Below are 57671 nucleotides of genomic sequence, written 5' to 3' on the forward strand. Positions count from 1 at the left end.
TGGCCCGGCTGCTCGACGAGGAGGCGGCGGCGGACCGTACCGCCGCGCAGGAACGGGCGGGCCGTACGGGCCCGCCCGCCCCCCTTCAGCGGACCGCCAGCCCTCCGTCCGGGCGCAGGATCTCACCGGTCAGGCCGAACGCGGACGGGCCCGCCAGGAACCGGTAGAGCGGCGCCAGTTGGTGCGGCTGGGCGAGTATCCCCAGGGGGTTCAGCTGCCGGATGGCGGCGGCGACCGGCTCCGGTTCCGCGTACACCTCGCGGCTCGCGCCGTCCTCACCGACCGAGCGCAGCCCGGTGATCACCCCGCCCGGCGCCACGGCGTTGACCCGCACGTGCGGGGCGAGGTCGGCGGCCAGATGGCGTACGACTCCGAGGCAGGCGTGCTTCGCCGCCGCGTAGGCGATGCCCGCGCCGTTGCCGCTCACCATGAACGAGGCGTCCGACAGGGTGAAGACCATGCTGCCGCGGCGCTCGGCGAGCGCCTCGGCCGAGGCGCTCGCCCCCAGGAGGTAGCCGACCACGTCGATGTCGAGAACCTGCCGGGCGAGGGCAGCCAGTGCGGGCCCGTCGCGGTCGCGCAGGCGCACGCCCCCGTCGTGGACACCGGCGTTGCCGACGAACAGGTCCAGCCGTCCCCACCGCGACAGCGCGGTCTGCACGGCGCGTTCGTTGTCGGCGGGCTCGCGTACGTCGCCGATGACGGTCACCACCTGCGGCGGCAGCGGCCCGGGCGGCTCGCCCAGGTCGAGGACCACCACCGCGTAGCCGTGCCCGGCCAGGTCCTCGACCACCGCCCGCCCGATGCCGGACGCCCCTCCGGTGACGAGGGCGACCGGGCGCTCACCGGGGCTCCGCACCGCGCCCATCAGACCGGCGGCGGGGTCCACAGCCCCGCGTCGGGCAGCCCGCGCATCGTCGTGAGGACCGCGTCGTCCAGGGGGTTGGAGGTGCCCCACTGGTCCGTCCCCTGGTCCGTCGAGGCGTGCACCTGCGGCTGCCAGGTCTCCTCGTCGATCACCTGGAGCGCCGTGGTGTACTCCATGACGAAGCCGCTGGACGGGTCCTGGAAGTAGGAGAAGGTGTTGTCGCCCACTCCGTGCCGGCCCGGGCCCCAGACGGGCTGGAGGCCGTTGCGCATCATCCGCCCCGTCGCGCGCATGAACTCGTCCACGCCGAGCACCTCGAAGGCGACGTGGTTGAGCGAGGCGTGCGGTGAGGAGGTGAAGGCGATGAGGTGGTGGGCCGGGCCGGTGCGCAGGAAGCAGAAGTAGTCCTCGACCCAGTCGGAGACCTTGAAGCCGAGCACGTCCTCGTAGAACCGGCGGGACCGGTCGATGTCGGTGGTGTTGAGCACGATGTGGCTGATCGCCGTGGGCCGGCTCTGCCCCGGGGCCACGGGTTCGAAGGTACGGCTGCCGAGGCCCGCGGAGACCTCGACGGTGCGGCCGTCGCAGTCCAGGAAGCGTACGGCGTAACCGGCGCCGGGTTCCTGCCGCTCGGCGGGCGGTCCGACGAGCCTGCCCTCCGGGTGGCGTCCGACCCGCTCCGCCACGGCGTCCACGTCGGACGCCGACGCCACGGCGAAGGCGATCAGGTCCACCCTGGACTCCTCGGCGGCCCGCAGCCTCAGGCTGTAGCTCTCGGCGCTGCCGGTACCGAGATAGAGGCGGCCGTCGTCGGTGCCGACGACGTCCAGCTGCCACTGGTGCTCGTAGAACTCGCGGGCCCGGGACAGATCGGGCACACCCAGACTGACCTGCCGGATATGTGTGATCACTGTTCCCCCTTCATCGGATCTGAGCAGGGTCGGACACGACAGCGCGCAGGACCTCGCTGAACCGCTCGACGAACGGGGCGAGCGTTTTGGCGGGCACCCGGTCGGCGTCGTGCTGCCACACCAGGCTCAGGGTGTCGCCGGCCCTGACGAGTCGGCACACGACCGGTGCGGCGATCGAGGCGCCGGGCACCGGGACCGGGTGCAGACGCAGATCACCGACGCCGACCGGCTCGGCGCTGTGACCGCCCGTGAAGCGCCACAGGTGGGCCAGTTCGGGCCGCGCCTCCACGTCGTCGGCGAACAGGATGTCCACCTCCCCGGCGGCCGGGACGGGGCGGTCGAGGGCGTCGCGGACCCCGGCCAGGACAGGGGGCAGGGCCTCGGCGGGGCCCGTGGGGTCCGGGCCGGTGCCGGGGATGCCGACGACGCGGGCGAACCGGCCCACCAGGTCGTTGAATTCGGCCCGTTCACGGCCTTGGCGCACCGCCCCGATGCGCCGGCCACAGCCCGGCTCGGCGGCCGCGGTGGCCACCAGAGCCGCCAGCAGCACCGTGGATATCGGCACGCCCTCGCGGCGGGCGGTCAGCCGCACGCTCCCGGCGAGGTCCGCGTCGAGGACCAGCCCGGTGGCCGAGACCTCTGCCGCGCCGCCCACCGGGCCGGCCGCCACGGCCGCGGCCTCCTCCCCCGCCGACCGGACGAAGTCCTGGTAGCTGTACGGCAGAGCGGGCAGATACAGTTCGCCGCCGGCGCGCTGCCCGCCCAGCACCATCCCCAGATCGCGGAGCAGGACGGCGAGGGACCAGCGGTCGGCTGCGGCCTTGTGGACGCTGAGCACCAGTGCCGGTCCGGAGTCCTCGCCGCGCAGCAGCCGCACCCTCAGCGACCCTGCCCCCGCGAGGTCCGGTGGCGCCGAGGCGAGAGCCGCGATCCGGCCCGGCCGATCGGCCTCCGGCACGTCCTCGACGGTGAAGTCCACCTCCCCGCGCGGGGTGGTCTGCCGGGGTGTCCCGCCCTCCGCGCCGACCAGCCGGAGACGCAGCATCGGGTGGCGGTCGGCGAGTTCCTGCAGCGCGGCGTGCAGAGCGGCCTCGTCGAGATCGCCCTCGACGCGGGCGGCGCACGTGTACGCGGCCGCCTCCCCCACCGCACCCGCGTACGGCAGCTGTGCGGGGGCCAGCGGGAACTCCGCCTCCATGCCGCCCGGCAGCTCCACGGAGCCGCCGCTCCCGTCGGACAGCTGCTCCGCGACGGCGTCGAGCGAGCGGGCGGAGAGCAGCTGGCCGATCTGGACCGGAACCCTCAGGTCGCGTTCGACAGCGAGGCGGAGCTGCATCGCCATGAGTGAGTTCAGCCCGGTGTCCAGCACCGGCGCGTCGACGTCGATCCGCTCGGGCGGTACGCGCAACAGGCGGGCCAGTTGCGCGACGAGATAGGCCGCCACCTCGGCCCGGCCGTGGGCGGGCCGGGCGTGCCCCGGGCCGGGGCCGTGCGCCTCCGCGGCCTGTTCCTCGGCGAGGTCCAGGTTGCGGCGGAGCACCTTGCCCAGGGGAGAGCGGGGCAGCTTCTCGCGGAAGACGAAGCGGTGCGGCACCTTGTAGTCGGTCATCCGGGCGCGGCAGAAGTCCCCCAGCTCCTCGGCGGTTGCCGTGGCGCCGGATCCGTCCGTGCTGTGGGGCACCACGACGGCGACGAGTACCTCGTCGCCGCCCCGGGTGCCGGAACCGGTGACCACGACCTCGGCGACACCCGGGTGCTCCCCGAGTACGGCCTCGACCTCCAGCGGGTTGACCTTGCGTCCGCCGGTGTCGATGAGCAGGTTCGTCCGGCCCGTGATGTGCAGCCGCCCGTCCTCGTCGAGGACGCCGAGGTCGCCCGTGCGGTAGCAACCGTCGCTCATGACCTCGGCGGTGAGGTCCGGCCGGTCGGCGTAGCCCACCATGACGGACGCTCCCCCGACGATCACCTCGCCGACCGAGCCCGGCGGAAGCGCCCGGCCGTCCTGGCCGGCCACCCGCACCTCGACCCCGTCCAGGGGGTGGCCGACCGAGTTGTGTCCGACCCGGTCGGCGTCCCGGCAGTCCCAGGCGACGCTGCCCGCCTCGGAACTCCCGTAGGTCTGCCGGATCGGGCGGCCGTAGCGGCGCAGGAAGCGCTCGGTGGTGGCGGCGGGAAGGAAGTTGCCGCCGGACAGGAAGAGCCGGACGCTCGACACATCGGCCGGGAGGCGTTCGTCCGCGTCGGCGAGCAGTTCGTAGATGTAGGGCACAGCGGGCATGATCGTGACCCGGTGCTCCTCGATCATTTCGAGCACGCGCTCGATGCGTGATCCCAGGACGAGTTGGCGTTCCGCGTCCGCGTCGGGCGCTCCGGTCTGCTCCAGCAGGACGAGGGCCGCGCCCGCCCGCGCCGCGACGATCATGCAGCAGAACTGGCCGAGCGCGTGGAACAGCGGTACGACGCACAGGATCCGGTCCTGCGGTGTGATGCGGGCGGTCGTGGTGATGTTGTGCGCTTCCGCGGTCTGGTTGCCCTGGGTCCGGCAGATCCGCTTCGGGGTGCCGGTGGAACCGGAGGAGTATGTGTACGACCAGTCGCCGCCGTAGGCGCCGGTGGGGGGCGCGTCCCGCTCGGGGGCGGTGGCGCGGAACAGCTCGTCGGCGGCGATGTGACGGCCGCCGTCCCCGCCGACGACGGCGATGCGTGCGCGCAGGTCGGATCGCTCGGAGAGCAGCCGCTCGAAGGTGCCGGCCCGCATGGCGTGGGTGAGGACGAGTGCGGGCTCCGCGTCACGAATGCAACGGCGCAGCTCCGGTTCGGCCGCGTTCGGGTCGATGGCGTACACCTTCGCCCGCAGCAGCGCGGTGGCGAAGTACATCATGACGAACTCGGGGCAGTTGGACAGTGCGATGACAACGGTGTCTCCGCTGCCCACACCTTGGAGGCGCAACCCGTCGGCGCCGGCGCGCACGGAGCGGTAGAGCTCGGCATACGTGATCCGGCGGTCGAGGTAGATGATGGCGTCATGGTCCGGGACCGCCGTGGCACTGGCCCTGAGCATCTGTTCGATCATCGGGATATTCGCTGGTGGTATGTGCGGAAGATGCGCGGACATGTTCATCACCTGTCCCGTGAGTTCGATGTGATGGCATCCCGGACGCGCCTCGGGCAGCGCCGACGCCAAAACGAAGGGGATCTTATTAGCTTCCGCGGCGACGCGGCAATGGCGTCACGGGTGGGCAACTCATGTGACAGGAGCGGCTGTTGAGGCCTGCAGGGGCGGCCATCGATGATACCGGTGAGTACTTAAGTGACTCCCGGGACGCCATGCGGAACCCCCGGGCGAGAAAGCGCTCTCTGGTATCCGGCCGTCCGGCCAGCGGTCTCCCGGATTCTGGTGACGCCATCGAGCCACAAGTGGAATCCTGGTAGCGGACCGGAGGGCTCCGCCGTGGCCGATCATCGAACGCCGGGGGGTGTACGCCGAGATTGCGGCGTGGCTATAGTCCACCACCGTGCCGGGAAACCGGCGCTGGCCCGCCACGCTTTGCAGCACCCCGTCCGGATGACACCCAGCAGTGCCGACAAAGCGGAACGGTGCCCCTGGCACGTCGGCCGGATATCCGAGAGGCTCGCCGGAAGATGACAGTCGAAGAAACCCCAGCGGCCGATTCACGCCCGTTACGCAGCCGGGGCGGGGCAGTGCTCATCGGGGCACTCGCCATCGATTCCATCGGGAACGGACTCTTCCTGCCCCTGGGGCTGGTCTTCTTCACGCACACCACCGACGTGCCCCTCGCATTCATCGGTGTGCTGCTGAGTGTCGCCAACATAATCCAACTGCCGGTGCCGCTTTTCGTCGGCGCACTGGCCGACCGTTTCGGTGCGCTGCCGCTGGTCGTACTGGCCCAGGTACTCCAGGCACTCGGCTACGGTGCCGCCGCGGTCGTGACCGGCCCGGTGGGCATCCTGGGCTCGGCCCTGCTCACCGCGCTCGGCGTGCGGTTCTTCTGGTCGGCGATCTTCACCCTGATCGCGGACTACGTGGACGGGCGGGACAACTCCCGCAGCAAGGACTACTGGTACGGGTGGTCGAACATCTCCCGGACCGCCGGTCTGGGGCTCGGCGGCGTGCTCACCGGCATCGTCATCGCCGGCCCCGACCCCGAGGAGAACTCCTTCCGGGTCATCGCCCTTGTCGCGGCGGTCTGTTTCGCGATCGCGGCGGTGACGATCGCGATCGCGGTCCGCGCGCCGCGGGCCAAGCAGCAGGACGTGGCCACCCTCCAGGGATACCGCGAACTGCTGCGCGACCGGCCCTACCTGGGGCTGGTCGGCGTCAACGCCGTCTTCGCGCTGTCCACCATGATGCTCGCCCTGGCCCTGCCGACCGTGGTGCTGCTCCATCTCGACGCGCCCGGCTGGCTGGTGTCCGGGCTGCTCGTGGGCAACACCGTCGTGGTCTCGCTGGCCACAGCCCCGGTCGTCCTGCGATTGCAGCCCTTCCGGCGCACCCGGGTCATGGCGGGGGCGGCCCTGCTCTGGGCGTCCTGGTGCGCCGTGCTGGCCCTGCTGCGGCCCGAGCGGCTGGGGTGGGCGATTCCGGCCCTGATCTTCGCGACCCTGCTCTACGCAGCTGCCACGGCCATCCACGCGCCCATCTCCATGGGGCTCGCCGCGGCGGCGGCTCCCGCCGATACGCGTGGGCGCTATCTCGCCATCTTCCAGTATTCCTTCACCCTGGCCGAGATCGTCGGCCCGAGTTTCTTCACCACCCTTTTCGCTCTCCAGCACAGCCTGCCGTGGGTCGCATTGGCGGTGCTCAACGTATTGGGCGCCGCGGCCCTTCTCAGGATTGAACGGCGGATGCCGTCCGCTGCGTTGTATTCCAGCGAGCACACGCAGAAAGAGCCCGCCGCAGAACAGGTCTGAAACACTCCGGGAACTTCGTCAGGGTACGTTCGGGAAATGCCTGCACACAGAGGGCATTTCGACGTGCGCCGTGAATCAAATGGGAGACGAATCTCATGAATCATGCTGTCGACGCACCATTCCTCCGGTAACGGGCGCGGGCCGATGAGAATCGGTGTCGTCGGAGCCGGGCGCATCGGTTCCGTACACGCGCGCAACCTCGCCGGGATGGTTCCCGCGGGAACCCTGCTCATCCATGACGCCGACCCCGCCGTGGCGGCAAAGGCCGCGGCGGAGGTGGACGGGTCGGTCCGGCCGACGGCCGAGGCGCTCCTCGCCGACGCGGACGCGCTGGTCGTCGCGACCCCGGCCACGGACCGGGTGCCGCTGCTCGACGCGGCGATGGCCCGGGGCATCCCGGTGTTCTGCGAGAAGCCGCTCGCCGCCGGCCTGCCCGAAGCCCGGCGCATCGCGGCGACGGCACGCCGGCTGTCGGCCCGTGTACTCATCGGCTTCCAGCGCCGCTTCGACCCCGAGTACCTGATGCTCCACCAGCTGGTGGCTTCCGGGGCGGCCGGACACGTGCTGATGATCCGGGGCACGGCCTTCGACCGTACGCTTCCGAGCGAGGGCTACCGGTCCACGGCGGGAGACATCTTCACCGACTGTCTGATCCATGACATCGATGCCACGCGCTGGATCGCGCAGGACGAGATCGTCTCGGTGCAGGCCGATACCCAGCAGATTCCGCACCCGCGCTCGGGCGAGGGGAGGGCGGAGATCGGTGTCGGCACGGTGGTGCTGACCTTGGCCCGCGGCGGGACCGCGGTCCTGACAGCGTCGAGGCTGGACCCGAGCGGCTACGACCACCGCATGGAGGTGCTGGGAACCGGCGAGTCGGCCGTCGCCGGGCTCGACGCCGCGTCACTGCTGCGGGCGCCCCGGACGGCCGCCGCGCAGCCGGGCGGAGGTGAAGTCGCCCCCCGCACAGCGGGATTCGACAGTTTCATCGACCGTTTCGCCGAGGCCTACCGGGCCGAGATGCGCGCCTTCCTGACGATGGTCGAGGGCGGCGGCCCCAGTCCGTGCGGCCCCGACGAAGCGGTGCGCGCCCAGGAGGTCGCCGCAGCTGCCGCGGTCGCCGCCCGTACCGGTACACGGCAGGCGGTGGCTCCTCCCGGGGAGTCGCCCGACGGCCGGTCGCCGAACGCCGCCGGACGGCCCGCCGGGCCGTCGGGCGCCGGAGTCTGAGGACGGAGGACGATGTCTACCATTCCCCGAACCCCGCGCCTCACGCGGCGGCTGGCCGTCGCCGGTGGCACGCCCGTGCGCGCGGGCGACCGCCCCTGGCCCGACTGGCCGCAGCCCGCACCCGGGGCGGCGGCGGCCCTCACCGATGTGCTCCACAGCGGCCGCTGGGCGATCAGCAGCCCGAGCCGCGGAGAGCTGTACGAGCGCCGCTTCGCGCGCCTCTTCCAGGACTACCTGGGCGTGCGCCACTGCGTGCCGGTGGACCACGGCTCCAGCGCACTCGTGATCGCCCTGGAAGCACTCGGCCTGGAGTACGGCGACGTCGTGCTCGTCCCCGCCCTGACCTGGGTGGCCTCGGCATCGGCCGTGCTGCGCGCGGGACTTGTGCCGGTGCTCGCCGATGTCTCGCCCGAGACCGGCTGCATGGAGGCGGACGGCCTCGACCTCGACATCGGCGCCCGCGCGGTCATCGTGGTCCACTGGTCGGCGGTCATGGCGGACATCCCGGCCATCTCCTCGGCCGTGGACGGCCGCGGTATCACCGTCGTCGAGGATGCCGCGCAGGCGCACGGCGCCCGGTGGCAGGGCCGCAGCGCCGGCACCCTCGGCCGGCTCGGCTGTTTCAGCATGCAGCACGGCAAGGTGCTCAGCTGCGGCGAGGGCGGCGCGGTGGTGACCGATGACAACGTCCTTGCGGGCGTCCTCCAGGAACTGCGCGCCGACTCCCGCCGCTACCGCGACGACGTGGCGCGCCCCGGCGAACTCGACCTGTCGGAAACCGCCTCCGTCATGGGATCCAACTTCTGCCTCGGCGAGTTCGCGGCGGCCCTGCTCTGCGAGCAGCTCGGCGTGCTCGACGCACAGCACGAGACCCGCAACCGCAACTACGAGCACCTCGCCAAGCTGCTCGACGACATACCCGGTGTACGGATGCCGCGCCCCCGCCCCGAGCAGGACCGGATGTCCGTCTACGAGGTACCGATCGTCTTCGACCGACTGCCGCCGGGGCGCTCCCACACCGAGGTGTCCCAGGCACTCACGGCCGAGCTGGGCGTGAGGTTCTACGGCGCCCGTGAGCCGTTGGACCGCAGCCGGCTGCTGCGCCCGGCGACGAAGCCGGGGCTCGCTCCCCTCGCCGCGCGCTTCGAGGAGCTGCAGCGCGGCCGGAGCTACCCCGGTGCCGAACACCTGGCCCGGCACACGGTGCTGACCCACCACAGCACTCTCCTCGGGACCGAGGAGGACATGGCAGATATCGCGGACGCGGTCGCCAAGGTCGCCGAAGCGGAAGGGAGCGCCTGGTGACCGGAGTACCGCAGAGGGCCGAACTGACCGTCGTGACCGTCACCCGGAACCGTCCGGAGTTGATCCCCCAGGTGATCGAGACGGTCCGTGCCCAGGACTACCCGCACGCGATCGAGCACCTGGTGGTGGTCGACGAGGACGAGGAGCGCTACCGCGAGGTGGCCGAGTCCTCGGCCACCTCGTCCGGCGCGTTCGCCGCGCCGCGGACCGTGCGCTGGCACTTCGCCCGCCGGCGCCCGGGGGACCGCTCGGGTCCGCCGGTCCTGGGCCGGCTGCGCAACGAGGCGGTGCGGACGGCCGGCACACCGCTGGTCGCCTTCCTCGACGACGACAACACCCTGGAAAAACACCACTACAGCAGTCTGCTGCGCTGCATGCGGCAGACCGGGTGCACCGCCGTGCACTCGCAGCGCCGCCTCTTCGACGCCGTGGGCAGGCCGTACGTGACGCAGCTGTCACCGTGGAAACGCGACATCCCGGCGGCGGCGGCCCGCTACGCGGAACTGCGCCGGCACTGCGTCTACGTCCCCTGGTCGAACGTGATCCGCGACCAGGTGCACGGCCGTGACGTCCCCGACCGCATCCAGATGGTCGACACGAGCGAATGGCTGTTCACCCGGGACCAGGCGATGGCCACCCCCTTCGGTGAAGTCTTCAGCCAGGAGGACTGGAGAAAAGTGATCGGCGAGGACAACAAGCTGCTGGCCGGGATCGTCGACGGTGACGTGCCGGTCGCGAGTTCACACATGCCAACGCTGCACTACGTGCTCGGTGGCCTGTCCAACGGATTCAACGATCCGGCCGCTGCGAACACCTGGCAGGCGTCATGACCACGACCCACGGCACCACGGTCCCGGAGCTGTCCGGCTGGCTCGGCGAGCAGCTGAAGCCGATCGGGGTGGTCTCGGTCGGTGCCACCGAGCTGCCGGCCGACTGGGCGGCCCTCGCCCCGTGCACCAGGACGGTCGCCGCCCTCGACCCGCTGCGGAAGGGACCGGAGGGGGACAGCGGTGCGGTGCTGCCGGTCGCGCTCTCCGCGTACGGCGGCGAGGAGCAGATCAACATCGCCCGCGACCCGGCGCGTTCCTCCCTGCTCGAGCCCAACTGGCCGGTGGTGTCCCGCCACGGCGGCATGAGCGGCTTCGAGGTCGTCGAACGCAGAGTCGTGCCGTCGGTGTCCCCTGCCGAACTGGCCGCGAGCCACGGCCCCGCGGACGCGTTGCTCCTGGACTGCTCCGGCCTGGAGTACCAGCTGCTCAGCGCCGCTCTGCCCTCCCTGTCGAACGCGATATGCGTCGAGGTCACGGGAGGCATGGTCGACAACTATGTGGGGCAGTACCCGCTGCCCGTCGTCTCCACCCTGCTGTACGGCAGCGGCTACAGCCTGGCCGACCTGACGGTGACCGCCCGGCCGGGCGCGGGGGAACCGGGTGGCGGCCGGCTCCAGCCGGTGGAGTACCACGCGGTCTTCCTGCGCGACTACACGCTGCGGCCGGAGGGCTTCGACTTCCACCAGGGCATCAAGTTGCTCGTCCTGTGCAGGCAGCTCGGCTTCCTGGCCTTCGGCCGGGAACTCGCGGTCACCATGCACAGCCGGTCGGTGCTGCCCGACGCGTACGCCCGCGCCCTGCGCCAGGAGGCCGCGTGGCGGGAGCCCTGGCCGGTGCGGCCCACCGGTGACGCGTAGCGAGGGTGAGCACGGCCGGCAGGCCGCAGGAAACCACCAGCGAGGTTTACGAAAGGCACAGGCATGACTGCACGAGCAAGGTCAAGACGCATGTTCGTCCCCGCCGTCGCGCTGGTGCTGTTCCTGGGCGCCTGTTCGAACGTGCCGGAGGAGAAGGAGGAACCGGCCGCGTCGGGCTCCCGGCCGAAGATCGCGGTCATCACCGAGTGGGACGGCGGTTCCTTCTGGGCCGTGGTCAAGCAGGGTGCGGAACGGGCCGCGGAGGACCTCGGCATCGAGCTGACGTACAACACCGCCGACGGCGACCACGAGCGGCAGGCCCAGCTGATCGCCTCGGCGGTGACGTCCGAGGTGGACGGGATCGCGGTCTCGGCCGCGGACCCCGAGGCGATCACCGAAGCCGTGCAGCAGGCGCGCAAGGCCGGCATCCCGGTGATCACCCTGAACTCCGGGGCCGAGGAGGCGGCCGCGCTCGACACCGTCGGCCACGTCGGGCAGACCGAGACCGTGGCGGGCGAACAGGCGGGCAAGCGGCTTGCCGCCACCGGGGCCGGCCGGCTGCTCTGCGTCAACGGCGAAGGCGGCAACATCGGCCAGGTCCAGCGCTGCCAGGGTGCCGAGAAGGCCTTCGGCGGCGAATCCGAGACGGTGAACGTCAAGGGTGCCGGAGACATCGTCACCACGCTCAGCGAGATCACGTCGAAACTGCGCGCCGACCCGAAGATCGACGCCGTACTGACGCTCAATCCGGACGTCGCCATGGCGGCACGGGACGCGATAGCGGACGCCGGCTCCAAGGCGAAGCTGAGCACCTTCGACCTCAGCAAGGACGTGCTCGGCGCCATCGACCAGGGGGAGATCGAGTTCGCCGTCGACCAGCAGCCCTACCTCCAGGGCTACTTGCCCGTCGTCTTTCTCAGCCTGTACCGCACGAACGCCAACACCGTCGGCGGCGGAAGCCCGGTCCTGACCGGACCGGCGTTCGTCGACAAGTCCAACGTGGCCGATGTCCGCAAGCTCGTCGAGCAGGGAACCCGGTGACTCCAGGGTGCCGAGGGGGGAGGCAGCCATGGACAGCGACATCATGCTCCGCGAGGACGACCTGACGACGCCGGTCCGACGGGCCGCCGAACGGCCGCGGAAGAGCGGTCTGCTGACGCGGGCCCTGCGCCATCCGGAGAGCGGCGCGCTTGCGGCGGCCATCGTCGTCGGCGTCTATTTCTCGGTCACCACCTCGCAGTTCGCCTCGCCCGGGGGCATCGGGAACTGGACCGACGTCGCCTCGACCATCGGCATCGTCTCCGTCGCGGTGTCGCTGCTCATGATCGCCGGTGAGTTCGACCTCTCCGCCGGTGTGATGGTGGGGAGCAGCGGGCTGGTCGTCGGGATGCTGAGCACCCGGCTGGGGGTCGATCTCTGGGTCGCCATCGCCGCGGCTCTCGTGTTCGCAGCGGTGATCGGCTGGATCAACGGCTATGTGGTGGTCCGCACCGGTCTGCCGAGCTTCATCGTCACCCTGGCCACCTTCTTCAGCCTCCAGGGCGCCAACCTCGGGGTCACCAAACTGGTCACGAACAACGTCCGGGTGGACGGGCTGCGTTCGGTCGACGGGTACGCCCAGGCGTACCGGCTGTTCGGCGGCACCTTCTCGCCCTGGGACTTCCGGGTCACGGTGCTGTGGTGGGTGGGGTTCACCGTCGTGGCGGCGGTGGTGCTCAGGCGGACCGCCGTCGGCAACTGGATACTCGGGGTGGGCGGCGACCCCCTGGCCGCCCGCATGATGGCGGTCCCGGTCGACCGGGTGAAGATCAGCCTGTTCATGACGACCTCGGTGACGGCCGCCCTGGTGGGTGTCATGGTGGCGACCCGGCTGGGCTCGGTGATGGCGACGCAGGGCGTCGGCAACGAGTTCATGTACATCGTGTGCGCGGTCGTCGGCGGCACGCTGCTCAGCGGCGGCCACGGCTCACCGGTGGGGGCTTCGCTCGGGGCCACGATCGTCGGCATGGCTTTCATCGGCATCCAGTTCTCCGGCTGGAACACGGACTGGCGTCTCCTCTTCCTCGGCGTGATCCTCCTGCTCGCCGTCCTGGTCAACAATTTCATCCGCCGCAGCGCTGAGAGGCCGAGCCGATGACCCCTGCGGTCCCCTTGCTGGAAGGACGCGGACTGTCGAAGTCCTACGGCAGTGTCCGGGCCCTGTCCGACGTGTCGGTGTCCGTGTACGGAGGGCAGGTCACCTGTGTCCTCGGTGACAACGGGGCCGGGAAGTCGACCTTCATCAAGCTGCTGTCCGGCGTCGAGACGCAGAACGAGGGCGAGCTGCTCGTCTCCGGCCGCCCGGTGCGCTTCGTCGCGCCGCGCGACGCCCGCGAGCTCGGTATCGCCACCGCGTTCCAGAGCCTGGCGACCATGCCGCTGATGTCGATCTGGCGCAATTTCTTCCTGGGCTCCGAACCCACCCGGCGGTTCGGTCCGCTGCGGCTGCTCGACGCGGACCGCGCCCGGCGCGTCTGCCGGGAGGAGCTGCTCAGGATCGGGCTCGACGTACGCGATCCGGACCAGGTGGTCGGCACGCTGTCCGGCGGCGAGCGGCAGGCCGTCGCGATCTCCCGGGCGCTGTTCTTCGGCGCGAAGGTGCTGATCCTGGACGAGCCGACCTCGGCCCTGGGGGTCAAGCAGACGGCCGCCGTACTGCAGTTCATCGCGGCCGCCCGCGACCGGGGGGCCGGCGTCGTCTTCGTCACCCACAACCCGCACCACGCGTACCCGATCGGGGACCGGTTCGTTGTGCTGAACCGGGGCCGTCTGATGGGTTCGTGGACCCGCGACCAGATCAGCCGGGAGGAGCTCACCTCGGCGATGGCCGGGGGCGTGGAGTTCGAGGAGCTGACCCGGCACCTGGGTCCGGGTGCCGCGAGCGAGACCGGCTGAACGTGGCCGTCCCCCTTCACCGGGGTGTTCGACGAAGTAATCCACACACAGTTTGGAAAGCGAATCCATGCCAACAGACGCACGAGAGTCCGTATCCGGCGGCAACTGGCAGCTGCGGGTCACCGACGCGCCGCCTGACCTGATACCCAGCCACCGGGCGGTGCGGGTCGCGAGCCTGATGGGCTACGTCGACCCGATCGGGGTGAAGCCCGGCGAGGTGCTGCGCGTGCACCTGTCGGCGCCCGCCGCGCACGAGATCAGCGTCGGCCGCCTCGGGCGCACGGCGCTGCTGCGCCCCGAACCGGATGACGAGGCCGACCGCGCCGAGGTCACCTGGCTGGCGGACGCCACCTCGGCGGTCGCGCGACGGCACGACGTCCACCCCGGCTCCTACGGCGCGGCAACGGGCGAGCCCCTCGACCGCCCGGGCACGGTCTCCGCATGGGTCCGCGTCTGGCATCTGCCGGACACGGTCGAGACCTCCAGCTGGGCGTCGGTCGTCAGCGATCTGGACTATCCGGAGCGCTGCGGCTGGGCCATCGGCATCGACGCCGACGGCCACCCCGGCTGCTACGTCGGTGACGGCGGGCACCACGACCGGGTCAACTGGACCTTCTCCGGGGCCTCCCTGCTGAACCGGCTCGGGGAGTGGGTGCACATCGCGTTCACCGTCGAGGGCGAACAGGTGCAGCTGTGGGTCGACGGCAACGTCGAGGCCGAGGGCAGGGCCGCGGCCGGGGCGTACACCCCGGGCGCGGTACGCGTCGCCGCCGCCGCCCAGAGCGGGCTGGTCGACCACCTGCTCGACGGCGACGTGAGCGACGTGTCCGTGTTCTCGCGCACGCTGACCCGCCATGAGGTCGTCGCGCTCACCGAGAGCCGTGCCATGCCCGCGGCGGTCCCGTCCGCGCGCGATGCGCTGCTGGCGCACTGGCCGCTCCGGGAGCGCTCCGGCACGGTGGCGGCGGATGTCAGCGGCCACGGCCGGGACCTGGACCTGGTCAACACCCCGGTCCTCAACCTCCCTGGGCCCTGCGCCTCGAAGAGCATCGGCCGCCCCGGTTACGACCCGGACGCCGACCCCACACGGGGCGGCTCGATCCGCTTCTCCTCCGACGACCTGGTGGACTGCGGCTGGCCGGCCGCCGCCGAGGTCACCGTTCCCGAGGACGCCGACAGCGGCACCTACTACGTGCGGGTGGCGCTTGCGGGCGCCGAGGACGAGCCGCTGGAACTGCCCTTCGTGGTGGTGCGCCCCCGGCCGCGCCGCCTCAAGTCGGTCGCGCTGATCTACAGCACCTTCACCTGGACCACGTACGCGCGCCGGGCGACCGACGGCTCCAGCATCCCGGGCCTCATGTCCTCGGCCTACACGCGCAACATCAGCGGACGGCTGTTCTTCAACCTGGGCATGAACATCCCGCTGTCCCGGGTGCGGCCGTTCGTGCACCGCAGCCATCTGCGCGACTCCACCGTGCACCAGCACCTCGTGCGCCCGGAGCGGCACGCGGAGTCCTGGCTGCACTCCGAGGGTTACGCGTACGAGTGCATCACGGATGCCGAACTCGACGCCGACCCCGGCCTGCTGGAGCAGTTCTCGGCGCTCATGATCGTGGGCCACAACGAGTACTGGACCCAGAACATGCGCGACGGGGTCGAGAGGTACCTCGACGGCGGCGGGAACGTCATCTGCTACAGCGGCAACACGGCTTTCTGGCGCGTCGGTTACGACCAGCGGACCAAGGTGATCGAGACCCGGAAGACCACGCACCCGGGAGAGGGCACGGGGGTGGCGTGGCTGCCTCCGGACGAATGGGGCGAGCGCTGGCACACCGACGGCAGGCCCGGCGGCAAGTGGTCCTACCTGGGGCAGGCGCCGAGCGAGTTGCTCGGCCTGGAGACCCTGGGCTGGATCGACAGCGGTGACCCGACCGCGTTCGCGCCCTTCGAGGTCCGCGAGGCCGACCACTTCCTGCTGCACGAGCCGGAGCGCGTACCGCTGGAGGAGGGCGGGCTCTTCGGCACCCGTTCCCACGACGGTCCCGCGGTCAGCGGTTACGAGGTGGACGGCCTGCCGGAGATCCAGGGCATGCCCGCCCTGGATCCCAAGGGCCTGACCGTCCTCGGCCACGCCGACCACGGCCCGCGCTTCGTCGCGCACTGGGGTGCCGACACCGGGCACGGGGCCGACCTCATCTACTGGGAGCGCCCCTCGGGCGGCCGGGTCCTCAACGCGGGGGCGACCAACACCCCGGGATCCCTCGCGGTGGACCCGGGTCTCCAGGCACTCACCCGCAACGCGCTGCACCACATGGGAGTGGCGAAGGGCTGACCCCGTCCCTGTCGGCCGCGCCCTGTGCCCTCGGCGGAGGGCACAGGGCGCGGCCCGCGCGCGTCAGGGCGGGGTGTGATGCCCGGCCGGGTCCCGGGGTGCGGGATCAGTGGTTGCGGGGGAAGCCGAGGTCCACACCGGACGGGGCGTCGGCCGGGTCGGGCCAGCGGGTGGTGACGACCTTGCCGCGGGTGTAGAAGTGCACGCCGTCGTTGCCGTAGATGTGGTGGTCGCCGAAGAGGGAGTCCTTCCAGCCGCCGAAGGAGTGGTAGCCCACCGGCACCGGGATCGGGACGTTGACGCCGACCATGCCGGCCTCGATCTCCAGCTGGAAGCGCCGGGCCGCGCCGCCGTCGCGGGTGAAGATCGCGGTGCCGTTGCCGAACGGCGAGGCGTTCATGAGGGCGACGCCCTCCTCGTACGTGTCGACGCGCAGGACGCACAGGACCGGGCCGAAGATCTCGTCCCGGTACGCGTCGGAGTCCGTGGAGACGTGGTCGAGGAGGGACAGGCCGATCCAGTGGCCGTCCTCGAAGCCCTCGACCGTGTGGCCCGTCCCGTCGAGGACGACGTCGGCGCCCTGGGCGGCGGCGCCGGTGACGTAGGAGGCGACCTTGTCGCGGTGGACAGCGGTGATCAGCGGGCCCATCTCGGACATGGGGTCGTTGCCGGGGCCGATCTTGATCTTCTCGGCGCGCTCCTTGATCCGGGCCACCAGCTCGTCGGCGACGGAGCTCACGGCGACGACGGCGGAGATCGCCATGCAGCGCTCACCGGCGGAGCCGTACGCGGCCGAGACCGCGGCGTCGGCGGCGGCGTCCAGGTCGGCGTCCGGGAGGACCAGCATGTGGTTCTTCGCGCCGCCGAGCGCCTGGACGCGCTTGCCGTTCGCGGAGGCCGTGGCGTGGATGTAGCGGGCGATCGGGGTGGAGCCCACGAAGGAGACGGCAGCGACATCGGGGTGGGCAAGGAGCCCGTCGACGGCGACCTTGTCGCCGTGCAGGACGTTCAGGACGCCGTCGGGCAGGCCCGCCTCGGCGGCCAGCTCGGCCAGCAGGTTGGCGGCCGAGGGGTCCTTCTCGCTGGGCTTCAGGACGAACGTGTTCCCGCAGGCGATGGCCAGCGGGAACATCCACATCGGCACCATGGCCGGGAAGTTGAACGGGGTGATGCCCGCGACGACGCCGAGCGACTGACGGATCGAGGACACGTCGACCCGGCTGGAGACCTGGGTGGACAGCTCACCCTTGAGCTGGGTCGTGATGCCGCAGGCCAGCTCGACGATCTCCAGACCGCGGGCGACCTCGCCGAGCGCGTCGGAGTGCACCTTGCCGTGCTCGGCGGTGATCAGCGCGGCGATGTCGTCGCGGTGGGCGTCCAGCAGGGCGCGGTAGCGGAAGAGGACGGCGGTGCGGGCGGAGAGCGAGGAGGTGCCCCACGTCTCGTACGCGCTCTTCGCGGCGGCGACCGCGGCGTCGACCTCCTCGGCCGAGGCGAGCGCGACCTGGGTGGTGACAGCACCGGTCGCCGGGTCGGTGACCGGCCCGTAGTTGCCCGACGTGCCCTCGACGGTCTTGCCACCGATCCAGTGGTTGACGGTCTTCATGACGGGGTCTCCTTCAGAGGTGGCGGCGTCGGGCAGCGGTCTGCCGGTCGTACTCTTCGCGTGCCTCGACCGCCGACGGGCGGGTCGCGGTCTCGGCCACAGGAACATCCCACCACGCCTGTGCGGGAGGGGGCCCCGACACTGTGTCTGGCGTTTCGGTCTCGACGTAGACACAAGTGGGACGGTCCGCGCCGCGCGCCTCGGCGAGGGCACGGCCCAGGTCCCGTACGGACTTCGCGCGCAGCACCCGCATGCCGAGCGAGGCCGCGTTGGCCGCGAGGTCGACGGGGAGCGGGGTACCGGTGAAGCTGCCGTCGGCCGCGCGGTGCCGGTAGGCCGTACCGAAGCCTTCGCTGCCGACGGACTCGGAGAGGCCCCCGATGGAGGCGTACCCGTGGTTCTGCAGGATGACGAGTTTGATGGGCAGGCCCTGCTGCACGGCGGTGACGATCTCGGTGGGGTTCATCAGATACGTACCGTCGCCGACCAGGGCCCAGACGGGGCGGCCCGGGGCGGCGAGCTGGACGCCGAGGGCTGCCGGGATCTCGTATCCCATGCAGGAGTAGCCGTACTCGACGTGGTACTGCTGCGGGGACCTGGTCCGCCACAGCTTGTGGAGATCCCCGGGGAGTGAACCCGCCGCGTTGATCAGGATGTCTTCCTCGGTGACGAGGGCGTCGAGCAGCCCGAGGACCTGGGCCTGGGTGGGGCGGGCGTCCGGGTCTGCGGCGGTGAAGGCCGCGTCGACGCGCTGCTCCCAGCGGTCCTTGGCCTCGGTGTACTCGGTCTCGTACGCGGCGTCGACGTGGTAACCACGTGCCGTGAGGGCGGCACCGAGCTCTTCGAGGGAGGTACGGGCGTCCGCGACGAGCGGGAGGGCGGCGAGCTTGTGGGCGTCGAAGCCGGTGATGTTGAGGTTGAGGAAGCGGACCCCCGGGTCGGCGAAGAGGGTGCCGGAGGCGGTGGTGAAGTCCGTGTAGCGGGTGCCGATTCCGATCACCAGGTCCGCGCCGCGGGCCAGGTCGTCGGCGGTCGCGGTGCCGGTGTGGCCGATGCCGCCCACGTCGGCGGGGTGGTCGTGGCGCAGGGAGCCCTTGCCGGCCTGGGTGGACGCGACGGGGATCCTGGTGGCTGCGGCGAAGGCGGCGAGGGTCTCCTCGGCCGCACTGTGGTGGACGCCGCCGCCCGCGACGATCAGGGGGCGGCGCGCGGTGCGGACGGCCCGGACCGCCTGTTCGAGTTCGGACACGTCGGGGGCGGGCCTGCGCACGTGCCAGACACGCTCGGCGAAGAACTCCGTCGGCCAGTCGTACGCCTCGGCCTGCACGTCCTGCGGCAGTGCCAGCGTGACGGCGCCGGTACCTGCCGGGTCGGCGAGGGTCCGCATAGCCTGAAGGGCGGCCGGGATCAGCGCCTCGGGGCGGGTGATCCGGTCGAAGTAGCGGGAGACGGGGCGCAGACAGTCGTTGACCGAGACATCGCCCGCGTGCGGCACTTCGAGCTGCTGGAGCACGGGGTCGGCGGGGCGGGTCGCGAAGGTGTCGCCGGGCAGCAGCAGGACCGGGAGGTGGTTGACGGTGGCGAGGGCCGCACCGGTGACGAGGTTCGTGGCGCCGGGGCCGATGGAGGTGGTGACGGCGTGCGCGGAGAGCCTGCCCGACTGGCGGGCGTATCCGACGGCGGCGTGCACCATGGCCTGTTCGCTGCGGCCCTGGAAGTAGGGCATCGCTGGGCCGGACTCGACGAGTGCCTGGCCGATGCCCGCGACATTGCCGTGGCCGAAGATGCCCCAGGTGGCGCTGATCAGCCGTTGGCGGCGGCCGTCGCGCTCGGTGTACTGGCGGGCCAGGAAGGCGACCAGGGCCTGGGCGGTGGTGAGCCTGCGGGTGGCGCGTGGCATGGTCAACGGCTTGCCTCCGGACCGTGGAGCGGGAGTCGTGGATCGACGGGCTGGGCCGGCCAGGTCTCGCGGATCCAGCTGTGGCCGGGGTGATCGCGGATCAGCCACTCGCGCTGCTCCCCCGGGCCCGCCATCACGTTCAGGTAGTAGAGGGTGCGGCCGGGCGGGGCGATGGATGGGCCGTGCCAGCCGTCGGGAATGAGGACGGCGTCACCGGTGGCGACCTCGGCGAGGACGTCCGTACCGCCTGCACGGGACGGCGACACCCGGTGGTAGCCGAGGCCGTTGCCCTCGACCTCGAAGTAGTAGATCTCCTCGAGTTCGGACTCGACGCCGGGATGGTGCTCGTCGTGCTTGTGGGGCGGGTACGAGGACCAGTTGCCGCCGGGGGTCAGGACCTCGACGGCGATGAGGCGGTCGCACTCGAACGTGTCCGCGGCGGCGAAGTTGTTGACCTGGCGCGAGCAGTTCCCGGCGCCGCGGAGCTCGACCGGTACCTCCGGCGCGGGGCCGTAGCGAGCGGGGAGTCGTCGCTCGCACTTCGCTCCTGCCAGGGCGAAGCGGCCACCTGCGCCGGAGGCGATCTGTGCGCGGGCGTCACGCGGTAGATAGGCGAAATCGGTTACCGAACTGAACACGCTTTCCCTGCCCGCGAGTTCAAATACGTCATCCGCCGTGTGCACCGTACAGCCACCGGCCAACGGCAGAACGACCCACTCGCTCTCCCCGGTTACCAAGGTATGAACACCACCGGGCTCGAGCTCCAGTACACGCAGGCTCGACCGGTCCCATCCGGCGCGCTTCGGGTCGATATGGAGGGCGTAGGGGCCGCTCGCGGCACGGCCGGCCCGGAGGTGGTATCGCTGTTGCTCGTCGCGCGTCGTCATGCTCCATCCCTACCCGTCCCTCACAGAAGTCCCACCGCAGTGTCGACCGCACCTGCCACATCCCCGTCGGCCGGATAGAGCAGCGAGCGCCCGACGACCAGGCCCTGGACGGTCGGCAGTCGCAGCGCTCCGCGCCATTTCTCGTACGCCCCGTCCAGATCTCCCTTGACCTCGCCGCCGAGCAGGACGGCCGGGAGGGTCGAGGTCTCCATCACCTGGGCCATGTCGTCGGGATTCTCGGTGACGGGGACCTTGAGCCAGGTGTACGCGGAGGTGCCGCCCAGCCCCGACGCGATGGCGATGGAGGTGGTGACGGCCGCTGCTCCCAGGTCGGTGCGGAGCCTGCCGTCGGTGCGGTGGCAGAGGAACGGCTCGATGAAGACGGGCAGCCGGTGGGCCGCCATCGCGTCGACGGTGCGGGCGGCGGTATGGAGGGTGTCCAGGGAGCCGGGGTCGCCGTAGTCGATTCTCAGCAGCAGCTTGCCCGCGTCGAAGCCGTACCGGGCGAGGTCGATGGGGCGGTGACCGGTGAAGCGGTCGTCGAGCTCGAAGGCGGCTCCCGCGAGCCCGCCGCGGTTCATGGAGCCGATGACGACCCTGTCCTCCAGGGCGCCGAGCAGCAGAAGGTCGTCGAGGACGTCGGCGCCGGCGAGGACTCCGTCGACGCCTGGGCGCGAGAGGGCGAGGCAGAGCCGTTCGAGGAGGTCGAAGCGGTTGGCCATGGCGAGTTCGTCTTCGCCGACGGCCAGGGCACCGCGGGCCGGATGATCCGCTGCGATGATCATCAGGCGTCCTGTGGCGCCGACGAGGGGGCGCCTGCCGCGCCGGGCGGCTGCCTCGGCCACGGCCTCGGGGTGGTGCGTGCGCAGCCGGACGAGATCGGCGACGGAGGCGGCGGCGGGCGGCGTCACGGGGCGACTCCGGCGTCTCCGGCGTCTCTGGCGTCTCCGGTGACTCCGGCGGCTCCGGTGACTCCGGCGGCTCCGGTCTCTGTGGTTGCTCCCGGTGCTCCCGGCTCGGTGACGGCGCCGGCGGCGAGGGCCTGTTCGACCTCGTACGGGAAGGGCATCGCGGACGAACAGGCAAGGCGGGACGCGACGATGGCCCCTGCGGCGTTCGCGTAGCGCATGATGCGTTCCGTCTCCCATCCGGCGAGCAGCCCGTGGCAGAGGGCGCCGCCGAACGCGTCCCCGGCCCCCAGTCCGTTGACGACGTCCACGGGGAGCGGCGGGATCTCGGCGGTGGTGCCGTCGCGGTGGACGGCGAGGACACCCGCGGGGCCCTGTTTGACGACGGCGAGTTCGACCCCGGCGGCCAGCAGGGCACGGGCCGCCGCGTGCGGTTCACGTTCGCCGGTGGCGATCTCGCACTCGTCGAGGTTGCCGACGGCGACCGTGGCATGGGCGAGTGCTTCGCGGTAGCGGGCGGGGGCGGCGGAGCTGTGGCCATCTGCCGGGGACCCGTCCCAGAACATGGGGCGCCAGTCGAGGTCGAAGACCGTGGCACGCGGGGTCCTTGCCGTCCGTGCCGCGCTCCGGGCGCGGAGTGCGGTGAGGGTCGCGGTGCGGCTGGGTTCGGCGCACAGTCCCGTGCCGGTCATCCAGAAGACCCGCGCGGCACGCACCGCGTCGAGGTCGAGATCCTCCGCATGGATCTCCAGGTCGGGTGCCTTGGGCTGCCGGTAGAAGTAGAGCGGGAAGTCGTCCGGCGGGAAGATCTCGCAGAAGGTGACCGGGGTCGGGTACTCCGCGACGGGGGTCACCCACCGGTCGTCCACGCCGAATTCTCCGAGCGCCTGGTGGAGATAGTCGCCGAAGGCGTCCTTACCGGTCCTGGTGACCACGGCCGTCCGCCTGCCCAGGCGGGCGGCGGCCACGGCGACATTGGTCGGCGAGCCACCGAGGAACTTTCCGAAGGTCTCGACCCTGGCCAGCGGTACGCCGGTCTGCAGAGGGTAGATGTCCACCCCGATCCGCCCCATGGTGATCACGTCGTACGGCTCAGGCATACGCATCCCTTCGGCTGCCCCCAGGTCTAACCCGCACCCGGGACACTGTCAACACTTTGTCCGGACATTCGGACGAACTCTTGACACTCCCCCTCCGAGGGCTGAATGGTGGGCGATATGACCTCCTTCGTACCGGCTCCGGCTCGTATCCACATCGGCTCGGCACCCGATTCATGGGGGGTGTGGTTCCCCGACGATCCGCAGCAGGTCCCCTGGGAACGATTCCTCGACGAGGTCTCCGAAGCGGGCTACGAGTGGATCGAGCTCGGCCCGTACGGCTACTTGCCGACCGACCCGGCCCGCCTCACGGACGAGACCGCCCACCGCGGCCTCACCGTCTCCGCAGGAACCGTCTTCACCGGATTGCACCACGGCCCGGACGTCTGGGACCGGACCTGGGCGCATGTCGCCGGCATCGCGGCACTCACCCGGGCCATGGGCGCCGAACACCTGGTGGTCATCCCGTCGTTCTGGCGGGACGACAAGAGCGGCGACGTGCTGGAGGACCGCACGCTCACGACGGCACAGTGGCGCGATCTCACCACCCAGACGGAGCGGCTGGGGCGCGAGGTGCGGGACCGCTACGGACTGCAGATCGTCGTGCACCCGCACGCCGATACGCACATCGACAGCGAGGAGAACGTCAACCGCTTCCTCGATGCCACCGACCCCGACCTGGTCTCGCTCTGCCTCGACACCGGCCACTACGCGTACTGCGGCGGGAACAGCGTCAGGCTCATCGAGACCTACGGCGAACGGATCGGCTACCTGCACCTCAAGCAGATCGATCCCGCGATCCTCGCCGATGTCGTGGCGAACGAGGTGCCGTTCGGCCCTGCCGTGGCGCGCGGTGTGATGTGCGAGCCGCCGGGCGGGGTGCCCGCGCTGGAACCCGTACTGGACGCCGCACGCGCCCTGGGCACCGACCTGTTCGCGATCGTCGAGCAGGACATGTATCCGTGTCCGCCCGACAAACCCCTGCCCATCGCCCGCCGTACCCGCGACTACCTCCGCAGCTGCGGACCCGCCCGTCCCTCCTCCTGACTCCCTTGACCTCCCTCCGTCACAGCAGTCACTTCTTCGTCACATATATCTCCGTTCCGCAGGGTTTGCGTCACAGGCGCGCGACGCCCCCTGCCCAGCCCGCCGGCCCGTCGTTGGGCGGGACAGAAGCTGAGTGATCGCCGGCGTGCGCACCGAGGCTCCCCCGACGGCCCCCGCCGCCGCCGCGGTGCGTAGTACGGAGGTACAGAGAGGTGTCAGCCATGACGGACAGAAGACTCTGGTCGTACAAGGACATTGCCGCGCACATCCGGGTCCAGCCGGACACCATCCGCTCGTACCGCAAGCACGGACTCCTTCCCCCGCCCGACGATGTCCAGCACGGAAAGCCCTACTGGTACGTGGACACCGTCCTCGCCTGGATCGCCTCCCGCCCCAGCAACCGGGGCCGCTGAGAAGTCACGCCTCCTTTGCCGGGTCGATGATCGTCACGCCCGCCCCCGGTGCCCCGCCCATGGCGGCGAGCGCCGCCGGGGCGGCGTCCAAGGAGATGGTGGAGGTCACCAGCAGATCGGGGCGCAGAGTGCCTGCCCTGACCATGTCCATCATGGGCGGGTAGTCGTGCGCGGCCATGCCGTGGCTGCCGAGAATTTCCAGCTCCAGGCCGATGACCCGCGCCATGGGCACGACCGGGTCACCGGCTGCCGGCGGCAGCAGCCCGACCTGGACGTGGCGGCCCTGCCGGCGCAGGCTCCGCACCGAGGCGGCACAGGTGACGGGGGAGCCCAGCGCATCGAGCGACAGATGTGCACCGCCGCCGGTCAGTTCGCGTACCGCCTCGTCCGCACCGGCGGGGTACGCGGAGGCGTCCACGCACTCCGCCGCACCGAAGGCCCGCGCCAGTTCGAGGGCGTGCGGTGAGACATCGACGGCCACGACCCGGGCTCCGCACGCCACCGCGATCATCACGGCCGACAGTCCGACCCCGCCGCAACCGTGCACGGCGACCCACTCTCCCGGTGCGACCCGGCCCTGACCGGCCACGGCCCGGAACGCCGTGGCGAACCGGCATCCGAGCCCCGCCGCCGTACCGAACGGCATGCCCTCGGGCACGGCGACCAGATTGACGTCGGCCTGCTCCAGCGCCACGTACTCGGCGAACGATCCCCAGTGGGTGAAGCCCGGCTGGGTCTGCCTCTCGCAGACCTGCTGGGCGCCGGCCGCGCAGGCGGGGCAGTGGCCGCAGGCGCAGACGAAGGGGACGGTGACCCGGTCGCCGGGGCGCCAGTTGTGCACGCCGGAGCCCACCGCCTCGATCACCCCGGCCAGTTCATGGCCGGGTACATGGGGAAGGGCGATGTCCGGGTCATGGCCCATCCAGCCGTGCCAGTCGCTTCGGCACAGCCCGGTGGCTCCGACCCGGACCACGACTCCCCCGACCGAAGGGGCGGGATCCGGTAGGTCCTGGACACGGGCCTCCCGCCCGAACTCCTCGAACACCACTGCCCGCATCGGCCCCGCCGCCCTTCGCTCTAAATCCGGCCCGTCACATCCGGTCTGCTGGATCCGGTCTGCTGGATCCGGGCGAATCTACGCTTCGGCGGTGACCTTGTCCCGCTCCTGACCTCCCGCCCCGGGTGTCTCCGGTATCCCGGGTGTCCTTGGCATCCCGGGTATCTCCTCGGCGTCCCTGTCCTCGCAACGGGTCTGCGCAGGCTCCCCCTCGCTCAGCCCGAACCGCTGATGGAAGGCGCGCAGCGGCGCGGGGGCCCACCAGGTGACCCGGCCCATCAGCTTCATGACCGCGGGCACGAGCAGGCTGCGCACCACCATGGCGTCCATCAGCACGGCCAGCGCGATACCGAGCCCGAGCATCTTGGTGTTGGTCACCCGCGAGGTGCCGATAGCCACCATCACCACCGCCAGGATCACGGCGGCCGCGGTGATCAGCCCGCCGGTGTGCCGCAGTCCGAACGCCACCGAGTGCTCGTGGTCACCGGTGCGGTCGTACTCCTCCTTGATCCGGGAGAGCAGGAACACGCCGTAGTCCATGGAGAGACCGAAGGCGACGCAGAACATCAGCACGGGCAAGGTCGTCTCTATGTCACCCGTGCTGGTGAAGGAGAGCACCCCGGACAGATTCCCGTCCTGGAAGACCCAGACCACCGCTCCGAACATCGCGGTCAGGCTCAGTGCGTTGAGCACCACCGCCTGGATCGGTATCAGCACGCTGCCGGTGAGCAGGAAGACCAGCAGCAGCGTCACCACGGCGATGATCCCCACCGCCCAGGGCATCCGGTCGGCGATGGCGTCCTTGGAGTCGACCAGGACGGCTGCCGTGCCGGTCACCGAGGTGTCGAACGGTGCGGGCACGGCCCGGAGATCCTGGACGACTTGCTGGGCCCCCTGCCCTACGGACTCCCCCTCGGGCAGCACACCGAAGTACGCGGCCCCGTCAGCCGTGACCGGGCCGTCCACCCGCTGCACTCCGGGAAGCGCAGCGATCCTGGTGCGGAAGTCGGCGTACTGGGCGGGGGTCGCCGTGCCTTCGGCGAGCACTTCGAGGCCGCCGCCCGGACTGCCGGGGAAGCCGTCCCGTATGTGCTCCTGGACGACGCGGGACTCGGCGGTCGCGGGCAGCTGGCGGTCGTCCGCCGTGCCGAACTTCACCCCGAGGAACGGCAGCCCCAGGAGTACGAGCCCGACCGTGGTGACGACGGCGAAGACCGGCGCCCTGCGCATCACCAGCACCGCGAAGCGGGCCCACCCCGTGCCCGAGCCGTCGGACACGCCGCCCGCACCGTCTGCCGCATCCGCCCCGGCAGGCTTGCCCCCGGCGCGGCGCCGAAGCAGCCGCCGAAGGTCCAGGGAGTTGACCCGAGGCCCGAGCAGCATCAGCGCAGCCGGCAGCAGAATCAGGGCCGCGGCTGCAGCCAGCAGCACCACGGCGATGCCCGCGTAGGCGAAGGAACGCAGGAAGTACTGCGGGAAGACCATCATCGCCGCCAGCGACACCGCCACCGTCAGCGCGGAGAAGAGCACCGTGCGTCCCGCGGTGCGCAGTGTGGCTCCGATGGCCGTACGGGTGTCCGCCCCTGCAGCCAGCTCCTCGCGGAACCTGCGCACGATGAACAGGGCGTAGTCGATGGCGAGTCCGAGGCCGAGAGCCGTGGTGAGGTTCTGGGCGAAGACCGAGACGTCGGTGAACTCGGTGATGCCTCGCAGCACCGCGTTGGTTCCCAGGATCGCGACGATGCCGACGGCGAGCGGCAGCAGGGCGGCGATCGCACTGCCGAAGACCATGACCAGCAGCACCAGCGTCACCGGAAGAGCGATGAGCTCGGCCCGCAGCAGGTCCTCCTGGATGATCGTCTGCATTTCGTGCCGTACGGCGACGGGTCCGCCGACGGAGACCTCCACCGGGCCGTGCACACCCCGGAAAGCGGGGGCTATGCGGTCGAGGATCTCACCGGCCGCCTTCTCGTCACCCTCGATCCGCGCGGCGACGATCGCTTCGTGGCCGTCCTCGGAGCGCAGGGCGGGGGACCCGCTCTGCCAGTACGAGCCGACGCCGGTGATCCCCTTCTCACCGGCCAGCCGCTCGGTGAGCCGGGCCGCCTCCGCGGCCACCGCCGGGTCATCGACGGAGGCGCTCCCGCTGTCGACGAGCAGCATCAGGTTGGGCTGCGAAGCGGGGAACTCACGCTCGAGCACCTTGGTCGTATAGGTCGACTCGGCATCGGGATCCTCCCAGCCTCCGCTGCCCATCCGGTCGGCCACTCCACTTCCCGCGAACACGGCGAGCGCCGTGATGACCAGGGCGGCCAGCAGCGCAAGCCGTGGCCGCGCGGTGACGAAGCGCGTCCAGCCCCCGACGCGCTCCGGGCTGTTGACTTCGGACATGGTGCGGTGTCCCCTTCACCCAGACCCGGGCCGCACAGGGCAGCATGGGTCAGCCATTGCCACTTACACTGGCAAACACGAGTCATCGCTCGCGTTTCCCAAGAATGCGAGCGACTTCTCGCGTTTGTCAACCGCGTCTGGAAAGCTGGGGATTGACCGTGTCGGAGGCCAGGGCCGAAGAGGCCACCTCGCCCGCCCGGAGCGCCAAGGAAGCCGGGGCCGCCCGGCCGCGCCGCCGCCAGGCACGCGGCGAGGCCCGCATCGCCCAGCTGCTCGATGCCGCCGCGAGCGTCTTCTGCACCAGCGGCTACAACGGCGCCAGCACCAACGCCATCGCCCGCGAGGCCGGCGTCTCCCCCGGCACGCTCTACCAGTTCTTCCCCAACAAGGAGGCCATCGCCGTCGAGCTCGGCGAGCGGCTCATGCACCGCTGGCGGGAGACGTACGGCGCCGCGTTCGTCCCCAGCCACATGGAGCTCCCCCTCGACCGGATGCTGGAAGCGATCCTCGACCCCCTGATCGCCTTCAACTGCGAGAACCCGGCCTTCGCGGTCCTCACCCACGGCTCCGAGATCCCCGGCGTGATCACCCAGGAACACGACATCCTGCACGCCACGATGACCACCAGGACCGAGCAGCTCATCGGCGCCTACCTCCCGGAGCTCCCGGCCGGCCAGGTCACCCGTATCGCCGCCATGTCCTTCGTCCTCTTCAAGGCCGGACTTGACCTGGTCATGTCCCACGAAGGAGACGAACGGGAGGCGTACATCAGGGAGTTGAAGACAGTGATGTACCGCTACCTGGAACCGCTGGTCTGCGAGGGGCCCATCGGGGTGGCGACACAGGAAAATGATACCCCCTAGGGGTATAGTGTGCGATGGGTGGGGCGAACCGGCTTCCGGTGTTGCCTCACGCCACGTCCATGTGTGCTTGCGAAGAGGAGAACGTCATGACCGCCGAGACCGAGACCCCCCGGACCGCCGGCTCCTGCTGCTCGTCCACCGGCTCCTGCCACGACGGGACGGCCGATGTCCAGGTGGGCGGCGTCACCACCGTGTACGAGGTGAAGGGCATGACCTGCGGACACTGCGAAGGAGCCGTCTCCGAGGAGATCTCCGGGATCGAGGGGGTCAGCTCGGTGGAGGCCGAGGCCTCCACGGGCCGGGTGACCATCGTCTCCAGGGCCCCGCTGACCGAGGACGCCGTGCGCGCCGCGGTCGACGAGGCGGGCTACGAGCTCGTGGGCCCGGCCTGAGCCGGCCCGGCCCGATACGGCCTGCGGCACTCTCGGAACAGGTCCTCCAGCGGACCCGCACCGACGCACCGTCTTCCCCTCGGGCCGATTCCCTCACCAGATGCGGCAGATACTGGTAGGGAGCGGCCCGACCTGCTTTACCCAGGAGTCCGGACATGGCCAGCACCACAGCAGCCGCGGCCCCGGCGGCGGAGACCTCCGAGGCCGAGCTCACGATCGGCGGGATGACCTGCGCCTCCTGCGCGGCCCGCGTCGAGAAGAAGCTCAACCGGATGGACGGTGTCACCGCCACCGTCAACTACGCGACGGAGAGGGCCCGCGTCTCCTTCGGTTCCGCAACCGCGCTCGACGACCTCGTCGCCACCGTCGAGAAGACGGGCTACACGGCTCAGCCCGTACCCCGCCCGGCCCCCGTGCCTCCAGCAGCCCCCGGCTCCCGTGGCGGGAAACCCGCACAGGACGGGGAAGCCGCCGAAGACGGGGGACCCACGGCAACCGCGCAAGGCGGGGAGGCCGGCGCAGCGGACCGGGACAGCGAAGGTGCCCAGGACGCAGCCGACCGTACGGCCGCCGACGCCCTCGCCGCACTCCGTCAGCGCCTGCTGGTATCGGTGACACTCGCCGTACCGGTCGTCCTGATGGCCATGGTTCCCGCCCTGCAGTTCGACAACTGGCAGTGGCTCTCCCTCACCCTCGCCGCCCCGGTCGTCGTCTGGGGCGGGCTGCCCTTCCACCGCGCCACCTGGACCAACCTGCGGCACGGTGCGGCGACCATGGACACCCTGGTGTCGGTCGGCACCCTCGCGGCGTTCGGCTGGTCGGTGTGGGCACTGTTCCTCGGTGACGCGGGCATGCCGGACATGCGGCACGGGTTCGATGCCACCGTCTCCCGCTCCGATCCCGCCTCCACGATCTATCTGGAGGTGGCGTCCGGAGTCATCGGGTTCATCCTGCTGGGCCGCTACCTGGAGGCGCGGTCCAAGCGGTCGGCGGGTTCCGCCCTGCGTGCGCTGATGCATCTGGGCGCGAAGGACGTGACTGTCCTGCGCGGCGGTACGGAGGTACGCATCCCGGTCGGCCGGCTCGCCGTGGGCGACCGTTTCGTCGTCCGTCCCGGCGAGAAGATCGCCACGGACGGCACCGTCGTCGAAGGGTTCTCCGCCGTCGACGCCTCGATGCTCACCGGTGAGTCCGTGCCGGTGGACACCACCACGGGCGATTCCGTGGCCGGAGCCACGCTCAATGTGTCCGGACGGCTGGTCGTCGAAGCCACCCGCGTCGGCGCCGACACCCAGCTGGCCCGGATCGCCAGGCTCGTCGAGGACGCCCAGAACGGCAAGGCGGCGGCCCAGCGTCTCGCCGACCGGATCTCGGCGGTCTTCGTCCCCGTCGTCCTGCTGATCGCCCTGGGCACCCTGGTCGCCTGGCTGCTCGCCACCGACGACATCACGGCGTCGTTCACCGCGGCCGTCGCCGTCCTGATCATCGCCTGCCCCTGCGCCCTGGGGCTCGCCACACCCACCGCCCTCATGGTCGGCACCGGACGCGGCGCCCAGCTCGGCATCCTCATCAAGGGCCCCGAGGTTCTGGAGACCACCCGCCGCGTCGACACGATCGTCCTCGACAAGACCGGCACGGTCACCACCGGCCGGATGACCCTCGGGCGCGTCCGCACCGCCGCCGGTACGACCGGGACCGACGTCCTCCGCCTGGCGGGCGCCCTCGAGCACGCCTCCGAACACCCCATCGCCCAGGCCATCGCCACCGGAGCGGCCGACCGCACCGCAGCTCCTCTCCCCTCCCCCACGTCGTTCACCAACGTCCCCGGCCTCGGGGTACGCGGCACCGTCGAAGGACATCAGGTGCTGGCGGGCCGTCCGAAGCTGCTCACCGACGCCGGGATCGCGCTCACGCCGCCGCTGGCCGCCGCCATGGCGGACGCCGCGAGCCAGGGCCGTACGGCCGTCGCCGTCGCCTGGGACGGCGAGGCGCGGGGCGTGCTGGAGGTTGCCGACGCGGTGAAGGAGAGCAGTGCCGCGGCCGTCGCGGAGCTGCGCGCCCTGGGCCTCAGGCCGATTCTGCTGACCGGTGACAACCGCGCCGTCGCTGACGCGGTGGCACGCGCGGTCGGGATCGACGAGGTCCATGCGGAGGTCATGCCGCAGGACAAGGTGGAGGTCGTCCGGCGCCTCCAGGCCGAGGGGTGTTCCGTCGCCATGGTCGGTGACGGGGTCAACGACGCCGCGGCGCTCGCCGTCGCCGATCTGGGCCTGTCGATGGGCACCGGGACGGATGCGGCGATCGAGGCGGGCGACCTCACACTCGTTCGTGGAGATCTCAAGGTGGCCGCTGACGCAATCCGGCTGTCACGGCGTACGCTGTCGACCATCAGAAGCAACCTCTTCTGGGCCTTCGGCTACAACGTGGCCGCACTGCCTTTGGCTGCGTTCGGGCTGCTCAGCCCCATGATCGCGGGTGCGGCGATGGCGTTTTCGTCGGTCTTCGTCGTGACGAACAGTCTGCGGTTGCGCTCCTTCACGTAATTTCCACAAAGAGACTTAGATCACACCGATTCGAGGGTAACCATCTGATGGGTTGGTGAGTCTAAGAGTGCGATGCCAAGGATGTCTTGGGGGACGTCCACTGGAGTGTCTTGGGGGACGCTCCTGGCACGCGTTGGCCGGGGCACGTGCACCGGGGAGCTTTGAGCGGCCCTCCCGTGCGTACGTACCCCGGCAGACCGCACAGCAGGACCGAACTGAATACGCACCACCAGCACAACAACGGGAGCCTCGGCTCCCTGCAGACGCCCGGCCGGATCCCGTGGGGGGAATCCGCTCCGGGATATGGGAAGCGCCCTGTCCGTCGACCCGTGGGGGGATCGACGGCGGGGCGTTTCTCGCACCCTGACATCGCCTTGGCGCACTCTCGCTCCACGACAACCTCATGACGCAGGGCGCCGCAGAGCCCCGGAACGCCGAATCGCCCCGGACACCGCGCTCTGATCAGCGAGCGCGGTACGCGGGGCGAAGGCAGTCGGCCGAAGCGGCCGGGTACTACAGCAGTTCGTGCGGGAGCAGGCTTCAGCGGCCCTCGACCGGGACGAAGTCGCGCAGGACCTCGCCGGTGTAGATCTGGCGCGGGCGGCCGATACGGGATCCCGGCTCCTTGATCATCTCGTGCCACTGGGCGATCCAGCCGGGGAGCCGGCCGATCGCGAAGAGCACGGTGAACATCTCGCTCGGGAAGCCCATGGCCCGGTAGATCAGACCCGTGTAGAAGTCCACGTTGGGGTAGAGGTTGCGCGAGACGAAGTACTCGTCGGAGAGCGCGTGCTCCTCCAGCTTGAGCGCGATGTCGAGCAGCTCGTCGGACTTGCCGAGCGACGAGAGCACGTCGTGCGCCGCGGCCTTGATGATCGTGGCGCGCGGGTCGAAGGACTTGTAGACCCGGTGGCCGAAGCCCATCAGCCGGACGCCGTCCTCCTTGTTCTTCACCTTGCGGATGAAGGAGTCGACGTCGCCGCCGTTGGCCTGGATGCCCTCGAGCATCTCCAGCACCGACTGGTTGGCGCCACCGTGCAGCGGGCCCCACAGGGCCGAGATGCCGGCGGAGATCGAGGCGAACATGTTCGCCTGCGAGGAGCCGACCAGACGCACGGTGGAGGTCGAACAGTTCTGCTCGTGGTCCGCGTGCAGGATGAGCAGCTTCTCCAGCGCCGAGACGACGACCGGGTCCGGCACGTACTCCTGGGCAGGGACCGAGAAGGTCATGCGCAGGAAGTTCTCGACGTAGCCGAGGTCGTTGCGCGGGTAGACGAACGGGTGACCGATCGACTTCTTGTACGCGTACGCCGCGATCGTCGGGAGCTTGGCCAGCAGCCGGATCGTCGAGAGGTGACGCTGCTCCTCGTCGAACGGGTTGTGGCTGTCCTGGTAGAACGTGGACAGCGCGCTGACGACCGAGGACAGCATGGCCATCGGGTGGGCGTCGCGCGGGAAGCCGTCGAAGAACCGCTTGACGTCCTCGTGCAGCAGCGTGTGCTGGGTGATCTCGTTCTTGAAGTCCGACAGCTCGTCGACCTTGGGAAGCTCACCGTTGATCAGCGTGTAGGCGACCTCGATGAACGTCGAGCTCTCCGCGAGCTGCTCGATCGGGTACCCGCGATACCGCAGGATGCCCTGCTCGCCGTCGAGATAGGTGATGGCGGATTTATACGCGGCCGTGTTGCCGTATCCGCTGTCCAACGTGACCAGGCCCGTATTGGCCCGGAGCTTCCCGATGTCGAAGCCCTTGTCGCCGACGGTGCTGTCGATCACCGGGTAGGTGTACTCGTCATCGCCGTACCGCAGTACTACAGAGTTGTCGCTCACGTCATCCCTCACCGACGTAGTGCCTCTTCTTCGAGGTGCCCTGACTGTCTCCACCCTCCCCCATTTGGCTCAGGAGAGTGCACTCGGGGTCGTCCATTGGACCTACTGACGGCACTGAGTGCCGCCAACTTACTCATCCTGCCCCCTGTCATCCGGTTCCGGAAGGCCTCCGTGATGTTTCCCACCGTTTTGATCGATCATTTTTCGGCGAAGTCTTCGACCAGCACCCCACGGAGCCGGAAATCCAGCCCCGTACAGCGCCTGCCAGCGGAAACCGTGCGGACCGCCTGGCCGATGGCCTTGCGTGAACCGACCAGTACGACAAGCTTCTTGGCCCGTGTCACCGCCGTGTACAGCAGATTCCTCTGAAGCATCATCCAGGCACTGGTGGTCACAGGGATGACGACCGCCGGGTACTCGCTGCCCTGGGATCGGTGGATCGTCATCGCGTAGGCGTGGGCGAGCTCGTCCAGCTCGTCGAAATCGTACGGAATCTCCTCGTCCTCGTCCGTGAGGACCGTCAGCTTCTGCTCGTCGATGTCGAGGGCGGTGACGACGCCGACCGTGCCGTTGAAGACGCCGTTCTCCCCCTTCTCGTAGTTGTTGCGGATCTGGGTGACCTTGTCACCGACCCGGAAGACCCGGCCGCCGGACCGCTTTTCGGGCAGATCGGGGCGGCCGGGCGTGATGGCCTGCTGGAGCAGCCCGTTGAGATGACCGGCACCCGCCGGCCCGCGGTGCATCGGGGCGAGAACCTGCACGTCACGGCGGGGATTCAGGCCGAACTTGGCGGGGATACGGCGGGCCGCGACGTCCACGGCCAGCACCCCGGCGTCCTCCGTCTCGTCCTCCACGAAGAGGAAGAAATCGCTCAGCCCCTGGGTCAGCGGCGGCACCCCCGAATTGATCCGGTGGGCGTTGGTGACGACGCCGGACTGCTGGGCCTGACGGAAGATCGTGGTCAGGCGGACGGCCGGCACCGGGCCGCCCTCGGCGAGCAGATCCCGCAGGACCTCCCCCGCGCCGACCGAGGGCAGTTGGTCGACATCGCCCACCAGCAGGAGATGGGCACCGGGTGCCACCGCCTTGACGAGTTTGTTGGCAAGCAGCAGATCGAGCATCGAGGCCTCGTCGACGACCACCAGATCGGCGTCCAGCGGACGGTCACGGTCGTACGCGGCGTCTCCCCCGGGCTTCAGCTCCAGCAGCCGGTGCACGGTGGACGCCTCGGCGCCGGTGAGCTCCGAGAGCCGCTTCGCCGCCCGTCCGGTGGGCGCTGCCAGCACCACCTTCGCGTTCTTGGCACGGGCCAGCTCGACGACGGACCGGACCGTGAACGACTTGCCGCAGCCGGGGCCGCCGGTGAGGACGGCCACCTTCCGGCTGAGCGCGAGCCGGACGGCCGCCTCCTGCTCGGGGGCCAGAGTGGCCCCCGTGCGCTGCGCGAGCCAGGCCAGCGCCTTCTCCCAGTCCACGTCCTGGAAGGCCGGCATCCGGTCCTCCGGCGTACGCAGCAGGCGCTGCACCTGGGCGGCGAGGGAGATCTCGGCGCGGTGGAAGGGCACCAGGTATACAGCGGTGACGGGCAGCCCGTCCTCGGGGCCCGGCACCTTCTCCCGCACGACACCCTCCGGGTCCTCGGCGAGCTCGGCGAGACAGTCGATGACGAGCCCGGTGTCCACCTGGAGGAGCTTCACCCCGTCCGCGATGAGCCGCTCCTCGGGCAGGAAGCAGTGCCCCTGGTCGGTGGACTGCGACAGCGCGTACTGGAGCCCGGCCTTGACCCGCTCCGGACTGTCGTGCGGAATACCGACGGCCTGGGCGATGCGGTCGGCGGTGAGGAACCCGATGCCCCAGACGTCGGCGGCCAGCCGGTAGGGCTGGTTCTTCACGACGGAGATCGAGGCGTCCGCGTACTTCTTGTAGATACGGACGGCGATGGAGGTCGAGACGCCCACGGTCTGCAGGAAGACCATGACCTCCTTGATCGCCTTCTGCTCCTCCCAGGCCGCGGCGATCATCTTCGTCCGCTTCGGGCCGAGGCCGGGCACCTCGACGAGCCGCTCGGGCTGCTGCTCGATGATGTCCAGGGTGTCGACGCCGAAGTGGGTGGTGATGCGGTCGGCCATCACCGGTCCGATGCCCTTGATCAAACCGGAGCCGAGGTAGCGGCGGATGCCCTGGATCGTGGCGGGGAGGATCGTCGTGTAGTTCTCGACGGTGAACTGCTTACCGAACTGCGGATGGGATCCCCAACGGCCCTCCATACGCAGCGACTCGCCGGGTTGCGCACCGAGCAGCGAACCGACGACGGTGAGCAGATCGTTGGCACCGCGTCCGGTATCGACGCGCGCGACCGTGTACCCGTTCTCCTCGTTGGCGTACGTGATCCTCTCCAGGACCCCTTCGAGTACGGCCGTGTTGGACATGCGACGACGTTACCGGTCGGCGCCGACAGCCGGACGGGTCGCCCTTCCTCGGGGGCGGCCGGAGCGGTGGTTAACCGTTCGTGCGGACGTCGCCCGGTGGCCGATGATGTGCACATGGCACTGACCGACACCCTGGCGCGCGTGGACGCCGACCTCGCCGCCGGCCGCATACCCATGGCCCGCATGCGGCTTCGCGGGCTGATCCAGGCCTACCCCACGAGTGCGGAGGTGCGCCGGCGTCTGGCGGAGACCTACCGCCTGTACGGCGAACCGGAGCAGGCGGGACGGTGGATGTACCTGGAGGAGGACCGGGATCCGGCGGAGACGGCCGCTTTCGAGGACCGGTACCACCTGCCTGTCCGCCGCATGCATGCACTGGCCTGGCGGGGGCACGAATCACTGGCCGGATCCGCTTTCGCCGAAGCGCAGTTGGCCGCTGTCCGCACCGCCTGCTCCCAGTCGCTGGGCCGCGCCGTCGACTGGGACACGGACACGTTCACCGGCAGGGAGGAACCGGAGACGGGCACCGTGCGCCATGTCGCGGGGTGTGTGGCGGCGGTCGTCCTGGTGGCTGTTTTCCTGGCGATCTGGGTGAACGGGCTGATCGACCTCTTCGACTGAGTCCGGGACGCCGGTCCGCCCACAGCTGTCGAGCATCCCTGGCGACAACGGCACCTCGTCAGGAAGCAACCGCCCTTGTCAGGACCCTCGCCGAGGAGCTCGAGCATGCACACCGGATTCCGGGGACGAACAGCCTTCCCCAGCGCCGTCGCGAGCGGGCGTACAACCGCATGACCGGTCCCGTGGTCGACGAGTTCGGCCATCCACGTCTCGCAGCGGTCTACGATCCGCTCGACCCCGACCGCAGCGACCTCGACGCGTACCTTCGGATGGCCGAGGAGTTCGGGGCGCGCCAGGTGCTGGACATCGGCTGCGGAACGGGCGTGTTCGCCCTGCTGCTGGCCGGTCGCGGGATCGAGGTCGTCGGCGTCGACCCCGCACGCGCCTCCCTCGATGTGGCGCGGGCCAAGCCCGGCGGCGAGCGGGTGCGCTGGATCTGTGGTGACGCGTCGGCGCTGCCCCCGCTGCGGGTCGACCTCGTGACGATGACCGCGAACGTCGCCCAGCAGATCGTCGGTCCGCAGGCGTGGCGGACGACCCTGCGGAAAGCCTACGAAGCGCTGCGACCCGGCGGGCGCCTGGTCTTCGAGACCCGGGATCCGGCCCGGCGGGCCTGGGAGGAATGGAACCGCGAGACCTCGTACGGGGTGACGGAGATCCCGGGTGTCGGCGCGGTCGAGAGCTGGGTCGAGCTCATCGAGGTGAAGGGGCCGCTGGTGACGTTCCGTTGGACCTATGTGTTCGCCGCGGACGGTCAGGTACTGACGTCGGATTCGACGTTGCGCTTCCGTGAGCGTCAGGAGGTCGGGGTGGAGCTGGCCGCGCAGGGGTTCGCGGTGGAGGACGTCCGAGAGGCGCCCGACCGGCCGGGCAGGGAATTCGTCTTCCTCGCACGGCGTCCGGAGGCCGTGCGGACCTGAGGCTCCCCCGGGGCACCGGCCGCCGCGTAAGGGTCCAGCTCGTCGTCGCCTCTGACCCGCGGACACCGTGCCGGTCTCGTGGAGGAGCGCGTCGATGCGCCTGCAGGTCGCCGATGAATCGCTCGTACGGGACTCCGGCGGTGGGCTCCGCCGCGGCGCAGACGTTCCAGGAAAGCGGAATGGGGTCCGGCCGCCAGGCCGGACCCCCCTCGCTGTCCCCCTCCGTCGGGTCTTCCCGATCCCCCCGGACCCCTCCCCGGAAGTCCCGACGCTGAGTACGACAGGGGAGGGTACGGAAAGGTTGTACGCCTTGACGTTCTCTTTACCGATGGCTACCGAGAAGGCTCTCAGCAGGCATGTTCCAGGTAGCGGGACGCGACCTCGGCCAGCACCTCGGCGCCGTCCCGCGCCCACAGGTCCTCGTTGAAGATCTCGACCTCGATCGGCCCGTCGAAGCCGGTGGCCTCGACCTGCTGACGTATGGCCCGGAAGTCCACGCACCCGTCGCCCAGTTGGCCCCGGCCCACCAGGACGCCCGCCGGAAGCGGAGTGATCCAGTCGGCCAGCTGGAAGGAGTGGATCCGGCCGCCCGCGCCCGCCCGGGCGATCTGTGCGGGCGCCTGGTCGTCCCACCAGATGTGGTACGTGTCGACGACCACGCCGACCTGCTCGGCCGGGAAGCGTTCCGCGAGGTCGAGGGCCTGGGACAGGGTGGAGACGACGCAGCGGTCCGAGGCGAACATCGGGTGCAGCGGCTCGATCGCCAGCCGTACGCCCCGCTCCTGCGCGTACGGGCCCAACTCGCCCAGCGCGTCGGCGATCCGCTCCCGGGCGGCGTACAGGTCCTTCTCTCCGGACGGGAGTCCGCCGGAGACCAGGACCAGGGTGTCGGTGGACAGGGCCGCGGCCTCGTCGACCGCCGCCCGGTTGTCGTCCAGGGCGCGGGCCCGCTCGGCGGGGTCGACCGCGGTGAGGAAGCCGCCCCGGCAGAGGCTGGTGACGGTGAGGCCCGCGTCCTTCACCAACTGTGCGGCGCGCTCGACTCCGTACTCCTGTACGGGGGCCCGCCACAGGCCGACCTGTCCGATGCCCGCCTTGACGCAGCCCTCGGTGAGCTCGGGCAGGGACCACTGCTTGATGGTCTCCTGGTTGATGGAGAGGCGGGAAAGGGCGGCGCTCATCGTGCTCCTCCGTGGACGGCCAGCACGGCGCGCATCCGGGTTTCGGCCAGCTCCGGGTCGGGGAACAGGCCGAGGCGGTCGGCGAGTTCGTACGCCGTCGCCAGGTGCGGCAGCGAGCGTGCGGACTGCAGGCCGCCGACCATCGTGAAGTGGTCCTGGTGGCCCGCCAGCCAGGCGAGGAAGACCACGCCCGTCTTGTAGTAGCGGGTCGGGGCCTCGAAGAGGTGGCGGGACAGCTCGACCGTCGGGTCGAGGAGGGCGCGGAAGCCCTCGACGTCCCCGGTGTCCAGGACCCGTACCGCATGGGCGGCCAGAGGGCCCAGCGGGTCGAAGATTCCGAGCAGGGCGTGGCTGAAGCCCCGGTCGTCCCCGGCGATCAGCTCGGGGTAGTTGAAGTCGTCGCCGGTGTAGCAGCGCACCCCGCTGGGAAGACGGCGCCGGACGTCGATCTCGCGCTCGGCGTCCAAGAGCGAGATCTTGATGCCGTCGACCTTGTCCGGGTGTTCCGCGATGACCTTCAGGAAGGTGTCCGTGGCCGCGTCGAGGTCCGGGGAGCCCCAGTAGCCCTCCAGCGCGGGGTCGAACATCGGGCCCAGCCAGTGCAGGACGACCGGTTCCGTGGCCTGGCGCAGGAGATGGGCGTACGTCTCCAGGTAGTCCTCGGGGCCCTTCGCCGCGGCGGCGAGGGCGCGGGAGGCCATCAGGATGGCCTGGGCGCCGCTCTCCTCGACGAGGGCCAGTTGCTCCTCGTACGCCGCACGCACCTCTGCGAGCGGCGCCGGGCCGGTGAGCTGGTCGGTGCCGACACCGCAGGCGATCCTGCCGCCGACCGACTTCGCCTCGGCGGAGGACCGGCGGATCAGTTCCGCGGCGCCCGCCCAGTCCAGGCCCATGCCGCGCTGCGCGGTGTCCATCGCTTCGGCGACACCCAGGCCGTGCGACCAGAGGTGGCGGCGGAAGGCGAGGGTGGCGTCCCAGTCGACGACGGCGGGAGCGTCGGGGCTGACGTCGGCGTACGGGTCGGCGACGACGTGGGCGGCCGAGAAGACCGTACGGGAGGCCAGCGCCGCGCCGCCCGGTGCGAGGTCGAGCGGGGTGGTGCGCGGCTCGTACGGGCCCTGCGGGAGGTGGATGGTCACAGGTTCAGCTCCGGCACGTCGAAGCGGCGGCCCTCGGCGGACGACTTGAGGCCGAGCTCCGCGAGCTGGACACCGCGGGCGCCGGCCATCAGGTCCCAGGTGTAGGGCTCGTCCAGGACGATGTGGCGCAGGAAGAGCTCCCACTGCGCCTTGAAGCCGTTGTCGAAGACGGCGTTGTCGGGGACTTCCTGCCACTGGTCGCGGAACGGCTCGGTGACCGGCAGGTCCGGGTTCCAGACCGGCTTCGGGGTGGCCGAGCGGTGCTGGACGCGGCAGTTGCGCAGTCCGGCGACGGCGGAGCCGTGGGTGCCGTCGACCTGGAATTCGACGAGCTCGTCGCGGTTGACGCGGACCGCCCAGGACGAGTTGATCTGGGCGACGGCGCCGCTCGCCAGCTGGAAGGTGCCGTACGCGGCGTCGTCCGCGGTGGCGACGTAGGGCTTGCCCTGCTCGTCCCAGCGCTGCGGAATATGCGTCTGCACGTGCGCCGATACGCTCGTGACCTGGCCGAACAGCTCGTGCAGCACGTACTCCCAGTGCGGGAACATGTCGACGACGATGCCGCCGCCGTCCTCCGCACGGTAGTTCCAGGACGGCCGCTGGGCATCCTGCCAGTCGCCCTCGAAGACCCAGTAGCCGAACTCGCCGCGCACGGAGAGGATCTCGCCGAAGAAACCGCCGTCGATGAGGCGCTTCAGCTTCAGCAGGCCCGGAAGGAAGATCTTGTCCTGGACGACGCCGTGCTTGATCCCGGCGTCGCGGGCGAGGCGGGCCAGATCCAGGGCGCCCTCGACGTCCGTGGCGGTGGGCTTCTCGGTGTAGATGTGCTTGCCTGCGGCAATCGCCTTCTTGATCGCCTCGACACGGGCCGAGGTGACCTGGGCGTCGAAGTAGATGTCGATCGATTCGTCGGCGAGAACCGCGTCCAGGTCGGTCGACCACTCGGTCAGACCGTGCTGTGCGGCAAGCGCCTCCAGCGCGTGGGCGCGTCGGCCGACGAGGACGGGCTCGGGCCACAGCACCTCGCCGTCGCCGAGGTCGAGGCCGCCCTGCTCGCGGATCGCGAGGATCGAGCGCACCAGGTGCTGCCGGTATCCCATGCGCCCCGTGACGCCGTTCATGGCGATGCGCACTGTCCTGCGTGTCACGAAGTTCCCTCCATAAAGCCGTAGCAAGCGCTTTCTATTTGGTATGACGCTAGCCTGCCGACAGCGGCCCGGACAAGAGGGGCCGCGCCACAACTCCTCGGAGGAGAGCGATGACAGTCACCCTGGCGGACGTGGCGGCTCGCGCCCGGGTGTCCCCGGCCACCGTGTCCCGCGTACTGAACGGCAACTACCCGGTGGCCGCATCCACCCGGGAACGGGTCCTGCGTGCGGTCGACGACCTCGACTACGTGCTGAACGGCCCTGCCAGCTCGCTCGCGGCCTCGACGTCCGACCTGGTCGGGATCCTGGTCAACGACATCGCCGACCCCTTCTTCGGGATCATGGCGGGGGCCGCACAGACCGAGATCGGCGGACCCGGTGACGGATCGGGCCGCGCGGGCGGCGAGAAGCTCGCCGTCGTCTGCAACACCGGCGGCTCCCCCGAGCGTGAACTCACCTACCTCACCCTGCTCCAGCGCCAGCGCGCCGCAGCCGTCGTCCTGACCGGTGGCGCCCTGGAGGACCCGGCCCACCAGGCCGCGATGTCCGCGAAGCTGGCGAAACTCGCGGACGCCGGTACCCGCATCGTGTTCTGCGGACGGCCCCCGCTGCCGGACACCGACGCGGTCGTGGCCGCACTCGCCTTCGACAACCGGGGCGGCGGGCGGCGGCTCACCGAGCACCTCGTCTCGCTCGGCCACCGGCACATCGCGTATGTCGCAGGGCCACTGGAGCGCACCACGACACGGCACCGCCTGGAGGGCCACCGTGCGGCGATGAAGGCGGCGGGGCTGTACGGGGACGAGGAGCGGCTCACCGTCCACGGCCCGTACGACCGGCAGTCCGGCTACGAAGCCACACTCGAACTCCTACGCAGAGAACCGGATGTGACGGCGGTCGTCGCCGCCAACGACACGGTGGCACTGGGTGCCGGTGCGGCGATCCGGGACCGTGGGCTCCGCATCCCCGAGGACGTCTCGGTGGCGGGCTTCGACGATCTGCCGTTCTCGGTGGACGCGGTACCGGCCCTGACGACCGTAAGGCTGCCGCTGTTCGAGGCCGGGGCGCGGGCCGGCCGGCTGGCCATGGGCAAGGAGAAGCCGCCGGCCGGGGGCATAGCGACGATCTCGGCGGAACTGATGGTCCGCGGCTCGACGGCGCCGCCGCGGGTGGGGTGAGGGTTCCCTTACGGAAACGGGGGTACCGATCAGGCCGCACCGACGAAAGGACACACCGTGAAGCTCGCATTCTCGACCCTCGGAGTTCCCGGGATGCCCGTGGCCGAGGTGGTACGGCTCGCCGCCGGGCACGGATACCAGGGGGTGGAGCTGCGCACCCACCCCGAGGAGCCCGTGCACCCTGGACTCACACCGCTCGAACGGGCCGCCGTGGTCGAGGAGTTCAAGAGCGGCGGAGTCGAGATCCTGACCCTCGCCGGGTACGTACGGGTCGCCGCCGAGGGTGACGACGAGCGCGTACTGGCGGAGCTCGCCGAGCTGGTGGAGCTGGCCCGTGATCTGGGGGCGGAGAACGTCCGCGTGTTCCCCGGCGGCGGTGGCCAGGATCCCGCCGAGGCCGACGCGACCGCCGCCCGGCGGCTGGGCGCCGCGGCTCCGTACGCCGCCGACATGGGCGTACGCATCCTCCTGGAGACGCATGACTCGCACCGCGCCGGGGCCGACGTGGCCCGTGTGGTGGGGACCGTCGGGCACGGGCAGATCGGCGCGCTCTGGGACATCATGCACACCTGGCTGGCGGGCGAGGAGCCGGTGGCCAGCCATGCGGTGCTTGCCCCGCACCTGGGATACGTGCAGGTGAAGGACATCGCGTCGGCCGAGGACACCGAGCCGTTGGCCCTCGGGGACGGGGTGCTGCCGTTGAGAGCGTGCCTGGACACGCTGGACGCCGACAGCTGGGTCTGCTGGGAGTACGAGAAGCGCTGGCACCCCGACGCACCGGAGCTGCCGGGGCTGCTGGCCGGTGCGCGGGAGTACCTGCTGCGGCTGGGCGCACCGAAGCAGTAGCCCTCAGGCCCGCGCCGTCAGGGCGTCCGGTGTCTGCGGAGCGTCCGGTGTCTGCGGAGCGTCCGGTGCCTCCGGTGCCTGCGGAGCGTCCGGTGCCTGCGGAGCGTTCGCGCGCCGCCCGGCCAGGGACGTCAGTGCCACTCCGCCGACCAGCAGCGCCGCCGCACACCACCGCAGCGAACTCACCGACTCGTCGAGGAACAGCGCGGCCGAGGACATACCGAAGACCGGCACGAGCAGGGTGAACGGGGCCACGGACGAGGCCGGGTGGTGGCGGAGGAGGAAGCCCCAGGCCCCGAAGCCGAAGATCGTGGTGATCCAGGCGACGTACACGATGATTCCGACGCCGCTCCAGTCGAGCGCGGCCAACGCCTCCGCGTCGCGGTCCGGGCCCTCGAAGAGCAGGGACAGCCCGAGCAGCGGCAGTACCGGCACGGTCGACACCCACACCATGAAGTTGAGGGAGTCGGACGGGGCGGCCTTGCGGGTGAGGACGTTCGACACGCCCCAGCAGGCCGCCGCCGCGACGACCAGGACGAAGGCGAGCACGGGGCCGCCCGCCCCCTCGTCGACAGCGGCGACCCCGATGCCCGCGAGGGCCACACCCATCCCCAGCACCCGTACTCCGCCCGGCCGTTCGCCGAGCGCCAGGGCCGCGAACAGGGCGGTGAAGACGGCCTGGACCTGGAGGACGAGGGAGGAGAGCCCGGCGGGCATCCCGCGGTCCATGCCGATGAAGAGCAGCCCGAACTTGGCCACCCCGAGGACGAGACCCACGCCGATGATCCACTTCCATGCGACGGTGGGCCGGCCGACGAGGAACACGGCGGGCAGCGCGGCGACGAGGAAGCGCAGGGCGGAGAAGAGCAGCGGCGGGAAGTGGGCGAGGCCGACCTCGATGACGACGAAGTTCACACCCCAGACGGCGGCGACCAGCGCGGCCAGGGCGATGTGGAGAGGACGCATGCACCGATGATCGGATGCGGGGATTGTGTAGCACCAGCGCGAATCTCTTCATGGTTGGATTAAGCGCTGCTCATGCTTCCGCCCTCCCGGGAGGTTCCCGTGCTCGATCTGTCCCGGCTGCGCGCCCTGCACGCCATCTCCGTCCACGGCTCCGTCGCGGGCGCGGCCGCCGCGCTCGGCTACACGGCCTCGGCGGTTTCCCAGCAGATCACCAAGCTGGAGCGGGAGACGAGGACGACCCTTCTCGAGCGGCGCGGGCGCGGCGTGGCGCTCACCGAGGACGCACTCCATCTCGCCGCCACGGCGCAGCAGTTGCTGGCCATCGTGGAGCAGGCCGAGACGACGCTGGAGGAGCGCAGGGGGCTGCCGACGGGGCGGCTGTCGATCGGCGCGTTCGCGTCCGCTGCGCGGGGGCTGCTGCCCGGCGTGCTGGCGCAGCTGCAGCGGGAGCACCCCTCACTGGACGCGCGGCTGACCGAGGTCGATCCGCACCTCTCGGTCGACCTGGTGGCGAAGGGCGTGATCGATCTCGCGGTCGCACACGACTGGGACATCGCACCGCTGCCCGCGCCGGAAGGGGTGGCGCAGGCAGTGATCGGTGACGACCGGTGCGATCTGCTGGTGCCGGAGGGCCACGCGCTCACCGGTCGGTCGGCGGTGCGGCGCGAGGAGCTGGCCAAGGAGCGGTGGGTGTGCCAGCCACCCGGCACGGTGTGCCACGACTGGCTCGTACGGACGTTGCGGACGGCGGGGTACGAGCCGGACATCCGGCACCGGGCGGAGGAGAACCACACCCAGCTGGCCCTGGTCGCCGCGGGGCTCGGCGTGGCGATGATTCCGCGGCTGGGACGGGGGCCGCTGCCTCCGGGCGTGGTGGAGGTGCGACTGGATCCCGTACCGGTGCGGCGGTTGTACGCGCTGTGGCGTACGGAGGCCGCGCGGCGGCCGGCGATCACCGCGGCGGTGGCTGCACTTCAGGGGCGCGGCGCGGGGGCGGGACTGACGTAGCCGTCTCCCCTGAGGGCGAGACCGACGCAGCCGATTCCCCGGAGGGCGAGACCGACGTAGTCGACTCCCCCGGAGGGCGGACTGCGCAGGCGGCGCGGGAACCGACGTGGCGGCCTGCGAGGAGGCCGACGCGAAAGGGTGCTCGGTTCCTCCGGGGCAACCCGCGCCCCGCCGCACGGCACAGGTGGGGCCATGTCCGGGCATGTCCACCCCTCTTCCCGCGTGTCACTCCCTTTATCGGGCGGTCCTCTTGACTGGTAGTTACTTTCCATATATCCGTACCTTCTTGGAAGTTTCTTTCAGTACCGGAAGGAGCTCACGTGCACCACCGCACCTCCAGACGCACCCTCCTCACTGCCACCGCGGCCACCGTCGCCGCGGCAGCGACCGGCGTCGCCGCCGCTCCCGGGGCCGCCCAGGCATCCACGGGCACCTCCACGGACAGCCGCCTCAAGCGGCTCATCGCCCGGATGAGCCTGGAGGAGAAGGTCGGCCAGCTGTTCGTGATGCGGGTGTACGGGCACTCCGCCACCGCACCCGACCAGGCGGACATCGACGCCAACCTCACCGAGATCGGCGTGCGCACCGCAGCCGAGCTGATCTCCACGTACCACGTCGGCGGCATCATCTACTTCGCCTGGGCGCACAACACCCGCGACCCGCACCAGATCGCCGATCTGTCCAACGGCATCCAGCGCGCCGGGCTCGCCGGGCCCACCCCCCTGCCGCTCCTCGTCTCCACGGACCAGGAGCACGGGATCGTCTGTCGCGTCGGTGAGCCCGCCACGCTGATGCCGGGCGCGATGGCACTGGGCGCGGGCGGTTCACGCTCCGACGCGCGCACGGCCGGCCGGATCGCCGGGGCCGAACTGGCCGCGCTCGGCATCAACCAGAACTACGCGCCGGACGCGGACGTCAACGTCAACCCGGCCAACCCGGTCATCGGCGTACGCTCCTTCGGCTCCGACCCGGAGTCGGTGGCCGGCCTGGTCGCCGCGCAGGTGAAGGGCTATCAGAGCTCCGGAATCGCCTCCACGGCCAAGCACTTCCCCGGCCACGGCGACACCAGCACCGACAGCCACACGGGTCTGCCCTACATCCACCACACCCGCGAGCAGTGGGCGGAGCTCGACGCCCCGCCGTTCCGGGCTGCCGTCGCCGCGGGCATCGACTCGATCATGACGGCCCACATCGTGGTGCCCGCCCTGGACCCCTCGGAGGATCCGGCCACCCTGTCCCGGCCGATCCTCACCGGCATCCTGCGCGAGGAGCTCGGCTACGACGGTGTCGTGGTCACCGACTCCCTCGGCATGGAGGGCGTACGCACGAAGTACGGCGACGAGCGCGTTCCCGTGCTCGCCCTGCAGGCAGGCGTCGACCAGCTGCTGAACCCGCCGAATCTCTCCGTGTCCTGGAATGCCGTCCTGGCCGCCGTGAGGAGCGGCGAGATCAGCGAGGCCCGCATCGAGGAATCGATCCTGCGCATCCTGCGGCTGAAGTCGAAGCTGGGCCTGTTCCGGGATCCCTACGTCACCCACCGGGGCGTGGACCGCACCGTGGGCATCCGCACCCATCTCGCCACCGCCGACCGGATCGCCGAACACACGACCACGCTGCTCGCCAACACCGGTTCGCTGCTGCCGCTCTCCCGCCGCTCCCACCGGAACCTCCTCGTGGTCGGCGCCGATCCCGCCTCCCCGTCGGGCACCACGGGACCGCCGACCACGACCCTCGCCGGGGCGTTCAACGAGCTGGGGTACACGGCAACCGCCCTGTCCACCGGCACGGCGCCCGCCCAGGCGAAGATCGCCGAAGCGGTGGCCGCCGCACAGGGCAAGGACGCGGTGGTCGTGGGGACGTACAACGTCACCGCGACCAGTTCCCAGCGCACTCTTGTCAGCGCCCTCGCGGCGACCGGGGTCCCGGTGATCACCGTCGCGATCCGCAACCCGTACGACATCGCCCAGCTGGCCGGCACCGGTTACACGGCAAGCCTCGCCGCGTACTCCTGGACGGACGTCGAACTCCGGGCCGCCGCCCGTGTGATCGCGGGGCGGGCCGAGCCGAGGGGCAGACTGCCGGTCCCCGTACAGCGTGCGGACGTCCCCGCGCAGGCGCTGTACCCGGTCGGCTACGGACTGTCGTACCAGGCGTACGCCGCACCCTAGGCGTACCGACACCGAAGTGCGCAAAGCCCCCCGCACGCCTGGCGTGTGCCCGCTCCGGCGGGTCACGCTGGGTGTACGTCTTCACGGACGTATCGGGGGGGGCAGTCATGTGCGAGAAACGTGTTCCGAGGGTACTGCGCTTCCTGCTGCCCGCACTGGCGGCACTGTTCCTGAGCGCCTGCCAACAGCCCCTGGGCAGCGCCTCGCAGCCCGGGGCCGGCGGGCTGCGGGACAGTACCGCGCCGTCGGGCTACGGGGTGGTGTTCCTGGGGCCCGCCGACTGCAGTTCGCGCGGGGACGTGGTCCGCGAGGTGTCGTGCCGCAGCGAGAAGGCGGCGGCGCGGGTGCTGGCCCGGTACACCGGTGCGCCCTCGGAGGGTCCGGCCTGCCCGCCCTCGACCGATTTCGTGCTGCACATCTCGCAGAGCAGCCCCTCCCATGAGGCCACCGTGCCCGGCGGGTACGCGTGCATGCGCACTCTGGAGTCTCCGCATCCGGGCGATCCCGGGCAGGGAGGCGGCCCGCTGACCGTTGTCGGGGACTGCGTCTACAACTCGCGCAAGGGCGAGGTCAGGGAGACGGCCTGCGACGGATCGGGTGAGCAGCCACCGGAGTTCGAGGTCGGATCCGCTGTGAAGCGGCGCGGCCTGTGCCCGGACACGACGGATCTCTTCGTACAGCTGGGCGGGGACACGCCGGTGGGCTGCGCGCGCCGGGTGTGACCAACACCCGGTGCGCACAGCCCACTTCGGCATATCGGCCCGACTACGGCCGCAGTCCCTGGTTCCGCTCGAGCTCAACGTCCCGCTTGTCCAGACGCGCGTCGAACTTCGCGAGCGGCTTCGCCTTCGCCGGATCGGCCTCGACGGCCGCCGGGGCCACTCCGGCCCAGCGCAGGATGGCCGCGGTCGCATTCGCCTTCTCGTCCGCGACGAGACCTGCGACCTTGGAGCCGTGGTTGCCGCCCGGCACGGTGTAGACGTAGCTGTCACGGGCGCCCCTGCCGAGGCGGAAGGGCTCGGCACCCCACGGGTCGTTCTCCCCGTAGACGTACAGCATGTGCCGGGCGTTGTGGCGGACCCAGCTGTCCACGTCACGCATCGCCGAGGGCTGGAACTTCATCGGGATGTCACGCGGTACGAAGTTGCGCGGCGGCTGGTAGCCGTACCGGCTCAGGTTGCCGAGCCACGGCTGCTTGATGTCGGGCGATCCGAGCTGCGTGCCCGCCTGGTAGTAGTACGGCGTGTACGTCCCCAGGCCCTGGTCGGCGTAGGCGGAGAAGCCGGAGATGCCGTCGATCGAGTCCCAGATCTCCTCGTCGGTGGCCTTGGCGGCGTCGGCGGGGATGGCCTCGCAGTCGGCGAGCAGGCTGTACTGCCAGAACGCCCAGACGTAGTCCATGACGACGGCTTCGTACGCCTTGTCGAGCGAGCCCACGGTGTTGAAGGTGTAGCCGCCCTCGGCGGCGTACGCCTCGTACTTCTTCTCGAGCGGCTCGCGGCGGACGAGGGCCTCGCGCTGGACACCGGAGAGCCGGTCGCGGCACTCCTTGGTGCCGACGGCGGCGAAGAAGCGGTCGTACGCCGAGTCCTCGTTGTTGACCACGTCGTTGGGCGCGACATAGGCGACGACGCCGTCCATGTCCTTCGGGTAGAAGCGCTCGAAGTAGGTGGCGGTCATGCCGCCCTTGGAACCGCCGGTGGTCAGCCAGTTCTCGGAGTAGATCTTCTTCAGCGCGGTGAAGACGCGGTGCTGGTCACTGGCGGCCTGCCAGATGTCGAGCTTCGACCAGTCCGCGGGCGCCGGGCGGGACGGGGTGAAGAATCGGTACTCCAGCGACACCTGGTTGCCGTCGATGATCTGTGTCGGCTCGCTGCGGCTCGGGTTGGTGGAGACGTTGTAGCCGCTGGTGAAGAAGACCGTCGGGCGGCTCGTGTCCTTGTGCAGCAGGGTGATGCGCTGCTGGAAGGTGCCCTTGGACGGCCTCTTGTGGTCGATCGGCTGGGTGTAGTTGAGGACGAAGAAGCGGTAGCCGGGGTACGGCTTCTCCTCGATCAGACTCATGCCCGGGATGGCCAGGATGCGGTCCTTGATGTCCTCGCTGCTGCTCTCGCTGTTGCTGCTGGAGCCGCTGCTCTGCTTGGTGGTCGGTTCCGCGGCTGTGGCCGCACCGGCCGAGGCCCCCGTCGCACTCACTGTGCCTATGAGCACCGCGAGCGACAGAAACCCTCTGAGCGCCTTGCGCATGCACCCTCCCCTTGATTCACGACAGACGCCGCGAACCTAGCCGGGGTAACACCTGCAACGCCAGACCCAGTTGTACGTCAGCACAGGATCCATCCCGTGGAGGCCGATTTGCCCGAGATGGAGCCGGACGCACGGACGCAGCGGTTGAGCGAATGGACCGTGACCGGACCGGCCAGCTTCGTGAAACTGCCGCTGTCGACGGCCGCCCGGCCCCCGCGCGGCTGCAGCGACACGCGCATGGCGCGGCGCGCACCCGGCTTCTTGGCGACGGTGACGGCGCACGCGTAGGCGCGGCTCTCGTAGACCAGCAGTGAGCCGGTCGAAAACGTCACCGTCTTGACCAGCCGTCCGGAACAGGCCGACGCGGCATGCGCCGGGGACGCACCCGAGGTGCCGAGCACCAGCGCCACGGCTCCGAGCAGCGGCAGGACGAACAGCCCCGCCCCCAGGCGCCTCCTGGCGGGCCCTCTCGACGGTCTCGACGACCTCAGCGGTCCCACCACCCCGTCCACCCCACCTGTTCCATCGAACATTCCGGGCCTCGCCCGACACACGTACGTATGTGCGTACGACGCCGGGGCGGGCCGAAAGGTTCCGGGGAGCAGTGCGGTGGCGACGGCGTCACACACCCGCCGGCGTGTCCTCCCCTATGCCCTCGCCTATGAAAGTGCGCCACAGCCGGGCGTACTTCCCGTCCCTGGCGAGCAGTTCGTCATGCGTGCCGTCCTCGGCGACCCTGCCGTGGTCCATCACCACGACCCGGTCGGCGCGGGCGGCCGTCGTCAGCCGGTGGGCGACCACGAGCGTGGTGCGGCGGCCGGTGAGCCGGTCGGTGGCCTGGTTGACCAGCGCCTCGCTGGCGAGGTCCAGGGAGGCGGTCGCCTCGTCGAGGAGCAGGATGTCGGGGTCGACCAGCTCGGCGCGGGCCAGGGCGATCAGCTGACGCTGGCCGGCCGAGAGGTTGCGGCCGCGCTCGGCGACCTCGTGCAGATAGCCGTCCTCCAGGGTGGCGATCATGTCGTGCGCGCCGACTCCCCTGGCCGCCGCCTCCACCTGCGCGTCGGTGGCGTCGGGCAGGCCGTAGGCGATGGCGTCGCGGACCGTACCGGCGAAGAGGTAGGCCTCCTGCGGTACGACTCCGAGCCGGTGCCGGTACGCGGTCATGTCCAGCGCCCGCAGATCCGTGCCGTCCGCCGTGACCCGGCCGCTCGTCGGGTCGTAGAAGCGGGCGACGAGCTTGACGAGCGTGGACTTCCCCGCTCCGGTCTCGCCGACGAACGCGACCGTCTGACCGGCCGGGATCCGCAGATCGATGCCCGTGAGGGCCTCCTCCTTCTCACCGCCGGGGGCGCCGTAGGTGAAGGAGACGTCCTCGAAGGCGATCTCGCCGCGCAGCGAGGAGACGTCCCGCGGTGCGTCGTGGTCGGCCGTGGAGGTGGGCTCCTGGAGGAGTTCCTGGATCCGCCCGAGGGAGACCGTGGCCTGCTGATAGCCGTCGAAGACCTGGGACAGCTGCTGCACGGGGGCGAAGAACAGGTCGATGTAGAGGAGGTAGGCGACCAGCGCGCCCGTGGTCAGCGTGGCGTTGTCGACGCGGCCCGCGCCGACGATCAGCACGGCGGCCGCCGCGACCGAGGCGAGGAGCTGCACGAACGGGAAGTACACGGAGATCAGCCACTGCCCACGCACCCGGGCCTGGCGGTAGTGGTCGCTGCGGGCCGCGAACCGCTCGGCGCCGTCCTGCTCGCGCCGGAAGGCCTGCACGATCCGCAGGCCGGAGACGGACTCCTGGAGGTCGGCGTTGACGACGCTGATGCGGGTCCGGGCGAGCTCGTACGCCTTGACGCTCTTGCGGCGGAAGAAGAACGTACCGACGATCAGCAACGGCAGCGTCGCGAAGACGACCAGGGCCAGCTGGATGTCGAGGACGAGCAGCACGACCGTGATGCCGAAGAAGGTGACGACGGAGACGAAGGCCGTGACCAGACCGGTCTGGAGGAAGGTGGACAGCGCGTCCACGTCCGTCGTCATCCGGGTCATGATCCGGCCGGTCAGCTCGCGCTCGTAGTAGTCGAGGCCGAGCCGCTGGAGCTGCGCGAAGATCTTGAGACGCAGGGAGTACAGGACGCGTTCGCCCGTGCGGCCCGTCATCCTGGTCTCGCCGATCTGGGCCACCCACTGCACGAGGACGGCCAGCAGACCGAGCCCCGCCGCCGCCCAGACCGCGCCGAGCGCCATCTTGGTGACGCCGTCGTCGATGCCGTGCCGGATCAGGACGGGCAGGAGCAGGCCCATGCCCGCGTCGACGGCGACCAGCGCCAGGCTCACGAGCAGCGGGAGCCCGAAGCCACGCAGGAGCCTGCGCAGTCCGTACGACTCCTCCGGACGGACGGCGCTCGCCTCGTCGATGCCCGGGGTGTCGGTGGCGGGCGGCAGCGCGTCGACCTGGGCGAGGAGCTCGGGGGTTGCGGGCATGCCGGCCGCCGCCGTGTCGCGCTGCTCCTCCTTGCGGATCCACAGCTCGGGGGTGATGCCGCGCTCGGCGTCGAACTCGGCCTCCAGCTCCTCCTGGAGCGCGCGGTCGTCGTCCTCGGGCACCCCGGCCATGACCGGCTGGTGGCCGGGTGACGTACCGCCCAGCTCGTCGGGGTCGGTGAGGAGCCGCCGGTAGAGCGCGGAGCGCTGCTCCAGCTCCGCGTGCGTGCCGATGTCGGCGAGCCGCCCCTGGTCGAGGACGGCGATGCGGTCGGCGAGGCCGAGGGTGGAGCGGCGGTGCGCTATCAGCAAGGTCGTGCGACCGGCCATGACCTGTGCCAGGGCCTCGTGGATCTCGTGCTCCACCCGGGCGTCGACGGCTGAGGTGGCGTCGTCGAGGAGGAGCAGCCGGGGGTCGGTGAGGATGGCGCGGGCGAGCGCGACGCGCTGGCGCTGGCCGCCGGAGAGGGTGAGCCCGTGCTCGCCGACCGTGGTGTCGTACCCCTCGGGCAGCGCGGAGATGAAGCCGTGGGCCTGGGCGGCGCGGGCGGCCTGCTCGATCTGCTCCCGGGTGGCCCCCGGGAATCCGTACGCGATGTTGGCGCGGATCGTGTCGGAGAAGAGGAAGCTGTCCTCCGGTACGAGCCCGATGGCGGCCCGGAGCGAGCTCTGGGTCAGCTCGCGGACGTCGTGACCGCCGACGAGGACGGCGCCGTGCGTCACGTCGTAGAAGCGGGGCAGCAGGAGCGAGACGGTGGACTTGCCGCTGCCGGAGGCACCGACGACGGCGACGGTCTCGCCGGGCTCGATGGTGAGGGAGAAGCCGTCGAGTACGGGGCGCTCCTCGTCGTAGCCGAAGCGCACGTCGTCGAACTCGACGCGGGCGGGGGCGTCGGCCGGGAGCTCCTTCGTACCGTCCTGCATGGACGGCTCGGTGTCGATCAGCTCCAGGACGCGCTCCACACCTGCCCGTGCCTGCTGGCCGACGGTCAGCACCATGGCGAGCATCCGGACGGGGCCGACGAGCTGGGCGAGGTAGGTGGAGAAGGCGACGAACGTACCGAGGGTGATCTCGCCGCGGGTCGCGAGCCAGCCGCCGAGCGCCAGCATGGCGACCTGGCCGAACGCGGGGACGGCCTGGAGGGCGGGGGTGTAGCGGGAGTTCAGCCTGATGGTGCGCAGCCGGCCCGCGAAGAGCTTGCGGCCGACCTCGCGGAGCTTGCCCGTCTCCTGCTCCTCCTGCCCGAACCCCTTGACGACCCGGACCCCGGACACGGCCCCGTCCACCACTCCGGCGACGGCGGCGGCCTGGCTCTGCGCGTACCAGGTGGCGGGGAAGAGGCGGGCGCGGGAGCGGCGGGCGATGAACCAGAGGGCGGGGGCGACGGCGAGGGCGATGAGGGTCAGGGGCAGCGAGAGCCACGCCATGATCACCAGGGAGATGACGAAGAGCAGGATGTTCCCGATGGTCATCGGGAGCATGAACAGGAGCCCCTGGATCAGCTGCAGGTCGCTGGTGGCACGCCCGACGACCTGTCCGGTCGACAGCTCGTCCTGCCGTTTCCCGTCGAGCCGGGTGAGGGTCGTGTACATCTCGGTACGCAGATCGTGCTGTACGTCGAGGGCGAGCCGGCCGCCGTAGTAGCGGCGGACGAAGGTGGCGATGTAGACGAGGACGGCCGCTCCGACAAGCAGGCCGGTCCAGACGCCCAGGGAACGGGTGTGGTCGCCGACGACATCGTCGATGATCACCTTGGTGATGAGCGGGACGAGGGCCATCACGGCCATACCGGCGAGCGACGACCCGAGCGCGAGCAGGACGTTGCGCCGGTAGCGCCACGCGTATCCCGTCAGCCGCCGGCCCCACCCCTGTTGCTCGGCGTCCTGTTCCTTCGCGCCCTGCACCTTCGCGCCCGCCACCCCGTGCCTCCAGTTCGCCCCGCTGACCCACCTGACCTACCGCACGTCACCAACGCGGTCAGCTGCGGATTTCATCCCGCTGCAACAATTCTCGGCCCATGGTCGGAGACGGGACTCGGGTGGTCCTAGGACCGGCGGGCGTGTTCGGCCGGTTGGTGACCTGGGTAGCTATGTCCGCCGACCGGGAATCGCGGTACGACGGACGGGGGGGCACTCCATGCCGAACAGCGGTCACGCGGAGGCATTCCGCTGCGGACAGCTCTATGCCGCGCTGGCAGCACTGCAGGAGTGCAGCGACGGGCCGCATCATTCGCTGGGCAGGTCCGCGACGGTGAAGGACATCCTGAGAGCACCGTCGAAGGTGCTCAACGATCATCTGTGGCAGGTCGGGAAGTATCTGATCACTGCGCGGAACCGTGGAGAGGGAGCGGCGGCGGCGGTGCTCTTCCGGTCGATCCCCGATCTGCTGCCGACGCGGAAGGAACCTCCGTACGCACTCGATCCTGGGCAGCGGGAGCAGTTCCGTCTGGGCGTCGAGGCCCAGAAGGCCGAGATCGAAAAAGCTCTGCAGTCGCTGTAGGCACCCGGCGTACCCGGGGCACGGGTCCCCCGGGTACGCGGACGGCAGGCGCTCACAGATGCGTCGGCTCGAACATCCTCAGCAGAGCCGGGAGCACGACGACCGACGGGCCGGGGCTTGCCAGTGCCTTCCCCAGATCGGCGGCCAGGGATTCCGGCGTCGTGCGCACCGCGGGGACCCCGAAGGACTCGGCCAGGGCGACGAAGTCCGGGCGGGTCAGTTCCGTCGCCGTGGCCTCACCGAAGGCACCTGTCATGTACTCGCGCAGGATGCCGTAGCCGCCGTCGTCGACGATCAGCCAGGTGACGGGCAGGCCGTACTGCCGCACGGTGGCGAGCTCGGCGATCGAGTACATCGCGCCGCCGTCGCCCGAGACCGCCAGCACCGGCTTCGTGGGGTCGGCCGCCGCTGCGCCGATCGCGGCCGGGAAGCCGTAGCCGAGGCCGCCCGCGCCCTGCGCCGAGTGCATCGTGTTGGGGTGGCGGGCGTCGAAGGCGGACCAGGCCCAGTAGGCGAGGATCGTCATGTCCCAGAAGCTGGGTGAGGTGTCGGGCAGCGCCTCGCGGACCGAGGCGAGTACCTGCTGCTCCAGCGTGAGGTCCTGGGCGGCGATCCTGTCGTGGACCGCTTCCAGCACCGCACGGACGCGCTCGGGCGCGGTCTCGTCCTCGCGGGCTTCCACCGCGTCCAGGAGGCCGTCCAGGGCCTCGCGGGCGTCGGAGTGGATGCCGAGTGCGGGGTGGTTCGACTCCAGCTTCCCGGCGTCGGCCTCGATCTGGACGACCCGGCCCCGGGGAGCGAACGTGTGGTAGTTCGAGGAAAGCTCGCCGAGCCCGGAGCCGACGACCAGCAGCACGTCCGCGGACTCCAGGAAGTCCGTGGTGTGCCGGTCCTCCAGCCAGGACCGGAGCGAGAGCGGGTGTTCCCAGGGGAAGGCGCCCTTGCCGCCGAAGGTGGTGACGACCGGGGCGTTGATCTTCTCCGCGAGCGCGCGCAGTTTGCCGGTCGCGTCGGACCGTACGACTCCGCCGCCCGCGATGATCGCGGGCCGCTCGGCGTTCGACAGCAGGTGGGCTGCCGCGATGATCAGTTCGGGACGCGGGTACAGCTCGCGCGGGGTCGCGTCGAGCGCGCTGACGGCCGGCAGGACCGTCTCGGCGAGCAGCACGTCCTGCGGGATCTCCACCCAGACCGGCCCGTGCGGAGCGGTGAGCGCGGACTCCCAGGCGGCGGCGATCGCGGACGGGACCTGCGAGGCCGTACGCACCGTGTGCACGGACTTCACGATGTCGCGGAACGACGCCTTCTGGTCGCGGAGTTCGTGCAGATAGCCGTGGCGACCGCCGCCGAGCCCTGCGGTCGGGATCTGGCTGGAGATCGCCAGCACGGGCGCGGACGCCGCCGCCGCTTCCTGGAGTGCGGCGAGGGAGGTGAGCGCGCCCGGTCCGGTGGAGAGGAGCAGCGGGGCCACCTCGCCGGTGATCCGGCCGTAGGCGTCGGCGGCGAAGCCCGCGTTGTTCTCGACGCGCAGTCCGATGTACGAGAGGGAGGAGCGCCGCAGTGCGTCGAACATGCCGAGCGCGTGCTGGCCCGGCAGCCCGAAGACGGTGGTGGCTCCGAGGCCCTGGAGGGTCTCGATCACCAGGTCGCCGCCGTTGCGACCGGGCGGCGGGTTCAGGGCCGCCTCGGCCTGCGCGGGGGTGAGCTGCGGCCGGTCGTCGTGGTCGTGGCTCACTTGCCCTGCGCCCCCTTCGCCGCCGCGATCTGGCGGGCCATGATCGTCGTCAGCTCGTACGCCGTGTGGGAGGCGGCGACGGAGGTGATCTCCGCGTGGTCGTACGCGGGGGCCACCTCGACCAGGTCCGCGGAGACCAGGTTGCAGGAGGAGAGGCCGCGCAGGATCTCCAGGAGTTCGCGCGAGGTGAGGCCGCCGGCCTCGGGGGTGCCGGTGCCGGGGGCGTGCGCCGGGTCCAGGACGTCGATGTCGATGGAGATGTAGAGCGGCCGGTCGCCGATGCGCTGCCGAAGCTGGTCGGCGATCTCGTCGACGCCGCGTCGCATGACGTCGGCGGAGGTGACGATGCCGAAGCCCATCTTGGCGTCGTCGGTGAGGTCCTGCTTGCCGTACAGCGGGCCGCGGGTACCGACGTGGGAGAGCGCCTCGGTGTCGAGGATGCCTTCCTCGACGGCCCGGCGGAACGGGGTGCCGTGGGTGTACTCGGCGCCGAAGTAGGTGTCCCAGGTGTCCAGGTGGGCGTCGAAGTGGAGCAGGGCGACGGGGCCGTGCTTCTTGGCGACGGCGCGCAGCAGGGGCAGCGCGATGGTGTGGTCGCCGCCGAGCGTCATCAGGCGGGCGCCGGTGGAGAGCAGGTCGTCGGCGGCGGCCTCGACCGTGTCGACGGCCTCGTTGATGTCGAACGGGTTCGCGGCGATGTCACCGGCGTCGGCGACCTGGGCGAGCGCGAAGGGTGAGGCGTCCTGCGCCGGGTTGTACGGGCGCAGGAGCCGGGAGGCCTCACGGATGGCGTTGCCGCCGAAGCGGGCGCCGGGGCGGTAGGAGACCCCGCTGTCGAAAGGCACACCGACGACGGCGATGTCGGCGGTGCCGACCTCGTCGAGCCGGGGCAGCCGGGCGAACGTCGCGGGACCGGCGTACCGCGGGACGCGGGAGGAGTCGACGGGGCCGCGCGGCGATTCGTTGCTGCTCATGGGTGGGTGCCTTTCGCTCGGGCTCTGCTCGGTGGTGCGCGCCTTGTGGGCGTTTGTACGTTAATCGAGGACTGCGGGGCCTGGATCGGGCCCGCTCCGCAGTGAGGGCGGAATCACGCCTGCCCGGCGCCCGAGGGCAACGGCTGAGCGGCGACCGGGTCCGCGGCTTCCGCCCCGTCCGCATCCCGCCCCGCCAGGCGTGCCCGCCAGGCGACCAGCACCGCGGCGTCCGTCGGCTTCGTCGCCAGCGAGACGATCACGTACACCGTGAGCGAGGACAGCAGCCCGTAGTAGACCGGCTCGTTGGCAAGGATGCCGTACGTCGCCATCAGCCCGATCACCGCGATGCCACCGACGGAGACGGCGGCCAGCGCGCCCGCCGCCGTGCCCCTGCGCCACAGGAGGCCGCCCAGGATCGGCACCAGCAGCCCGCCGACGAGCAGGTTGTAGGCGACGGTCAGGGCTTCGACGACGTTGTTGAGCGCGATGGCGATGGCGATGACGGCGATGCCCATGATCAGGATGAAGACCCGGTTGCCCTTCACCTCGTCCCGCTCCTCGCCGTCCCCCGCGCCGACCGCGCCCCTCAGCCGCGACCAGATGTCGTTGTTGGCCACGGTCGCGCAGGCGATCAGCGCACCGGAGGACGTCGACATCACCGCGGCGAGCGCGGCTGCCAGTACGAGGCCCCGTACGCCGACCGGCAGCTCGTCCTTGACGATCGTCGCGAAGGCCGCGTCCGCGCTGGGCAGCTTCGGGTACATGACCTTGGCCGCCGTACCGATGACGGCCCCGGCGACCGCGTAGACCAGGCAGTACGTACCGGCGACGGTTCCGCCCCAGCGTGCCGTGCGGTCGCTGCGGGCGGTGAACACGCGCTGCCAGATGTCCTGGCCGATCAACATGCCGAAGGTGTAGATCAGGACGTACGTGAAGATCGTCTCGCCGCCGATGCCCAGCGGGTCGAAGTACTCGGTGGGCAGCTGGGCCTTCATCTCGCTGA

Annotated in this window: 44 protein-coding genes (1 of these 44 cut by a window edge); 22 read left to right on the forward strand and 22 right to left on the reverse strand. The window is 70.8% G+C overall.

Features of this window, described 5'->3' with window-relative positions; all coding sequences use genetic code 11:
- Nucleotides 1–85 precede the first annotated feature (85 nt).
- From ACFWBQ_RS05605 to ACFWBQ_RS05615, 3 genes are read right to left on the reverse strand one after another with little or no spacing between them, the layout of a single operon-like run.
- A complete protein-coding gene (locus tag ACFWBQ_RS05605) occupies nt 86–889 on the reverse strand; it encodes an SDR family oxidoreductase (protein WP_385484294.1) in 804 nt (267 codons plus the stop codon).
- A complete protein-coding gene (locus tag ACFWBQ_RS05610) occupies nt 868–1779 on the reverse strand; it encodes a VOC family protein (RefSeq protein WP_385484297.1) in 912 nt (303 codons plus the stop codon). Before ACFWBQ_RS05610 ends, ACFWBQ_RS05605 begins: the two co-directional genes overlap by 22 nt.
- Before the next feature lie 10 nt (nt 1780–1789).
- Nucleotides 1790–4840 (reverse strand): AMP-binding protein, encoded by a 3051-nt coding sequence (locus ACFWBQ_RS05615; RefSeq protein WP_385484300.1) that lies wholly within the window; start codon nt 4838–4840, stop codon nt 1790–1792.
- Between the two features lie 641 nt (nt 4841–5481).
- Between ACFWBQ_RS05615 and ACFWBQ_RS05620 the strand changes: the two genes are divergently transcribed.
- The 9 genes from ACFWBQ_RS05620 to ACFWBQ_RS05660 all read left to right on the forward strand — a co-directional run bounded on the left by ACFWBQ_RS05620 (nt 5482) and on the right by ACFWBQ_RS05660 (nt 16199).
- A complete protein-coding gene (locus tag ACFWBQ_RS05620) occupies nt 5482–6711 on the forward strand; it encodes an MFS transporter (protein WP_385484303.1) in 1230 nt (409 codons plus the stop codon).
- Nucleotides 6712–6855: 144 nt separating this feature from the next.
- Entirely contained in the window at nt 6856–7941 is a 1086-nt protein-coding gene (locus ACFWBQ_RS05625; protein WP_385484306.1) for a Gfo/Idh/MocA family oxidoreductase, read from the forward strand.
- A 12-nt stretch (nt 7942–7953) separates the two neighbouring features.
- Nucleotides 7954–9246, forward strand: a complete 1293-nt coding sequence (locus ACFWBQ_RS05630; RefSeq protein WP_385484309.1) for a DegT/DnrJ/EryC1/StrS family aminotransferase — start codon at nt 7954–7956, stop codon at nt 9244–9246.
- Nucleotides 9243–10076 carry a glycosyltransferase family 2 protein gene (locus ACFWBQ_RS05635; RefSeq protein WP_385484312.1) on the forward strand — a complete coding sequence of 278 codons (834 nt, stop codon included), beginning with the start codon at nt 9243–9245 and terminating at the stop codon, nt 10074–10076. Before ACFWBQ_RS05630 ends, ACFWBQ_RS05635 begins: the two co-directional genes overlap by 4 nt.
- Nucleotides 10073–10933 carry a hypothetical protein gene (locus tag ACFWBQ_RS05640; protein ID WP_385484315.1) on the forward strand — a complete coding sequence of 287 codons (861 nt, stop codon included), beginning with the start codon at nt 10073–10075 and terminating at the stop codon, nt 10931–10933. The genes ACFWBQ_RS05635 and ACFWBQ_RS05640 overlap by 4 nt, the downstream gene beginning before the upstream one ends.
- Before the next feature lie 90 nt (nt 10934–11023).
- Nucleotides 11024–11974: a sugar ABC transporter substrate-binding protein gene (locus ACFWBQ_RS05645; RefSeq protein WP_385484318.1), complete on the forward strand. Its 951-nt coding sequence runs from the start codon at nt 11024–11026 to the stop codon at nt 11972–11974.
- Between the two features lie 28 nt (nt 11975–12002).
- Nucleotides 12003–13070 carry an ABC transporter permease gene (locus ACFWBQ_RS05650; RefSeq protein ID WP_385484321.1) on the forward strand — a complete coding sequence of 356 codons (1068 nt, stop codon included), beginning with the start codon at nt 12003–12005 and terminating at the stop codon, nt 13068–13070.
- Nucleotides 13067–13867 (forward strand): ATP-binding cassette domain-containing protein, encoded by an 801-nt coding sequence (locus tag ACFWBQ_RS05655; protein ID WP_385484323.1) that lies wholly within the window; start codon nt 13067–13069, stop codon nt 13865–13867. Before ACFWBQ_RS05650 ends, ACFWBQ_RS05655 begins: the two co-directional genes overlap by 4 nt.
- A gap of 67 nt (nt 13868–13934) precedes the next feature.
- Nucleotides 13935–16199: a N,N-dimethylformamidase beta subunit family domain-containing protein gene (locus tag ACFWBQ_RS05660; RefSeq protein ID WP_385484326.1), complete on the forward strand. Its 2265-nt coding sequence runs from the start codon at nt 13935–13937 to the stop codon at nt 16197–16199.
- Between the two features lie 106 nt (nt 16200–16305).
- Here the strand turns inward: ACFWBQ_RS05660 and mmsA are convergent, their stop codons facing one another.
- Genes mmsA through iolC form a run of 5 tightly spaced genes read right to left on the reverse strand, consistent with a single transcriptional unit; the run spans nt 16306 to nt 22600 of the window.
- Complete coding sequence (gene mmsA / locus ACFWBQ_RS05665; protein ID WP_385484329.1) at nt 16306–17805, reverse strand: CoA-acylating methylmalonate-semialdehyde dehydrogenase; 1500 nt, start codon at nt 17803–17805, stop codon at nt 16306–16308.
- Between the two features lie 13 nt (nt 17806–17818).
- Nucleotides 17819–19705 carry a 3D-(3,5/4)-trihydroxycyclohexane-1,2-dione acylhydrolase (decyclizing) gene (gene iolD / locus ACFWBQ_RS05670; protein ID WP_385484332.1) on the reverse strand — a complete coding sequence of 629 codons (1887 nt, stop codon included), beginning with the start codon at nt 19703–19705 and terminating at the stop codon, nt 17819–17821.
- A 2-nt stretch (nt 19706–19707) separates the two neighbouring features.
- Nucleotides 19708–20592: a 5-deoxy-glucuronate isomerase gene (gene iolB / locus ACFWBQ_RS05675; RefSeq protein ID WP_385484334.1), complete on the reverse strand. Its 885-nt coding sequence runs from the start codon at nt 20590–20592 to the stop codon at nt 19708–19710.
- A 20-nt stretch (nt 20593–20612) separates the two neighbouring features.
- Nucleotides 20613–21503, reverse strand: a complete 891-nt coding sequence (locus tag ACFWBQ_RS05680) for a deoxyribose-phosphate aldolase (RefSeq protein WP_385484337.1) — start codon at nt 21501–21503, stop codon at nt 20613–20615.
- Entirely contained in the window at nt 21500–22600 is a 1101-nt protein-coding gene (gene iolC, locus ACFWBQ_RS05685) for a 5-dehydro-2-deoxygluconokinase (RefSeq protein ID WP_385484339.1), read from the reverse strand. The genes ACFWBQ_RS05680 and iolC overlap by 4 nt, the downstream gene beginning before the upstream one ends.
- Nucleotides 22601–22717: 117 nt before the next feature.
- On the opposite strand from iolC, the gene ACFWBQ_RS05690 reads away from it, so the two are divergent.
- On the forward strand, nt 22718–23644 hold the full coding sequence (locus tag ACFWBQ_RS05690; RefSeq protein WP_385484341.1) for a sugar phosphate isomerase/epimerase family protein: 927 nt from the start codon (nt 22718–22720) through the stop codon (nt 23642–23644).
- Between the two features lie 221 nt (nt 23645–23865).
- Nucleotides 23866–24057 carry a MerR family transcriptional regulator gene (locus ACFWBQ_RS05695; protein WP_351171406.1) on the forward strand — a complete coding sequence of 64 codons (192 nt, stop codon included), beginning with the start codon at nt 23866–23868 and terminating at the stop codon, nt 24055–24057.
- Nucleotides 24058–24061: 4 nt separating this feature from the next.
- Here ACFWBQ_RS05695 and ACFWBQ_RS05700 read toward each other — a convergent pair whose 3' ends face one another.
- Together ACFWBQ_RS05700 and ACFWBQ_RS05705 are read right to left on the reverse strand one after the other, a co-directional pair.
- Nucleotides 24062–25114 (reverse strand): zinc-dependent alcohol dehydrogenase family protein, encoded by a 1053-nt coding sequence (locus ACFWBQ_RS05700; RefSeq protein WP_385484344.1) that lies wholly within the window; start codon nt 25112–25114, stop codon nt 24062–24064.
- A 78-nt stretch (nt 25115–25192) separates the two neighbouring features.
- Nucleotides 25193–27505: an MMPL family transporter gene (locus ACFWBQ_RS05705; protein ID WP_385484347.1), complete on the reverse strand. Its 2313-nt coding sequence runs from the start codon at nt 27503–27505 to the stop codon at nt 25193–25195.
- Nucleotides 27506–27657: 152 nt separating this feature from the next.
- Here ACFWBQ_RS05705 and ACFWBQ_RS05710 point away from each other — a divergent pair, with 152 nt between their 5' ends.
- The 3 genes from ACFWBQ_RS05710 (at nt 27658) to ACFWBQ_RS05720 (ending at nt 31303) form a co-directional block, all read left to right on the forward strand.
- The gene (locus tag ACFWBQ_RS05710) at nt 27658–28368 is read left to right on the forward strand and encodes a TetR family transcriptional regulator (protein ID WP_385484350.1); all 711 of its coding nucleotides are present in this window, start codon (nt 27658–27660) and stop codon (nt 28366–28368) included.
- 86 nt (nt 28369–28454) lie between these two features.
- Nucleotides 28455–28760, forward strand: a complete 306-nt coding sequence (locus tag ACFWBQ_RS05715) for a heavy-metal-associated domain-containing protein (RefSeq protein WP_385484353.1) — start codon at nt 28455–28457, stop codon at nt 28758–28760.
- Between the two features lie 155 nt (nt 28761–28915).
- A complete protein-coding gene (locus tag ACFWBQ_RS05720) occupies nt 28916–31303 on the forward strand; it encodes a heavy metal translocating P-type ATPase (protein WP_385484356.1) in 2388 nt (795 codons plus the stop codon).
- Between the two features lie 540 nt (nt 31304–31843).
- Here ACFWBQ_RS05720 and ACFWBQ_RS05725 read toward each other — a convergent pair.
- Nucleotides 31844–33133: a citrate synthase gene (locus ACFWBQ_RS05725; protein ID WP_385484359.1), complete on the reverse strand. Its 1290-nt coding sequence runs from the start codon at nt 33131–33133 to the stop codon at nt 31844–31846.
- Between the two features lie 197 nt (nt 33134–33330).
- The gene (locus ACFWBQ_RS05730; protein WP_385484361.1) at nt 33331–35562 is read right to left on the reverse strand and encodes an ATP-dependent RecD-like DNA helicase; all 2232 of its coding nucleotides are present in this window, start codon (nt 35560–35562) and stop codon (nt 33331–33333) included.
- Between the two features lie 114 nt (nt 35563–35676).
- On the opposite strand from ACFWBQ_RS05730, the gene ACFWBQ_RS05735 reads away from it, so the two are divergent.
- Together ACFWBQ_RS05735 and ACFWBQ_RS05740 are read left to right on the forward strand one after the other, a co-directional pair.
- Entirely contained in the window at nt 35677–36183 is a 507-nt protein-coding gene (locus tag ACFWBQ_RS05735) for a DUF6584 family protein (protein ID WP_385484364.1), read from the forward strand.
- A gap of 182 nt (nt 36184–36365) precedes the next feature.
- Complete coding sequence (locus tag ACFWBQ_RS05740; protein WP_385485015.1) at nt 36366–37103, forward strand: class I SAM-dependent methyltransferase; 738 nt, start codon at nt 36366–36368, stop codon at nt 37101–37103.
- A gap of 347 nt (nt 37104–37450) precedes the next feature.
- Here the strand turns inward: ACFWBQ_RS05740 and ACFWBQ_RS05745 are convergent, their stop codons facing one another.
- The 3 genes from ACFWBQ_RS05745 to ACFWBQ_RS05755 are packed head-to-tail and all read right to left on the reverse strand — an operon-like array spanning nt 37451 to nt 40571.
- Nucleotides 37451–38284 (reverse strand): sugar phosphate isomerase/epimerase family protein, encoded by an 834-nt coding sequence (locus ACFWBQ_RS05745; RefSeq protein ID WP_385484367.1) that lies wholly within the window; start codon nt 38282–38284, stop codon nt 37451–37453.
- A complete protein-coding gene (locus ACFWBQ_RS05750; protein WP_385484370.1) occupies nt 38281–39423 on the reverse strand; it encodes a dihydrodipicolinate synthase family protein in 1143 nt (380 codons plus the stop codon). The genes ACFWBQ_RS05745 and ACFWBQ_RS05750 overlap by 4 nt, the downstream gene beginning before the upstream one ends.
- Complete coding sequence (locus ACFWBQ_RS05755; RefSeq protein WP_385484373.1) at nt 39420–40571, reverse strand: Gfo/Idh/MocA family protein; 1152 nt, start codon at nt 40569–40571, stop codon at nt 39420–39422. The genes ACFWBQ_RS05750 and ACFWBQ_RS05755 overlap by 4 nt, the downstream gene beginning before the upstream one ends.
- Before the next feature lie 110 nt (nt 40572–40681).
- Between ACFWBQ_RS05755 and ACFWBQ_RS05760 the strand changes: the two genes are divergently transcribed.
- Nucleotides 40682–41749, forward strand: coding sequence for a LacI family DNA-binding transcriptional regulator (locus tag ACFWBQ_RS05760; RefSeq protein WP_385484376.1), 1068 nt, complete (start codon nt 40682–40684; stop codon nt 41747–41749).
- Between the two features lie 57 nt (nt 41750–41806).
- The gene (locus tag ACFWBQ_RS05765) at nt 41807–42595 is read left to right on the forward strand and encodes a sugar phosphate isomerase/epimerase family protein (protein WP_385484379.1); all 789 of its coding nucleotides are present in this window, start codon (nt 41807–41809) and stop codon (nt 42593–42595) included.
- Nucleotides 42596–42598: 3 nt separating this feature from the next.
- On the opposite strand, the gene ACFWBQ_RS05770 is transcribed toward ACFWBQ_RS05765, so the two are convergent.
- Nucleotides 42599–43561, reverse strand: a complete 963-nt coding sequence (locus ACFWBQ_RS05770; RefSeq protein WP_385484382.1) for an EamA family transporter — start codon at nt 43559–43561, stop codon at nt 42599–42601.
- Between the two features lie 99 nt (nt 43562–43660).
- Between ACFWBQ_RS05770 and ACFWBQ_RS05775 the strand changes: the two genes are divergently transcribed.
- From ACFWBQ_RS05775 to ACFWBQ_RS05785, 3 genes are all read left to right on the forward strand, one after another.
- Nucleotides 43661–44569 (forward strand): LysR substrate-binding domain-containing protein, encoded by a 909-nt coding sequence (locus ACFWBQ_RS05775; RefSeq protein ID WP_385484385.1) that lies wholly within the window; start codon nt 43661–43663, stop codon nt 44567–44569.
- Nucleotides 44570–44889: 320 nt separating this feature from the next.
- Nucleotides 44890–46737 (forward strand): glycoside hydrolase family 3 protein, encoded by a 1848-nt coding sequence (locus ACFWBQ_RS05780; protein ID WP_385484388.1) that lies wholly within the window; start codon nt 44890–44892, stop codon nt 46735–46737.
- Nucleotides 46738–46844: 107 nt separating this feature from the next.
- A complete protein-coding gene (locus ACFWBQ_RS05785) occupies nt 46845–47459 on the forward strand; it encodes a hypothetical protein (protein ID WP_385484391.1) in 615 nt (204 codons plus the stop codon).
- A 43-nt stretch (nt 47460–47502) separates the two neighbouring features.
- Here the strand turns inward: ACFWBQ_RS05785 and ACFWBQ_RS05790 are convergent, their stop codons facing one another.
- The 3 genes from ACFWBQ_RS05790 to ACFWBQ_RS05800 all read right to left on the reverse strand — a co-directional run bounded on the left by ACFWBQ_RS05790 (nt 47503) and on the right by ACFWBQ_RS05800 (nt 53379).
- The gene (locus ACFWBQ_RS05790; protein ID WP_385484394.1) at nt 47503–48984 is read right to left on the reverse strand and encodes a S28 family serine protease; all 1482 of its coding nucleotides are present in this window, start codon (nt 48982–48984) and stop codon (nt 47503–47505) included.
- A gap of 77 nt (nt 48985–49061) precedes the next feature.
- On the reverse strand, nt 49062–49517 hold the full coding sequence (locus tag ACFWBQ_RS05795) for a hypothetical protein (RefSeq protein WP_385484397.1): 456 nt from the start codon (nt 49515–49517) through the stop codon (nt 49062–49064).
- A gap of 88 nt (nt 49518–49605) precedes the next feature.
- Complete coding sequence (locus tag ACFWBQ_RS05800; RefSeq protein WP_385484400.1) at nt 49606–53379, reverse strand: ABC transporter ATP-binding protein; 3774 nt, start codon at nt 53377–53379, stop codon at nt 49606–49608.
- Between the two features lie 217 nt (nt 53380–53596).
- On the opposite strand from ACFWBQ_RS05800, the gene ACFWBQ_RS05805 reads away from it, so the two are divergent.
- Nucleotides 53597–53959, forward strand: coding sequence for a hypothetical protein (locus tag ACFWBQ_RS05805; protein WP_385484403.1), 363 nt, complete (start codon nt 53597–53599; stop codon nt 53957–53959).
- Nucleotides 53960–54011: 52 nt separating this feature from the next.
- On the opposite strand, the gene ACFWBQ_RS05810 is transcribed toward ACFWBQ_RS05805, so the two are convergent.
- From ACFWBQ_RS05810 to ACFWBQ_RS05820, 3 genes are all read right to left on the reverse strand, one after another.
- Nucleotides 54012–55694 carry a thiamine pyrophosphate-binding protein gene (locus ACFWBQ_RS05810; RefSeq protein WP_385484406.1) on the reverse strand — a complete coding sequence of 561 codons (1683 nt, stop codon included), beginning with the start codon at nt 55692–55694 and terminating at the stop codon, nt 54012–54014.
- A complete protein-coding gene (speB, locus tag ACFWBQ_RS05815; protein WP_385484409.1) occupies nt 55691–56668 on the reverse strand; it encodes an agmatinase in 978 nt (325 codons plus the stop codon). Before speB ends, ACFWBQ_RS05810 begins: the two co-directional genes overlap by 4 nt.
- A 113-nt stretch (nt 56669–56781) precedes the next feature.
- Nucleotides 56782–57671, reverse strand: the 3' portion of a protein-coding gene (locus tag ACFWBQ_RS05820) for a sodium:solute symporter (RefSeq protein WP_385484412.1). Its footprint extends 604 nt past the window's final position; only the last 890 of its 1494 coding nucleotides appear in the window; the start codon falls outside the window, past its right edge; it ends in the stop codon at nt 56782–56784.

The organism is Streptomyces sp. NPDC060035, assembly GCF_042736635.1.
Taxonomy (GTDB): domain Bacteria; phylum Actinomycetota; class Actinomycetes; order Streptomycetales; family Streptomycetaceae; genus Streptomyces.

Excerpts from the sequence above, each read along its gene's own strand:
- speB (WP_385484409.1), bottom strand. The coding sequence starts at position 56,668 with ATGAGCAGCAACGAATCGCCGCGCGGCCCCGTCGACTCCTCCCGCGTC.
- ACFWBQ_RS05790 (WP_385484394.1), bottom strand. The coding sequence starts at position 48,984 with ATGCGCAAGGCGCTCAGAGGGTTTCTGTCGCTCGCGGTGCTCATAGGC.
- ACFWBQ_RS05715 (WP_385484353.1), top strand. The coding sequence starts at position 28,455 with ATGACCGCCGAGACCGAGACCCCCCGGACCGCCGGCTCCTGCTGCTCG.
- ACFWBQ_RS05805 (WP_385484403.1), top strand. The coding sequence starts at position 53,597 with ATGCCGAACAGCGGTCACGCGGAGGCATTCCGCTGCGGACAGCTCTAT.
- ACFWBQ_RS05730 (WP_385484361.1), bottom strand. The coding sequence starts at position 35,562 with ATGTCCAACACGGCCGTACTCGAAGGGGTCCTGGAGAGGATCACGTAC.
- ACFWBQ_RS05650 (WP_385484321.1), top strand. The coding sequence starts at position 12,003 with ATGGACAGCGACATCATGCTCCGCGAGGACGACCTGACGACGCCGGTC.
- ACFWBQ_RS05735 (WP_385484364.1), top strand. The coding sequence starts at position 35,677 with ATGGCACTGACCGACACCCTGGCGCGCGTGGACGCCGACCTCGCCGCC.
- ACFWBQ_RS05615 (WP_385484300.1), bottom strand. The coding sequence starts at position 4,840 with ATGCTCAGGGCCAGTGCCACGGCGGTCCCGGACCATGACGCCATCATC.
- ACFWBQ_RS05655 (WP_385484323.1), top strand. The coding sequence starts at position 13,067 with ATGACCCCTGCGGTCCCCTTGCTGGAAGGACGCGGACTGTCGAAGTCC.
- ACFWBQ_RS05690 (WP_385484341.1), top strand. The coding sequence starts at position 22,718 with ATGACCTCCTTCGTACCGGCTCCGGCTCGTATCCACATCGGCTCGGCA.
- ACFWBQ_RS05720 (WP_385484356.1), top strand. The coding sequence starts at position 28,916 with ATGGCCAGCACCACAGCAGCCGCGGCCCCGGCGGCGGAGACCTCCGAG.
- ACFWBQ_RS05640 (WP_385484315.1), top strand. The coding sequence starts at position 10,073 with ATGACCACGACCCACGGCACCACGGTCCCGGAGCTGTCCGGCTGGCTC.
- ACFWBQ_RS05760 (WP_385484376.1), top strand. The coding sequence starts at position 40,682 with ATGACAGTCACCCTGGCGGACGTGGCGGCTCGCGCCCGGGTGTCCCCG.
- ACFWBQ_RS05645 (WP_385484318.1), top strand. The coding sequence starts at position 11,024 with ATGTTCGTCCCCGCCGTCGCGCTGGTGCTGTTCCTGGGCGCCTGTTCG.
- iolB (WP_385484334.1), bottom strand. The coding sequence starts at position 20,592 with ATGACGACGCGCGACGAGCAACAGCGATACCACCTCCGGGCCGGCCGT.
- ACFWBQ_RS05700 (WP_385484344.1), bottom strand. The coding sequence starts at position 25,114 with ATGCGGGCAGTGGTGTTCGAGGAGTTCGGGCGGGAGGCCCGTGTCCAG.
- ACFWBQ_RS05695 (WP_351171406.1), top strand. The coding sequence starts at position 23,866 with ATGACGGACAGAAGACTCTGGTCGTACAAGGACATTGCCGCGCACATC.
- ACFWBQ_RS05625 (WP_385484306.1), top strand. The coding sequence starts at position 6,856 with ATGAGAATCGGTGTCGTCGGAGCCGGGCGCATCGGTTCCGTACACGCG.
- mmsA (WP_385484329.1), bottom strand. The coding sequence starts at position 17,805 with ATGAAGACCGTCAACCACTGGATCGGTGGCAAGACCGTCGAGGGCACG.
- ACFWBQ_RS05795 (WP_385484397.1), bottom strand. The coding sequence starts at position 49,517 with ATGTTCGATGGAACAGGTGGGGTGGACGGGGTGGTGGGACCGCTGAGG.
- ACFWBQ_RS05630 (WP_385484309.1), top strand. The coding sequence starts at position 7,954 with ATGTCTACCATTCCCCGAACCCCGCGCCTCACGCGGCGGCTGGCCGTC.
- iolD (WP_385484332.1), bottom strand. The coding sequence starts at position 19,705 with ATGCCACGCGCCACCCGCAGGCTCACCACCGCCCAGGCCCTGGTCGCC.
- ACFWBQ_RS05770 (WP_385484382.1), bottom strand. The coding sequence starts at position 43,561 with ATGCGTCCTCTCCACATCGCCCTGGCCGCGCTGGTCGCCGCCGTCTGG.
- ACFWBQ_RS05660 (WP_385484326.1), top strand. The coding sequence starts at position 13,935 with ATGCCAACAGACGCACGAGAGTCCGTATCCGGCGGCAACTGGCAGCTG.
- ACFWBQ_RS05705 (WP_385484347.1), bottom strand. The coding sequence starts at position 27,505 with ATGTCCGAAGTCAACAGCCCGGAGCGCGTCGGGGGCTGGACGCGCTTC.
- ACFWBQ_RS05745 (WP_385484367.1), bottom strand. The coding sequence starts at position 38,284 with ATGAGCGCCGCCCTTTCCCGCCTCTCCATCAACCAGGAGACCATCAAG.
- iolC (WP_385484339.1), bottom strand. The coding sequence starts at position 22,600 with ATGCCTGAGCCGTACGACGTGATCACCATGGGGCGGATCGGGGTGGAC.
- ACFWBQ_RS05785 (WP_385484391.1), top strand. The coding sequence starts at position 46,845 with ATGTGCGAGAAACGTGTTCCGAGGGTACTGCGCTTCCTGCTGCCCGCA.